The 56,427-nt window shown below is 71.8% G+C and carries 54 protein-coding genes (2 of these 54 only partly in view); 30 read left to right on the top strand and 24 right to left on the bottom strand.

Going from position 1 to position 56,427, the window contains the following annotated elements; genetic code table 11:
• From FDM97_RS26205 to FDM97_RS26170, 8 genes are all read left to right on the top strand, one after another.
• A protein-coding gene (locus FDM97_RS26205) for a DNA translocase FtsK (RefSeq protein ID WP_137992938.1) crosses the window boundary here: on the top strand, window positions 1-1,212 show its end. Its footprint begins 1,608 nt before the window's first position; the window shows 1,212 of its 2,820 coding nt (coding positions 1,609-2,820); the start codon falls outside the window, past its left edge; the stop codon is at window positions 1,210-1,212.
• Window positions 1,213-1,477: 265 nt separating this feature from the next.
• Window positions 1,478-2,314 carry a helix-turn-helix domain-containing protein gene (locus FDM97_RS26200; RefSeq protein ID WP_137992937.1) on the top strand — a complete coding sequence of 279 codons (837 nt, stop codon included), beginning with the start codon at window positions 1,478-1,480 and terminating at the stop codon, window positions 2,312-2,314.
• Window positions 2,315-2,398: 84 nt separating this feature from the next.
• Entirely contained in the window at window positions 2,399-3,889 is a 1,491-nt protein-coding gene (rimO, locus tag FDM97_RS26195; RefSeq protein WP_137992936.1) for a 30S ribosomal protein S12 methylthiotransferase RimO, read from the top strand.
• Window positions 3,886-4,737 carry a CDP-diacylglycerol--glycerol-3-phosphate 3-phosphatidyltransferase gene (gene pgsA / locus FDM97_RS26190; RefSeq protein WP_254705765.1) on the top strand — a complete coding sequence of 284 codons (852 nt, stop codon included), beginning with the start codon at window positions 3,886-3,888 and terminating at the stop codon, window positions 4,735-4,737. Before rimO ends, pgsA begins: the two co-directional genes overlap by 4 nt.
• Window positions 4,734-5,243 (top strand): CinA family protein, encoded by a 510-nt coding sequence (locus FDM97_RS26185; protein WP_137992935.1) that lies wholly within the window; start codon window positions 4,734-4,736, stop codon window positions 5,241-5,243. Before pgsA ends, FDM97_RS26185 begins: the two co-directional genes overlap by 4 nt.
• 109 nt (window positions 5,244-5,352) lie before the next feature.
• A complete protein-coding gene (locus FDM97_RS26180; RefSeq protein ID WP_137992934.1) occupies window positions 5,353-5,727 on the top strand; it encodes a helix-turn-helix domain-containing protein in 375 nt (124 codons plus the stop codon).
• 158 nt (window positions 5,728-5,885) lie between these two features.
• Complete coding sequence (locus tag FDM97_RS26175; protein ID WP_137992933.1) at window positions 5,886-6,362, top strand: Dps family protein; 477 nt, start codon at window positions 5,886-5,888, stop codon at window positions 6,360-6,362.
• A gap of 110 nt (window positions 6,363-6,472) precedes the next feature.
• On the top strand, window positions 6,473-6,757 hold the full coding sequence (locus FDM97_RS26170; protein WP_137992932.1) for a hypothetical protein: 285 nt from the start codon (window positions 6,473-6,475) through the stop codon (window positions 6,755-6,757).
• Here FDM97_RS26170 and FDM97_RS26165 read toward each other — a convergent pair.
• The 3 genes from FDM97_RS26165 to FDM97_RS26155 are packed head-to-tail and all read right to left on the bottom strand — an operon-like array spanning window position 6,705 to window position 12,979.
• Window positions 6,705-7,469, bottom strand: coding sequence for an SDR family NAD(P)-dependent oxidoreductase (locus tag FDM97_RS26165; protein WP_137992931.1), 765 nt, complete (start codon window positions 7,467-7,469; stop codon window positions 6,705-6,707). The two genes, FDM97_RS26170 and FDM97_RS26165, sit on opposite strands and share 53 nt — an antisense overlap.
• A 32-nt stretch (window positions 7,470-7,501) precedes the next feature.
• Window positions 7,502-8,299, bottom strand: coding sequence for an Fpg/Nei family DNA glycosylase (locus FDM97_RS26160; protein WP_137992930.1), 798 nt, complete (start codon window positions 8,297-8,299; stop codon window positions 7,502-7,504).
• Window positions 8,300-8,329: 30 nt separating this feature from the next.
• Window positions 8,330-12,979 carry an ATP-dependent helicase gene (locus tag FDM97_RS26155; RefSeq protein WP_137992929.1) on the bottom strand — a complete coding sequence of 1,550 codons (4,650 nt, stop codon included), beginning with the start codon at window positions 12,977-12,979 and terminating at the stop codon, window positions 8,330-8,332.
• 92 nt (window positions 12,980-13,071) lie between these two features.
• Between FDM97_RS26155 and FDM97_RS26150 the strand changes: the two genes are divergently transcribed.
• Genes FDM97_RS26150 through FDM97_RS26140 form a run of 3 tightly spaced genes read left to right on the top strand, consistent with a single transcriptional unit; the run spans window position 13,072 to window position 15,054 of the window.
• Window positions 13,072-13,941 (top strand): AraC family transcriptional regulator, encoded by an 870-nt coding sequence (locus FDM97_RS26150; RefSeq protein ID WP_175439236.1) that lies wholly within the window; start codon window positions 13,072-13,074, stop codon window positions 13,939-13,941.
• 10 nt (window positions 13,942-13,951) lie between these two features.
• On the top strand, window positions 13,952-14,749 hold the full coding sequence (locus tag FDM97_RS26145) for an AzlC family ABC transporter permease (RefSeq protein WP_137992927.1): 798 nt from the start codon (window positions 13,952-13,954) through the stop codon (window positions 14,747-14,749).
• Entirely contained in the window at window positions 14,746-15,054 is a 309-nt protein-coding gene (locus FDM97_RS26140; protein ID WP_137992926.1) for an AzlD domain-containing protein, read from the top strand. The genes FDM97_RS26145 and FDM97_RS26140 overlap by 4 nt, the downstream gene beginning before the upstream one ends.
• 83 nt (window positions 15,055-15,137) lie before the next feature.
• Here FDM97_RS26140 and FDM97_RS26135 read toward each other — a convergent pair whose 3' ends face one another.
• Window positions 15,138-16,067, bottom strand: coding sequence for a hypothetical protein (locus FDM97_RS26135; protein ID WP_137992925.1), 930 nt, complete (start codon window positions 16,065-16,067; stop codon window positions 15,138-15,140).
• Between the two features lie 79 nt (window positions 16,068-16,146).
• On the opposite strand from FDM97_RS26135, the gene FDM97_RS26130 reads away from it, so the two are divergent.
• Together FDM97_RS26130 and FDM97_RS26125 are read left to right on the top strand one after the other, a co-directional pair.
• Entirely contained in the window at window positions 16,147-16,341 is a 195-nt protein-coding gene (locus FDM97_RS26130) for a DUF3046 domain-containing protein (protein ID WP_137992924.1), read from the top strand.
• Between the two features lie 375 nt (window positions 16,342-16,716).
• Window positions 16,717-17,865, top strand: coding sequence for an AI-2E family transporter (locus tag FDM97_RS26125; RefSeq protein WP_137992923.1), 1,149 nt, complete (start codon window positions 16,717-16,719; stop codon window positions 17,863-17,865).
• 12 nt (window positions 17,866-17,877) lie between these two features.
• Here the strand turns inward: FDM97_RS26125 and FDM97_RS26120 are convergent, their stop codons facing one another.
• From FDM97_RS26120 to FDM97_RS26095, 6 genes are all read right to left on the bottom strand, one after another.
• Window positions 17,878-20,064, bottom strand: a complete 2,187-nt coding sequence (locus tag FDM97_RS26120) for an MMPL family transporter (RefSeq protein ID WP_137992922.1) — start codon at window positions 20,062-20,064, stop codon at window positions 17,878-17,880.
• Window positions 20,065-20,114: 50 nt separating this feature from the next.
• On the bottom strand, window positions 20,115-20,900 hold the full coding sequence (locus FDM97_RS26115; RefSeq protein WP_254705764.1) for a cytochrome d ubiquinol oxidase subunit II: 786 nt from the start codon (window positions 20,898-20,900) through the stop codon (window positions 20,115-20,117).
• Window positions 20,901-20,910: 10 nt separating this feature from the next.
• Window positions 20,911-22,197 carry a cytochrome ubiquinol oxidase subunit I gene (locus tag FDM97_RS26110; RefSeq protein ID WP_137992920.1) on the bottom strand — a complete coding sequence of 429 codons (1,287 nt, stop codon included), beginning with the start codon at window positions 22,195-22,197 and terminating at the stop codon, window positions 20,911-20,913.
• A 135-nt stretch (window positions 22,198-22,332) separates the two neighbouring features.
• Window positions 22,333-22,998 carry a response regulator gene (locus FDM97_RS26105; protein ID WP_137992919.1) on the bottom strand — a complete coding sequence of 222 codons (666 nt, stop codon included), beginning with the start codon at window positions 22,996-22,998 and terminating at the stop codon, window positions 22,333-22,335.
• Window positions 22,995-24,215 (bottom strand): sensor histidine kinase, encoded by a 1,221-nt coding sequence (locus tag FDM97_RS26100; RefSeq protein WP_137992918.1) that lies wholly within the window; start codon window positions 24,213-24,215, stop codon window positions 22,995-22,997. Before FDM97_RS26100 ends, FDM97_RS26105 begins: the two co-directional genes overlap by 4 nt.
• A gap of 99 nt (window positions 24,216-24,314) precedes the next feature.
• Window positions 24,315-25,058: a nucleotidyltransferase domain-containing protein gene (locus tag FDM97_RS26095; RefSeq protein ID WP_137992917.1), complete on the bottom strand. Its 744-nt coding sequence runs from the start codon at window positions 25,056-25,058 to the stop codon at window positions 24,315-24,317.
• 121 nt (window positions 25,059-25,179) lie between these two features.
• Between FDM97_RS26095 and FDM97_RS26090 the strand changes: the two genes are divergently transcribed.
• The 3 genes from FDM97_RS26090 to recX all read left to right on the top strand — a co-directional run bounded on the left by FDM97_RS26090 (window position 25,180) and on the right by recX (window position 27,718).
• Window positions 25,180-25,557, top strand: coding sequence for a DUF6191 domain-containing protein (locus tag FDM97_RS26090; RefSeq protein WP_137992916.1), 378 nt, complete (start codon window positions 25,180-25,182; stop codon window positions 25,555-25,557).
• A 450-nt stretch (window positions 25,558-26,007) separates the two neighbouring features.
• Window positions 26,008-27,147 carry a recombinase RecA gene (gene recA / locus FDM97_RS26085; RefSeq protein WP_137995035.1) on the top strand — a complete coding sequence of 380 codons (1,140 nt, stop codon included), beginning with the start codon at window positions 26,008-26,010 and terminating at the stop codon, window positions 27,145-27,147.
• Window positions 27,148-27,151: 4 nt separating this feature from the next.
• Window positions 27,152-27,718, top strand: a complete 567-nt coding sequence (gene recX / locus FDM97_RS26080) for a recombination regulator RecX (RefSeq protein ID WP_137992915.1) — start codon at window positions 27,152-27,154, stop codon at window positions 27,716-27,718.
• Between the two features lie 149 nt (window positions 27,719-27,867).
• On the opposite strand, the gene FDM97_RS26075 is transcribed toward recX, so the two are convergent.
• From FDM97_RS26075 to FDM97_RS26045, 8 genes are all read right to left on the bottom strand, one after another.
• On the bottom strand, window positions 27,868-28,326 hold the full coding sequence (locus FDM97_RS26075) for a rhodanese-like domain-containing protein (protein WP_137992914.1): 459 nt from the start codon (window positions 28,324-28,326) through the stop codon (window positions 27,868-27,870).
• Window positions 28,317-28,838 (bottom strand): cupin domain-containing protein, encoded by a 522-nt coding sequence (locus tag FDM97_RS26070; RefSeq protein ID WP_254705963.1) that lies wholly within the window; start codon window positions 28,836-28,838, stop codon window positions 28,317-28,319. Before FDM97_RS26070 ends, FDM97_RS26075 begins: the two co-directional genes overlap by 10 nt.
• 141 nt (window positions 28,839-28,979) lie before the next feature.
• Window positions 28,980-29,051, bottom strand: coding sequence for a putative leader peptide (locus FDM97_RS37025; RefSeq protein ID WP_316247164.1), 72 nt, complete (start codon window positions 29,049-29,051; stop codon window positions 28,980-28,982).
• Window positions 29,052-29,098: 47 nt separating this feature from the next.
• The gene (locus tag FDM97_RS26065; protein WP_137992912.1) at window positions 29,099-30,799 is read right to left on the bottom strand and encodes an FAD-dependent monooxygenase; all 1,701 of its coding nucleotides are present in this window, start codon (window positions 30,797-30,799) and stop codon (window positions 29,099-29,101) included.
• A 163-nt stretch (window positions 30,800-30,962) separates the two neighbouring features.
• Entirely contained in the window at window positions 30,963-31,889 is a 927-nt protein-coding gene (locus FDM97_RS26060) for an amino acid ABC transporter permease (protein ID WP_137992911.1), read from the bottom strand.
• Window positions 31,886-32,533, bottom strand: a complete 648-nt coding sequence (locus tag FDM97_RS26055) for an amino acid ABC transporter permease (protein ID WP_137992910.1) — start codon at window positions 32,531-32,533, stop codon at window positions 31,886-31,888. Before FDM97_RS26055 ends, FDM97_RS26060 begins: the two co-directional genes overlap by 4 nt.
• A gap of 123 nt (window positions 32,534-32,656) precedes the next feature.
• Window positions 32,657-33,574 carry a glutamate ABC transporter substrate-binding protein gene (locus FDM97_RS26050; RefSeq protein ID WP_137992909.1) on the bottom strand — a complete coding sequence of 306 codons (918 nt, stop codon included), beginning with the start codon at window positions 33,572-33,574 and terminating at the stop codon, window positions 32,657-32,659.
• A gap of 62 nt (window positions 33,575-33,636) precedes the next feature.
• Window positions 33,637-34,422: an amino acid ABC transporter ATP-binding protein gene (locus tag FDM97_RS26045; RefSeq protein ID WP_137992908.1), complete on the bottom strand. Its 786-nt coding sequence runs from the start codon at window positions 34,420-34,422 to the stop codon at window positions 33,637-33,639.
• A gap of 419 nt (window positions 34,423-34,841) precedes the next feature.
• Between FDM97_RS26045 and FDM97_RS26040 the strand changes: the two genes are divergently transcribed.
• Both FDM97_RS26040 and FDM97_RS26035 read left to right on the top strand, forming a co-directional pair.
• A complete protein-coding gene (locus FDM97_RS26040; RefSeq protein ID WP_137992907.1) occupies window positions 34,842-35,546 on the top strand; it encodes a response regulator transcription factor in 705 nt (234 codons plus the stop codon).
• A 17-nt stretch (window positions 35,547-35,563) separates the two neighbouring features.
• Window positions 35,564-36,961 (top strand): sensor histidine kinase, encoded by a 1,398-nt coding sequence (locus tag FDM97_RS26035; protein ID WP_137992906.1) that lies wholly within the window; start codon window positions 35,564-35,566, stop codon window positions 36,959-36,961.
• Window positions 36,962-37,100: 139 nt separating this feature from the next.
• On the opposite strand, the gene FDM97_RS26030 is transcribed toward FDM97_RS26035, so the two are convergent.
• Window positions 37,101-38,099 carry a TAXI family TRAP transporter solute-binding subunit gene (locus FDM97_RS26030; protein ID WP_137995034.1) on the bottom strand — a complete coding sequence of 333 codons (999 nt, stop codon included), beginning with the start codon at window positions 38,097-38,099 and terminating at the stop codon, window positions 37,101-37,103.
• Window positions 38,100-38,183: 84 nt separating this feature from the next.
• On the bottom strand, window positions 38,184-39,065 hold the full coding sequence (locus tag FDM97_RS26025; RefSeq protein WP_217510268.1) for a LysR substrate-binding domain-containing protein: 882 nt from the start codon (window positions 39,063-39,065) through the stop codon (window positions 38,184-38,186).
• Window positions 39,066-39,172: 107 nt separating this feature from the next.
• Between FDM97_RS26025 and FDM97_RS26020 the strand changes: the two genes are divergently transcribed.
• From FDM97_RS26020 to FDM97_RS25995, 6 genes are read left to right on the top strand one after another with little or no spacing between them, the layout of a single operon-like run.
• Window positions 39,173-40,420, top strand: coding sequence for a four-carbon acid sugar kinase family protein (locus tag FDM97_RS26020; RefSeq protein WP_137992905.1), 1,248 nt, complete (start codon window positions 39,173-39,175; stop codon window positions 40,418-40,420).
• On the top strand, window positions 40,417-41,517 hold the full coding sequence (gene pdxA, locus FDM97_RS26015; RefSeq protein ID WP_254705761.1) for a 4-hydroxythreonine-4-phosphate dehydrogenase PdxA: 1,101 nt from the start codon (window positions 40,417-40,419) through the stop codon (window positions 41,515-41,517). The genes FDM97_RS26020 and pdxA overlap by 4 nt, the downstream gene beginning before the upstream one ends.
• On the top strand, window positions 41,489-42,166 hold the full coding sequence (locus tag FDM97_RS26010) for a HisA/HisF-related TIM barrel protein (RefSeq protein ID WP_137992904.1): 678 nt from the start codon (window positions 41,489-41,491) through the stop codon (window positions 42,164-42,166). Before pdxA ends, FDM97_RS26010 begins: the two co-directional genes overlap by 29 nt.
• A gap of 44 nt (window positions 42,167-42,210) precedes the next feature.
• Window positions 42,211-43,731 (top strand): tRNA (N6-isopentenyl adenosine(37)-C2)-methylthiotransferase MiaB, encoded by a 1,521-nt coding sequence (gene miaB / locus FDM97_RS26005; protein ID WP_137992903.1) that lies wholly within the window; start codon window positions 42,211-42,213, stop codon window positions 43,729-43,731.
• Window positions 43,732-43,757: 26 nt separating this feature from the next.
• Window positions 43,758-44,243, top strand: coding sequence for a hypothetical protein (locus FDM97_RS26000; protein ID WP_137992902.1), 486 nt, complete (start codon window positions 43,758-43,760; stop codon window positions 44,241-44,243).
• 33 nt (window positions 44,244-44,276) lie between these two features.
• Complete coding sequence (locus FDM97_RS25995; RefSeq protein ID WP_137992901.1) at window positions 44,277-44,984, top strand: class III extradiol dioxygenase subunit B-like domain-containing protein; 708 nt, start codon at window positions 44,277-44,279, stop codon at window positions 44,982-44,984.
• A 113-nt stretch (window positions 44,985-45,097) separates the two neighbouring features.
• On the opposite strand, the gene FDM97_RS25990 is transcribed toward FDM97_RS25995, so the two are convergent.
• Window positions 45,098-45,352 (bottom strand): antitoxin, encoded by a 255-nt coding sequence (locus FDM97_RS25990; RefSeq protein WP_137992900.1) that lies wholly within the window; start codon window positions 45,350-45,352, stop codon window positions 45,098-45,100.
• 63 nt (window positions 45,353-45,415) lie between these two features.
• Complete coding sequence (locus FDM97_RS25985) at window positions 45,416-45,694, bottom strand: hypothetical protein (protein WP_137992899.1); 279 nt, start codon at window positions 45,692-45,694, stop codon at window positions 45,416-45,418.
• A 182-nt stretch (window positions 45,695-45,876) separates the two neighbouring features.
• Between FDM97_RS25985 and miaA the strand changes: the two genes are divergently transcribed.
• The 6 genes from miaA (at window position 45,877) to hflX (ending at window position 53,898) form a co-directional block, all read left to right on the top strand.
• Window positions 45,877-46,815, top strand: a complete 939-nt coding sequence (gene miaA, locus FDM97_RS25980) for a tRNA (adenosine(37)-N6)-dimethylallyltransferase MiaA (RefSeq protein WP_137992898.1) — start codon at window positions 45,877-45,879, stop codon at window positions 46,813-46,815.
• A 180-nt stretch (window positions 46,816-46,995) separates the two neighbouring features.
• A complete protein-coding gene (locus tag FDM97_RS25975; RefSeq protein ID WP_432816249.1) occupies window positions 46,996-47,388 on the top strand; it encodes a hypothetical protein in 393 nt (130 codons plus the stop codon).
• A gap of 146 nt (window positions 47,389-47,534) precedes the next feature.
• A complete protein-coding gene (gene dapF / locus FDM97_RS25970; protein ID WP_137992897.1) occupies window positions 47,535-48,431 on the top strand; it encodes a diaminopimelate epimerase in 897 nt (298 codons plus the stop codon).
• A gap of 140 nt (window positions 48,432-48,571) precedes the next feature.
• Entirely contained in the window at window positions 48,572-50,710 is a 2,139-nt protein-coding gene (locus FDM97_RS25965; protein WP_137992896.1) for a RelA/SpoT family protein, read from the top strand.
• An 82-nt stretch (window positions 50,711-50,792) separates the two neighbouring features.
• On the top strand, window positions 50,793-52,286 hold the full coding sequence (locus FDM97_RS25960; RefSeq protein WP_137992895.1) for a M1 family metallopeptidase: 1,494 nt from the start codon (window positions 50,793-50,795) through the stop codon (window positions 52,284-52,286).
• A 118-nt stretch (window positions 52,287-52,404) separates the two neighbouring features.
• Complete coding sequence (gene hflX / locus FDM97_RS25955; protein WP_137992894.1) at window positions 52,405-53,898, top strand: GTPase HflX; 1,494 nt, start codon at window positions 52,405-52,407, stop codon at window positions 53,896-53,898.
• Between the two features lie 101 nt (window positions 53,899-53,999).
• Here hflX and FDM97_RS25950 read toward each other — a convergent pair whose 3' ends face one another.
• Both FDM97_RS25950 and FDM97_RS25945 read right to left on the bottom strand, forming a co-directional pair.
• Window positions 54,000-55,169 carry a trypsin-like serine peptidase gene (locus FDM97_RS25950; RefSeq protein ID WP_137992893.1) on the bottom strand — a complete coding sequence of 390 codons (1,170 nt, stop codon included), beginning with the start codon at window positions 55,167-55,169 and terminating at the stop codon, window positions 54,000-54,002.
• A 144-nt stretch (window positions 55,170-55,313) separates the two neighbouring features.
• Window positions 55,314-56,427, bottom strand: partial view of a trypsin-like serine peptidase gene (locus FDM97_RS25945; protein WP_137992892.1) — the 3' portion only. It continues 62 nt past the right edge of the window; only the last 1,114 of its 1,176 coding nucleotides appear in the window; the start codon falls outside the window, past its right edge; its stop codon occupies window positions 55,314-55,316.

The raw sequence follows: 56,427 nt of genomic DNA, 5'->3' as shown, positions 1-56,427 counted from the left end.
ATCTCGCCGATCCCGGGGAAGTCCGCGGTCGGCATCGAGATCCCCAACAGCGACCGCGAGATGGTCAACCTCGGCGACGTCCTGCGACTCGCGGACGCGGCGGGCGACGACCATCCGATGCTGGTGGCGCTCGGCAAGGACGTCGAGGGCGGCTATGTGATGGCCAACCTGGCGAAGATGCCGCACATCCTGGTCGCCGGTGCCACCGGCTCGGGCAAGTCCTCGTGCATCAACTGCCTGATCACCTCGGTGATGATAAGAGCGACCCCCGAGGACGTCCGGATGGTGCTGGTCGACCCCAAGCGGGTCGAGCTCACCGCGTACGAGGGCATCCCGCACCTGATCACGCCGATCATCACCAACCCGAAGCGGGCCGCCGAGGCCCTGCAGTGGGTGGTGCGCGAGATGGACCTGCGCTACGACGACCTGGCCGCCTTCGGCTTCCGGCACATCGACGACTTCAACGAGGCCATCCGCAACGGCAAGGTCAAGCTGCCCGAGGGCAGCGAGCGCGAGCTGCAGCCCTATCCGTACCTGCTGGTGATCGTGGACGAGCTCGCCGACCTGATGATGGTCGCGCCGCGGGACGTCGAGGACGCGATCGTGCGCATCACCCAGCTGGCCCGTGCGGCGGGCATCCATCTCGTGCTCGCCACCCAGCGCCCGTCGGTGGACGTCGTCACCGGTCTGATCAAGGCGAACGTGCCGTCGAGGCTCGCGTTCGCGACCTCCTCGCTCGCCGACAGCCGGGTCATCCTCGACCAGCCCGGCGCCGAGAAGCTCATCGGAAAGGGTGACGGCCTGTTCCTGCCGATGGGCGCCAACAAGCCCGTCCGCATGCAGGGCGCCTTCGTGACCGAGCAGGAGGTCGCGACCGTCGTCCAGCACTGCAAGGACCAGATGGCGCCGGTCTTCCGGGACGACGTCACCGTCGGCACCAAGCAGAAGAAGGAGATCGACGAGGACATCGGCGACGACCTCGACCTGCTGTGCCAGGCCGCCGAGCTGGTCGTCTCGACCCAGTTCGGCTCCACCTCGATGCTCCAGCGCAAGCTGCGCGTCGGCTTCGCGAAGGCCGGCCGGCTGATGGACCTGATGGAGTCGCGGAACATCGTCGGGCCCAGCGAGGGCTCCAAGGCACGGGACGTCCTCGTCAAGCCGGATGACCTGGACGGGGTGCTCGCCGTCATCCGCGGGGAGTCGGGGGCGTGAGCCGCCGGGAGCCGGCGGAGTGAGCCGCGGGGAGTCGGCGGAGTGAGCCGCGGGGCGGCTGTGCCGGAACGAGACCGGGCCGAGACTCACTCGTAAGGGAACGTGGGCAACCGTTTCCCTTGGCCGTACGTCAAGTTGGAGGGAGGGACAGAATGATGTCCCAGCCTCATGGCGTACAAACTGCGTCCGCCCGGTTGCCCCACCCTTTCGTACCACCCATAGACTGAACGTCCAGCAGGTGGTTACACGCTCGAAAGGCGCTCTCGTGTCCATCGGCAACTCCCCCGAATCCCCCGAAGACGACCGGAACTTCCCGGCAGACGACCGGGATTCGATCGGTCGTGCCCTTCAGCAGGCCCGGATCGCCGCCGGTCTCACCGTCGACGAGGTCAGCGCGTCCACCCGGGTCCGTATCCCGATCGTGCACGCGATCGAGGAGGACGACTTCTCGCGCTGCGGCGGCGACGTCTACGCCCGCGGGCACATCCGCACGCTCGCGCGCGCCGTCGGCATCGATCCCGCGCCGCTGGTCGAGCAGTACGACGCCGGGCACGGCGGCCGTCCCGCGCCGACGCCCGCCGCGCCGCTCTTCGAGGCGGAACGCATCCGCCCCGAGCCCCGCCGCCCCAACTGGACCGCCGCCATGGTCGCCGCGATCGTCGCCGTGGTCGGCTTCGTCGGCTTCACGATGTTCAGCGGGAACGACGGGCAGGGCAGGTCCGGCGCGGTGGCGGAGGGCCCGGCCCCCGAGAAGAAGACCACGGCCCCCACCACGAAGCCGACCAAGACGGCGAACCCCACGCCCGTGCCCTCCGAGAGCGCCATCGCGGCGGTCCCGAAGGACAAGGTCACGGTCAAGCTGACCGCCATCGACGACAAGAGCTGGATCTCGGCCAAGGCGAGCGACGGCAAGCTGCTCTTCGACGGGCTCCTCCTCAAGGGCGAGTCCAAGACCTTCCAGGACGACGAGCGCGTGGACCTGATCCTCGGCAACGCCGGCCCCATCGAGCTCTACGTCAATGGCAAGAAGGTCGAAGAGAAGTTCGAGTCGGGTGCCGTCGAGCGGCTCTCGTACACCAAGGGCGACCCCGAGGCCGGATGACCTGCCCGGCGGATCACCGCCGGCCGTCGCGCAGGTGAACCCTGCGCGGCGGGGGCACGGCCAGGACGAAGTAGTCTTGAGCCCATGCCCGAACGCCGTACCGTCGCCCTTGTCACTCTTGGCTGCGCCCGTAACGAGGTGGACTCGGAGGAGCTCGCAGGCCGCTTGGCAGCGGACGGCTGGGAGCTCGTCGAGAACGCCGAGGACGCCGATGTCGCCGTCGTCAATACCTGTGGATTCGTCGAAGCCGCGAAGAAGGACTCCGTCGACGCCCTCCTCGAAGCCAATGATCTGAAGGATCACGGCAAGACCCAGGCCGTCGTCGCGGTCGGCTGCATGGCCGAGCGGTACGGCAAGGAGCTCGCCGAGGCCCTCCCCGAAGCCGACGGCGTGCTCGGCTTCGACGACTACTCCGACATCTCCAACCGGCTGCAGACCATCCTCAGCGGTGGCAGCGTCGAGGCCCACACCCCGCGTGACCGGCGCAAGCTGCTGCCGCTGTCCCCGGTGGAGCGGCAGAAGGCCGCGGCCGAGGTGGCGCTGCCCGGGCACGGCACCGTGGACGCCCCGGAGAACGTGCCCGCCGACCTTCCCGACGGCCTGGCCCCGGCCTCCGGGCCGCGCGCCCCGCTGCGCCGCCGGCTGGACACCAGCCCCGTCGCCTCCGTGAAGCTCGCCTCCGGCTGCGACCGCCGCTGCTCCTTCTGCGCCATCCCGTCCTTCCGCGGCTCCTTCGTCTCGCGGCGTCCCTCGGACGTCCTGAACGAGACGCGCTGGCTCGCCGAGCAGGGCGTGAAGGAGGTCATGCTGGTCTCCGAGAACAACACCTCGTACGGCAAGGACCTCGGCGACATCCGCCTTCTGGAGACCCTGCTGCCCGACCTCGCGGCGGTCGACGGCATCGAGCGCGTCCGGGTCAGCTACCTCCAGCCCGCCGAGATGCGGCCCGGCCTGATCGACGTCCTGACCTCGACCGAGAAGGTCGTCCCGTACTTCGACCTCTCCTTCCAGCACAGCGCCCCGGACGTGCTGCGGGCCATGCGCCGCTTCGGCGACACCGACCGTTTCCTGGAGCTTCTGGAGACGATTCGGGGGAAGGCCCCGCTGGCCGGTGCCCGGTCCAACTTCATCGTCGGCTTCCCCGGCGAGACCGAGGCGGACTTCGCCGAGCTGGAACGCTTCGTCACGCACGCGCGGCTCGACGCCATCGGCGTCTTCGGCTACTCCGACGAGGACGGCACGGAAGCCGCCACGTACGAGCACAAGCTCGACCAGGAGGTCGTCGACGAGCGGCTCGCCCACCTCTCGCGGCTCGCCGAGGAGCTCACCGCCCAGCGTGCGGAGGAGCGGATCGGAGAGACCCTGGAAGTACTCGTCGAATCGATCGACGAGGAGGACGGCGTGATCGGCCGTGCGGCCCACCAGGCGCCCGAGACGGACGGCCAGGTCGTCCTCACCGCGGACTCCGCCGCGAGCCGGGATCTCGCTCCCGGCCGTATGGTCATGGCGAAGGTCGTGGGAACGGAAGGCGTCGACCTGGTGGCCGAGTGTCTTTTTGAGGAGGCGGGCAGATGACCGGAGTCCCGGCATCCGCTACGGGCGGGACCGGTAGGCCTGCGCCCGGCGCCAAGCTGGGCACTGCGGCCGTCAACCAGGCCAGCCTCTGGAACATCGCGAACATCCTCACCATGATCCGGCTCGTGCTCGTGCCCGGCTTCGTGGTGCTGCTGCTCCAGGACGGCGGGCACGACCCGGTCTGGCGCGCGTGGGCGTGGGCCGCCTTCGCCGTCGCCATGATCACGGACGTGTTCGACGGCCATCTGGCGCGGACGTACAACCTGGTCACCGACTTCGGGAAGATCGCCGACCCGATCGCGGACAAGGCGATCATGGCCGCCGGGCTGATCTGTCTGTCGGCGCTCGGGGATCTGCCCTGGTGGGTGACGGTCGTGATTCTCGCGCGAGAGCTCGGGATCACGGTGATGCGGTTCTGGGTGATCCGGCACGGGGTGATCCCGGCCAGCCGCGGCGGCAAGATGAAGACGCTGGCGCAGGGCACGGCCGTCGGCATGTACGTGCTCGTGCTCACCGGTCCACTCGCCACGTTGCGCTTCTGGGTGATGGTGGTGGCCGTCGTGCTGACGGTCGTCACCGGTCTGGACTATGTGCGACAGGCGATCGTCCTGCGGCGCAGGGGGCTGGCGGAGGAGCGGGCCGCGGCGGAGGCGTCAGTGGCCTCTGGGGCGTCTGCGGCGTCGGCGGAATCGGCGGTGTCGGAGGCGTCTGCGGTGTCGGCGGCGGGTGGCGAGTCCGTGCCGGCGCCGGCGAGCGAGTCGCCGGGGCCGACGGCTGAGGTGCCGGGGGCGCCTGGGGCGTCCACGACGGGGCCGAAGGCGGGCCCGGCAGCGGGGTCGGCGCGATGAACGGGGCCGCCCGGGTGCTGGAGCTGCTTGCGGAGCGTGGTCAGACCCTGGCCGCCGCGGAGTCCCTCACGGGCGGCCTGGTGGCCGGGGAGCTCACCTCGGTGCCCGGAGCATCGAAGACCTTCCTCGGGTCCGTCACGGCGTACGCCACGGCCGTCAAAGAGGAACTTCTGGGGGTCGACGAGACCCTTCTGGCGGAGCGTGGCGCGGTGGACCCCGAGGTCGCGCTGCAGATGGCGGTGGGTGTGCGCTACCGGCTCGGCGCCGACTGGGGCATCGCGACGACGGGCGTCGCCGGCCCCGAACCGCAGGACGGACAGCCCGTCGGAACGGTGTACGTTGCCGTCGCAGGGCCCGTGGGGGCTGGGAAAGTGGCCGCATTGCGGTTGAACGGCGGCCGTGCGGAAATCCGTAGAGAGAGTGTACGGAGCGTGCTGGAACTGCTCGGCGACGAACTCTCGGGAAATGCGCGGGCACAGGATACGGAACAGAACGGGGGGAATTGATGTTTGCAGCCCTGAGTGAACACGACATCGCTCCCCGCACGGCCGCAGCGCGAGGCGGTACGGTGGGGCGTGAAGGATGCGGCTACGCGGTCCGAGGAGGGAGCCACCGATGATTCTGCTCCGTCGCCTGTTGGGTGACGTGCTGCGTCGGCAGCGCCAGCGCCAGGGCCGTACTCTGCGCGAAGTCTCCTCGTCCGCCCGAGTTTCGCTCGGCTATCTCTCCGAGGTGGAGCGGGGGCAGAAGGAGGCTTCCTCCGAGCTGCTCTCCGCGATCTGCGACGCGCTGGACGTACGGATGTCCGAGCTCATGCGTGAAGTGAGCGACGAGCTGTCACTGGCCGAACTGGCCGCGTCGGCAGCGGCGAGCGAACCGGTGCCCGCACCGGTACGCCCGATGCTCAATTCGGTGTCGGTGACGGGTGTAGCCACCGAGCGGGTGACCATCAAGGCGCCCGCGGAAGCGGTGGACGTCGTCGCTGCCTGAGACGAAGTGGGCGAGAGCCCCGGGTGGTGCCCTGTACGGGCGCCGGCCGGGGCTTTCGTCGTCTTCGGCTGGGCACAGGTTTCCTTTTCGTACGAGATGCCCTGGTTTATGACTTCGTGCCATGGTGGGGAGAACGTACGACTGGTTGGAGACCCCGTATGTCTGTCGTGAAGAGCTCCCTGTCCGACGCCGACCTCAGGACGGTCGGCGGCGCCCTGCAGGGCGCGCTGGTGGACCTGGTCGATCTCGCCCTGGTGGCCAAGCAGGTGCACTGGAACGTGGTGGGACCCCGGTTCCGCTCCGTCCATCTGCAGCTCGACGAGGTCGTGGTCACCGCGCGTCAGCACTCCGACATCGTGGCCGAGCGCGCCTCGGCGCTCGGAGTCACGCCTGACGGGCGATCGGCGACGGTGGCGTCGACGAGCGCGATCGGGGCCGTTCCGGTGCCGGACGGCTGGATCAAGGACAAGGACGCGGTGGAGATCCTGGTCCAGGCGCTCGGCACGGTCGTCACACGGATGCGGGAGCGCGTCCTGGCGACCGCCGAACCCGACCCGGTCAGCCAGGACGTACTCATCGGCCTCACCGCCGACCTCGAGAAGCATGCGTGGATGTTCCAGGCGGAGAGCGCCTAGGCGTGGCGGCCGCGTTGCGCGTGCCGTGCGCCGGGTGCGCTGGGTCTGCCTCCCGTGCGCCCTCCCGCCGGGTGATACGGCCGGTCTAGCGTCGACCGGAGGAGGCGGCCATGGTACGGCGACGGGTTCCGCTGGTGACGCTCGTGTGGATCGCGGGCGGGCTGGTGGCCGGCGGGCTGTGGTGGTGGGCGGTGCTGCGACTGGCGCTGGTCCCGGAGCAGTCGGGGCTGGTGGAGGGGGCGGTCGCGGCCGGTGGCTGGGGGCTGAGTCTGCTGCCGGTGCACGTGACGGCGTCCGCAGGCGCGGGCGGTCGGGCGGTCAGGGGTGCCACGGGCGCGCGCGTCACCACGGCATCGCGACCCCGCCGTTGGGGCGGAGGATCTGACCCGTCGTGAACGACGCTGCGTCGGAGGCGAGGTGGAGGACCGCGTGCGCGATGTCCTCCGGCTCACCCACCCGGCCCAGGGGGGAGCGGCGGGCCATGGCCGCCTCCGCCTGCTGCTGAGCGGCGGGCTCGTGACGGTCGGTCATGGGGGTGCGGATCCAGCCGGGGGCGATCGCGTTGACCCGGATGCCGTACGGGCCGACCTCGGTGGCCAGGGTCTTGGTCAGCTGGACGACGGCGGCCTTGGTGACGCTGTAGCAGAGCAGGCCCGCGCTCGCGGTGTCCATCGCGCCTGAGGCCATCGTGACGATGGAGCCGCGCGTGCCCGTCGCGATCATCGAACGGGCCGCCTCCTGGCAGGCGTGGAGCACGCCCTTGAAGTTCACCGCGAGAACGCGGTCGAGGTCCTCGTCGCGGGTCTCCAGGACCGTGCTCGTGTGCATGATCCCGGCGACGGCCGCCATCGTGTGCAGCGGGCCCGCGCTCGCGACGGCCGCGGCGAGGGCGGCGCGGTCGGTGACGTCGAGGGTGTGGGTGTGTGCGGTGCCGCCCTGTGCGGTGACGAGATCCGCGGTCGTGCGGAGGCCGAGCTCGTCGCGGTCCGCGCAGTGGACGGTGGCGCCCGCCTGCGCGAGGAGCGTGGCGGTGGCACGGCCGATGCCGCTCGCCGCGCCGGTGACGAAGGCGGTGCGGCCGGTGAAGTCGTACGCCGTGAGGGCCATGACCGGACCGTACGACCAGATCTGACGCTCCGTCAATTAGTTGGGGCGGAGGGACCCTTCTGACATCCGGGGCACCAGTACGTGACGCGGTCGCCGAGCTCCGCCCGGCGGACGGCGGCGCCGCAGCGGGGGCAGCGGCGACCCTCGCGTCCGTACACATGCAGCGGCTGCCCCGGCCTCCGGGTCGTGGTGGTCCGGCGGTCGGGGCGGTCCTTGTTCGCGTCCAGGAGGCGGTGGGCGGTGGCGACCAGGCGTTCGGGGACACCGGGCGGGAGCTCGCCGACGGGGAGCCACGGTGTGACGGCGGCGAGGAACGCCAGCTCGGACTTGTAGACATTGCCGATGCCCGCGAGATTCCGCTGGTCGAGGAGGGCCTCGCCGAGGGGGCGGGCGGGGTCGGAGGTCAGCCTGCGGACGGCCTCCCCGGGGTCCCAGTCCGGGCCGAGGAGATCCGGGCCGAGATGGCCCACGACCTCGGGCTCGTCCGCGGTACGGATCAGTTCGAGGACAGGGAGGCGGTAGCCGACGGCGGTCCGCTCGGCGTTGCCGAGGATCGCCCGGATCTGGTGGGCCGGGCCGCCGCGCCAGCGCTCGCCCGTGGCGTACACCTGCCACGACCCGTCCATGCGCAGATGGGAGTGGAGGGTCAGCCCGTCCTCGATCCGGGTCAGCAGGTGCTTGCCGCGCGGCGTCACGTCCAGGACCGTACGGCCGGTGAGGTCGGCGGTCGCGAACCGGGGAACGCGCAGGTCGGAACGGGTCAGGACGCGCCCGGCGAGGGCTTCGCGCAGTCGGCGGGCGGTCTGCCAGACGGTGTCTCCTTCGGGCATGACTCCATGATGCGGGACCGTGCCGCCCCTCTACGGCCGCAGGCGCAGCCCTCTCGGGGTGGCGTGGAAGCCCGCCGCCTCCAGGGCCCGGGCGAGCGGCGAGGTGAGGGCCGTCGCTCCGTTGACCCGCTCCACCGTGATCGTGCCCAGGGAACCCGCGAGGGCGGACGCGGCCAGGGACTCGGACGCGGCTCTCAGCGCCGGATCGTCCGGGTCGGTGGGCCAGGACAGCAGGGTCTTGCCGCCCCGTTCCATGTAGAGCGTGAGCTCCCCGTCGACCAGGACGACCATGGAGCCGGCCTTCCGGCCGGGCTTGTGCCCCGCACCCGTCGGCGGCTCCGGCCACGGCAGCGCCGCCCCGTACGCGTTGGCCGGGTCGGCCGCGGCCAGGACCACCGCGCGCGGGCCGGCGCCCGCCTCCGCGCCACGGTCCCGGGCCGTCGCCGCCGCGCGCAGCCGGTCGACGGCGCCGTCCATGGCGAACTGGGCCGCGCCGAGCCCCTCCACCACATAGCCACGGCGGGCCTGCCCGCTGTCCTCGAAGGCGGACAGGATGCGGTACGTGGCCGAGAAACCGCCCTCGACCCCTTCGGCGGCCACGGCGCCCCGGGTGACCACGCCGTGGCGGTCCAGGAGGGTGCGGGCCAGCGCGTGGGCGCGGTGGGTCGGCTCCGGCTCGAGCGGCGGAAGCAGCGACCAGCGGCCGCTGACGGTCGGCGGGCCCGTCCGGGAGACGGGCCGGGCCGCCGCGCCGAGCGTGCCGTAACGGCCGCGCGGGACCGTGCGCTTGGCGCGGTGGGCCGTGGACCCCGCCGTACGGCCGGAGCCGAGCAGGGAGCGCAACGGGGCGAGGGTGTCGTTGGTGAGCCGTCCCGACCAGGCCAGGTCCCAGACGGCGTCGGCGAGTTGGGGGTCGGTGGCGTCCGGGTGGGTGGTGGCCCGCACCTGGTCGGCGATCTGACGGAAGAACAGGCCGTAGCCGCCGGAGAGGGTGGTGAGCACCGACTCGTGCAGCGCGGTGAGTTCGAGCGGGTGCGGCGGCGGGAGCAGCAGGGGCGCCGCATCGGCCAGATAGACGGAGACCCAGCCGTCCTTGCCGGGCAGGGCGCCGGCGCCCGCCCAGACGACCTCGCCGGTCGTGGTCAGCTCGTCGAGCAGCGCGGGGGAGTAGTCCCTGACCCGGGACGGCAGGATCAGCTTCTCCAGGGCCGAGGCCGGCACGGGCGCGCCCTGCAGCTGCTCGATGGCGCGGGCCAGTCCGTCGATCCCGCGCAGGCTGCTGCTTCCCAGGTGCTGCCACTGCGGCAGGAAGGTGGCGAGCGCGGCCGGGGGCACGGGCTCCAGTTCGTGGCGCAGGGCCGCCAGCGAGCGACGGCGCAGCCGGCGCAGCACGGCGGCGTCGCACCACTCCTGGCCGATCCCGGAGGGATGGAACTCGCCCTGCACGACCCGTCCGGCGGCGGCCAGGCGCTGAAGGGCGCCGTCGGTGACGGCCGCGCCGAGGCCGAAGCGGGCGGCGGCCGCGGACGAGGTGAACGGCCCGTGCGTGCGCGCGTGCCGGGCCAGGAGATCGCCCAGCGGGTCCTTGACCGGCTCCGTGAACGCCTCGGGCACCCCCACCGGCAGGGCGGTGCCGAGCGCGTCCCGCAGCCGTCCGGCGTCCTCGATCGCCGCCCAGTGGTCCGCCCCGGCGATCCGGACCCGGATGGCCCGGCGGGCGGCTCCCAGCTCCCCCGCCCAGGCCGGATCGGCCCCGCGCTCGGTCAGCTCGGCCTCGGTGAGGGGACCGAGGACCCGCAGCACGTCGGCGACACCCTCAGCGTCCTTGATCCGGCGGTCCTCGGTGAGCCACTGGAGCTCCCGCTCCAGCTCGGTCAGTACCTCCGCGTCGAGCAGCTCGCGCAGCTCCGCCTGGCCGAGCAGCTCGGCGAGCAGGCGCGAGTCCAGGGAGAGAGCCGCGGCCCGGCGCTCGGCGAGCGGGGAGTCGCCCTCGTACAGGAACTGGGCGACGTAGCCGAAGAGCAGGGAGCGGGCGAACGGCGACGGCTCGGGAGTGGTCACTTCGACCAGGCGGACCCGGCGGGACTCGATGTCGCCCATCAGCTCGGTGAGCCCGGGCACGTCGAAGACGTCCTGGAGGCATTCGCGGACGGCTTCCAGGACGATCGGGAAGGAGCCGAACTCGCTCGCGACCTGAAGCAGCTGGGCGGCACGCTGGCGCTGCTGCCAGAGCGGGGTGCGCTTGCCCGGATTGCGCTTGGGCAGCAGCAGCGCCCGCGCGGCGCACTCGCGGAACCGGGAGGCGAAGAGGGCCGAGCCGCCGACCTGGTCGGTGACGATCTGGCCGATCTCGCCCTTGTCGAAGAGCGCGTCCGCCGCGCCGATCGGGGCCTGGTCGGAGTCGTACGTCGTGTCCACGTGCGCCGGGTCCTGGTCCAGGAGGTCCAGGCCCATCAGATCGGCGTCCGGCAGCCGCAGCACGATCCCGTCGTCGGCGTGCATCACCTGGGCGTCCATGCCGTACCGCTCCGCGAGCCGGGCGCCGAGGGCCAGCGCCCACGGGGCGTGGACCTGGGCCCCGAAGGGGGAGTGGATGACGACCCGCCAGTCGCCGAGCTCGTCCCGGAACCGCTCGACCAGGATCGTGCGGTCGTCCGGAACATGGCCGCAGGCCTGGCGCTGCTCGTCCAGATACGCCAGAACGTTGTCCGCGGCCCAGGCGTCCAGGCCCGCGGCGACCAGCCGCAGCCGGGCGTCCTCGGCGTTCAGCGACCCGACCTCGCGCAGGAACGCGCCCACCGCGCGGCCCAGTTCCAGGGGGCGGCCCAGCTGGTCGCCCTTCCAGAACGGCAGCCGGCCCGGCACACCGGGGGCCGGGGAGACCAGGACCCGGTCCCGGGTGATGTCCTCGATCCGCCAGGAGGTCGTGCCGAGCGTGAAGACATCGCCCACCCGGGACTCGTAGACCATCTCCTCGTCGAGCTCGCCGACCCGGCCGCCGCCCTTCTTGGGGTCGGCCCCCGCCAGGAAGACGCCGAACAGACCCCGGTCGGGGATCGTGCCTCCCGAGGTGACGGCGAGCCGCTGCGCGCCCGGGCGGCCGGTGACCGTGCCCGCGACCCGGTCCCAGACCACGCGCGGGCGCAGCTCGGCGAACGCGTCCGAGGGGTAGCGGCCGGCCAGCATGTCCAGGACGGCCGTGAAGGCGGACTCGGGCAGCGAGGCGAACGGCGCGGCCCGCCGGACCGTGGCCAGCAGGTCGTCCACCTGCCAGGAGTCCAGGGAGACCATCGCGACCAGCTGCTGCGCGAGAACGTCCAGCGGGTTCGCCGGGATGCGCATCGACTCGATCGAGCCGCTGCGCATCCGCTCGGTGACCACGGCCGCCTGGACGAGGTCGCCCCGGTACTTGGGGAACACCACGCCCGTGGAGACGGCCCCGACCTGGTGCCCCGCGCGGCCCACGCGCTGGAGACCGGAGGCGACCGACGGCGGCGACTCGACCTGGACGACCAGGTCCACCGCGCCCATGTCGATCCCCAGCTCCAGGCTGGAGGTGGCCACCACGGCGGGCAGTCGGCCCGCCTTCAGGTCCTCCTCGACCTGGGCGCGCTGCTCCTTGGAGACCGAGCCGTGGTGGGCGCGGGCCAGCAGCGCGGGCGCGCCCTGGGCGGCGCCGGACTGGGCCATGATCTCGGCCGGCGGGGGGCCGTCCGGGAGGGGCTCGCCCATGGCGCGTTCGTACGCGATCTCGTTGAGCCGGTTGCACAGCCGCTCGGCGAGGCGACGCGAGTTGGCGAACACGATGGTGGAGCGGTGGGCCTGGACGAGGTCGGCGATGCGCTCCTCGACATGCGGCCAGATCGAGGGCTTGTCGCCGCCATCCGTGCCCTCGGAGGCCGGGGAGCCTCCCCCTGTCTTCGCCGGGGGGACCCCCAGCTCTCCCATGTCCTCGACCGGGACGACCACCGAGAGGTCGAACTCCTTGCCGGAGGGCGGCTGGACGATCTCCACCTTGCGCTGCGGGGAGAGATAGCGGGCCACCTCGTCCACCGGACGGACCGTCGCCGACAGACCGATCCGGCGGGCCGGGCGGGGCAGCAGCTCGTCGAGCCGCTCCAGGGACACCGCGAGATGCGCGCCGCGCTTGGTCCCGGCGACCGCGTGGACCTCGTCCAGGATCACCGTCTCGATCCCGGCGAGCGCGTCGCGCGTGGCGGAGGTCAGCATCAGGAACAGCGACTCGGGGGTGGTGATCAGGATGTCCGGCGGCTTCGTGGCCAGCGCGCGGCGCTCGGCGGGCGGGGTGTCGCCTGAGCGGATCCCGACCCGCACGTCCGGCTCGGGCAGCCCGAGCCGGACCGACTCCTGGCGGATGCCGGTCAGCGGGGAGCGCAGATTGCGCTCGACGTCGACGGCGAGCGCCTTCAGCGGGGAGACGTACAGCACCCGGCACCGCTTCTTGGGGTCCGCGGGCGGCGGGGTGGAGGCCAGCGCGTCCAGGGAGGCGAGGAAGGCGGCCAGGGTCTTGCCGGAGCCGGTCGGGGCGACCACGAGCACGTCCGAACCGGCGCCGATGGCCCGCCAGGCACCCTCCTGCGCCGCGGTGGGCGCGCGGAAGGCCCCGGTGAACCAGCCACGGGTCGCGGGGGAGAACGAGTCGAGTGCAGACCTGACCATGCCACCCATCGTGCACCCCGCCACTGACAACCGCCCGGACCTGGGGAAACTCCCTTCGTGGCCGGAGCGGCCCGTGACGCAGAATGGGGGGCATGGCGACTGGGGAGCGGGCACGGTACTGGCAGTACCCCGAGCTGCCCGGCGTCGACCTGCTGCACGCCCACTACGTGCGCAAGGCCTTCGCCCGGCACACCCACGAGTCCTTCGTCTTCGCCGCGATCACGGACGGCGTGGAGGCCTTCCACTACCGTGACGATCTCGTGCACGCCGGCCCCGGACAGATCGCCCTGGTCAATCCCGACACCCCGCACACCGGGCACGCGGGTGTCCCCGAGGGCTGGACCTACCGCACGATCTACCCCGACGCGGAGCTGATCCGGTCCATCGCCGCCGACACCATCGCGCTGCGGGGCGACGTCGGGTTCACCGAACCCGTCGTGGACGATCCGTACGCCGCGCAGCTCGTGATCGGGGTCCACCGGGCCGCGGAGGAGGGCAACGCGCTGGCCGCCGACAGTCTGCTGCGACTGGTCACGGCGAGGATGCTGCGCAGCCACGGGGGCCGCATCGCCCTGCTCGCCCCCCGCTCGGCCGGCGCGCGCAACGCGGCACGCGCGCGTGCCGTGCTCGAGGAGCGGATGGTGGATCCGCCGACCCTGGAGCGCCTGGCCGCCGACCTCGGCACCAGTCCCTTCGCGCTGCTGCGGGCCTTCCGGGAGGCGTACGGGATGCCCCCGCACACCTGGCTGACCGACGCGCGCGTGCGGCGGGCGCGGCGGCTGCTCGACGCGGGGACGGCCCCGGCGGAGGCGGCCGTGGCCGTCGGCTTCACCGACCAGCCGCACCTGAACCGGCACTTCGCGCGGAGCGTGGGCGTGCCGCCGGGGGCGTACCAGCGCGCGCGGGGCGCCAGGACACGGGGTGCAAGAACGTACAAGACCGCCGGCGGCCGGGACTCGTAACGTCCCTCGCGTGGCAGAACAGACAGCACCTCCAGTCATACGGGAGAGCACGAAGGCGGACTCGGCGGTCGTACGCGACGCGCTCGGGGTCGGTATCGCCGTCGGTCTCTCCGGCTTCGCCTTCGGCGTGACCTCCGCGGGATCCGGACTCAGCCTGCTCCAGACCTGCGCGCTCAGCCTGCTCGTCTTCACCGGCGCCTCGCAGTTCGCGCTGGTGGGGGCGCTCGCGGCGGGTGGGAACCCGTTCACGGCCGCGGCGGGCGCGTTCTTCCTGGGCACCCGTAACGCCTTCTACGGGCTGCGGCTGTCCCAGCTCCTCGCCCTGCCGCGCGCGGTCAGGCCGTTCGCCGCCCAGTGGGTGATCGACGAGACGACGGCGGTGGCGCTCGCGCAGCCGACGCGACGGGCCGCACGGATCGGGTTCAGCGTCACCGGCCTCACGCTCTACGTGCTGTGGAACCTGACGACCCTGCTGGGCGCCCTCGGGGCGGAGGCCATCGGCGACACCGACGCCTGGGGTCTGGACGCGGCCGGCCCCGCCGTCTTCCTCGCGCTGCTCGCGCCCATGCTGAAGACGGCGACGGAGCGGTACACCGCGGGGATCGCCGTCGTGCTAGGCCTCGGGTTGCTGCCGGTGCTGCCGGCCGGTGTCCCGGTCCTGGTGGCGGCGCTCGCCGCGCCCGCCGTGCTGTGGGCGCGGGGCCGCCACATGGCCGGGGGCAACGTCGGCACCGGTGGCGCCGGTGGCAGTGGTGGCAGTGGTGGCACCGATGGCACCGATGGCAGCGGCAAGGGGGATGTCCGATGAGTGTCTGGATCGCGATCGGCCTCACGGTCGTCGGCTGCTACGTCGTCAAGCTGGTCGGGCTCCTCGTGCCCGAGGGCGCCCTGGAACGGCCCCTCGTCCGACGGCTGGCGGCCCTGCTGCCGGTCGCTCTGCTCGCGGCGCTCACCGCCCAGCAGACCTTCAGCGCGGCCGGCGCGCTCGTCCTGGACGCCCGCGCCCTGGGCGTCGCCGCGGCCGCCGTCGCCCTCGCCCTTCGGGCGCCCTTCCTGGTGGTCGTCGGCGCGGCCGTGGTGGTCACGGCGGGAGTGAGGGCGCTGGGCGGGTGACGCCCTCATGCATCGACCCCGCCGTGCCCGTGGTGCGCGCCGCGTGTGCCGTTTGCGCCTCGCACCGCCCGGCGCGTGGGGCGTCAGGTGATCGGACGGCCGTGGGCGCGCAGGGTCCGCAGCGCCTCGATCGTCACCATCGGGCGCGCCTCCAGCGCCGTGCCCGGGGCCCACTGCCGCCAGGTGACCGGCCAGCCGCCGTCCTCCTGCTGGCGGGCGGCGAGGTGGTCGAGGGAGCGCCCCATCTCCTCGTCCGTGAACCAGCGGCGGGCCAGCGAGTCCGGCACGCGCGCGTAGTCGTACGGGAAATGGTGCTCGCCCGGCGCGTACCCCGGTGCCACCGGGAACTCGTCGAGGCGCTCGGGGTCCAGGACCGCCAGCCGCTGCTCCCGCACCAGGCGCCCGAGCCGGTCGGCCACCGCCTGGGCCCGCGACCGGTCGGGGACCCCGTCGAGGAAGGCGACGGCGGCCTCGATCTCGTACGGGTGCGAGGTCTCCAGCGACTCGACCGCCGACCAGCAGAACTCGGTGGCGCGGAAGAGCCAGGCGTGCCACACCTGGTTGCGGTGGAGCAGTCCGACCACGGGGCCGGTGGACAGCAGCGCGCTGGGCGGGTCGTCGACGATCGGTACGAAGGGCGCGGCGGGATAGCCGCGCAGCGACGGGTGGACCGCGGGCAGCGCGCCGTCCACCGTGGACACCTCGGTGAGATAACGGCAGATCCGCTCGACCCGCAGCCCGCCGCAGCGGCCGATGGAGTCGAGGACCCGCAGCGCGTGCCCGGTGTGCAGCGGCTGGCTGACCGGGCCGCGCAGGTCGGGTTCGAGCGCGTGGCCGTAACCGCCGTCCTCGTTGAGGTAGGCCGTGAGGGCGACCTCGACGGGTTCCGCGCCACCGCGCAGGAAGTGATAGGCGAACCGCCGCTGTTCGAGCACGCGGGCCGTCAGCCAGATGAAGTGCTCGGCGCGGGCGAGGGGGGTCGCGTGCGGAGTCGCGACAGGAGTTCCAGCCATGGTCCGACCGTAGGCCGCCGACAGCACGTGACAAGGCCTAAGCAGCGGGCTGCACTCTTGGGGGCGGGATACTGGGGGCATGCGGTTGACGATTTTCTGGGAGCGGATGGCGGACCACTTCGGTGGGGCCTACGCCGAGTCCTTCGCGCGGGACCATGTGATGTCCGAACTGGGCGGCCGTACGGTGCGTGAGGCACTGGACGCCGGCTGGGAGGCGAAGGACGTGTGGCGGGCGGTCTGCGCGGCCGTCGACGTACCGGCCGACAAACGCTGACGCGGAGGGCCGGGACGGATTGTCCGCGCGGTGCGCGAGACTGGCGGGGTGGCTCCGACTGACGAAACCGACGAGACCGACAAGACGACCGCCCGTGGGTCCGCCCACGGGCACGCCGACAGGGCCTCCGACCAGGCCGTGACCGGGAGAGCCCCGGAGGCGGGGACCGGCGGGCCGACGGCCGTGCGCACCGCCCCTGTCCTCACCGACGTGCCAGTGCCCGGCGGCGAGCCGGCCGTCCCTGGTCCGTCCGGAACCGGTACGTCCGCGTCCGGTGCACGTGGAGTACCCGCAGCACCTGAAGCAACCGAAGCACCTGCCCCCGAAGCCCCCGAAGGCCCCGAAGCCACCGGTGCAGCGCGGCCCGCCGCCCGGATGCCCCGCTGGCTGCCGCGCGCCCTGGTGCTCGCCCTCGCGCTCTACGCCTGCTTCCAGCTGGGCAGCTGGGCCTTCCATCAGCTCATCGGGCTCCTTGTCAACATCCTGCTCGCGTTCTTCCTGGCCCTCGCCATAGAGCCGGCCGTCGGGCGCATGGCCGCCCGGGGCATGCGGCGGGGACTCGCCACGTTCCTCGTCTTCCTCACCGTGATGGTCGTCAGTGTCGGCTTCGTGGTGCTGCTCGGCTCGATGCTGGCGGGCCAGATCGTCGACATGGTCGAGAACTTCCCCAAGTACCTCGACTCGTTGATCAACTGGATCAACCAGACCTTCCACACCGAGCTGTCCCGGGTCGAGGTCCAGGACAGCGTGCTCCGCTCCGACTGGCTGCGGAAGTACGTGCAGAACAGCGCGACCGGCGTCCTCGACGTCTCCGCCACGGTCCTCGGCGGCCTCTTCAAGCTGCTGACGATCTTCCTGTTCTCGTTCTACTTCGCCGCCGACGGTCCCCGGCTGCGCCGCGCCCTGTGCTCCGTACTGCCCCCGGCCCGCCAGACCGAGGTGCTGCGGGCCTGGGAGATCGCCGTCGACAAGACCGGCGGCTACCTCTACTCCCGCGGCCTGATGGCGCTGATCTCCGGCGTCGCGCACTTCATCCTGCTGGAGTTCCTGGGCGTTCCGTACGCGCCCGCGCTCGCGGTCTGGGTCGGCCTGGTCTCGCAGTTCATCCCGACCATCGGCACGTATCTGGCGGGCGCGCTGCCCATGCTGATCGCGTTCACCGAGAACCCCTGGTACGCGCTGTGGGTGCTGGTCTTCGTCGTGGTCTACCAGCAGTTCGAGAACTACATCCTCCAGCCGAAACTGACGTCCAAGACCGTGGACATCCATCCGGCGGTGGCCTTCGGCTCGGTGATCGCCGGTACGGCGCTGCTCGGCGCGGTCGGCGCGCTGATCGCCATCCCGGCGGTCGCCACCCTCCAGGGGTTCCTCGGCGCCTATGTGAAGCGGTACGACGTGACCGACGACCCGCGCGTCCACGGCCACCGCCGCTACGGGGAGGCTGTCGTCGCCCGGCTGCAGAAGGCGCTGCAGCACAAGAAGGAGCAGGGCGAGCAGGCGCCGCCGCCGGAGGGCGGCGCCTGACCGCCTTCCCGGTCAGTGGTGTTCCAGCCGTACCTCCGGCAGGATCCGCCGCAACGGCGCGGGGAGCCACCACGCGCGCCGGCCGAGCAGCTGCATCACCGCCGGCACGATCAGACAGCGGATGACGACCGCGTCCAGCAGGATCGCCACGGCGAGGCCGAGGCCGAACTGCTGCAGCATCCGGTCGGGGCTGAGGACGAAGGCCGCGAACACCACGATCATGATCGCGGCGGCGGCGGTGATGACCTTTCCGGTCGCCGCCAGGCCCTCCCGTACAGCGCCCTGCGGGTCCTTGGTGCGCTCCCACTCCTCGTGGATCCGGGAGAGCAGGAAGACCTCGTAGTCCATCGAGAGCCCGAAGACGATCGCGAAGATCATGACGGGGATGAACGCCTCGATCGGTCCGGGCTGCACCCCGAACCAGCCGTGCTGGAAGACCAGCGTGATCACGCCGAGCGCCGCTCCGATGCTGACCAGGTTGAGCACCGCCGCCTTCACCGGGATGAGCACGGACCGGAAGACGAGGAGCAGTAGGAGGGCGGAGAGGCCGACGACGATCGCGACGAACAGTGGCATCCGGTCGGAGACGGTGGACGCGAAGTCCTCGGTGGCCGCCGTCGGTCCGCCGACGAGCAGATCGGCGCCGGTCGTCCGTTCCAGCGGCGGCAGGACGTCCGACCGCAGACGGTCGACGAGCTCCGAGGTCGCCTCGGCCTGAGGAGCCGAATCGGGGAAGGCGATGACGGTGGAGACGGCGGCGTCCTTCGTCGGGATCGGCGCGGTCGCCGCCGCGATGCCGTCCGTGTTCTCCAGGACCCGGCGCAGCTCGTTCCCGGCCCGCTCGCCGCCCTCGCCCCTCTCGCCGCCGCCCGCGCTGCTGTCCACGACCACGATCAGCGGTCCGTTGAACCCGGGACCGAAGCCTTCGGCCAGCAGGTCGTACGCCTGCCTGCTGGACTTCGCCGGGGCGTCGTTGCCGGCGTCGGCGAAGCCGAGCCGCAGGTCGAGCGCGGGCGCGGCGAGCGCGCCGAGCGCCGCCACGGAGACCAGGAGCGCGGCCCACGGCCGCTTCTGCACCGCCGTCGCCCAGCTGCGCCACCGGGCGCCCTCGACCCGCCCGCGGCTCTCGGCCTTCGCGGCCCGCCCGGCGACCTGCCGCTGGATCCGGCGGCCGAAGATCCCGAGCAGCGCCGGGAGCAGGGTGAGGGAGGCGGCCATGGTGACCAGGACGGTCAGGGCGACGGCGAGGGCCACGCCCTGGAGCGAGCCGAGTCCGAGCGCGACCAGCCCCATCAGCGCGATGATCACCGTGCAGCCCGCGAAGAAGACGGTGCGTCCCGCCGCGTCGAGGGAGGTCCGGGTTGCCTGTTCGGGCTCGGCGCCCTGCAGCAGCTCACCGCGGTAGCGGGAGAAGATCAGCAGCGCGTAGTCGATGCCGACGCCGAGACCGACCAGCATCATGACCGGCGGAGTGAAGTCCGCGACGTCCGCGAGATGCGAGGCCAGCGCGATCAGCCCGATCGAGCTGCCGACCGCGAAGACCGCGGTGACCACGGGCAGGCTCGCGGCGACCAGGGAACCGAACAGGAAGACCAGGATGACCAGGGCGCCCAGCATCCCCGCGCCCTCGGCCGCGCCGCCTCCGCCCTCCTCGGCGCCGCGTGCCGCGTCACCGCCGACGGCGGCGGTCAGCCCGTCGCCCTGGGCCGCGCGCACGGTCTCGATGATCTTCAGGACCTCGGTGCGGTCCGTGTTCGCCGCCTCGCCGTCGAGGGTGACGGTGGCGTAGCCGACGGTTCCGTCCGCGGAGACGGCGGCCCCGTCCTCGTACGGACCGCGGACGTCCGTCACGCCGGGGAGCCCCTCGACCCTGTCGAGCAGCCCCTCCACGCGCGCGTGGACCGTCTTCTCGCGGACGCCCTTCTCGTCCTTCACGACGATCTGCAGGGTCGCGTCCGTGGCCTGGGCGGAGCCGTGGCTCTCCAGGACGGTCCGCGCCGCCTGCGAATCGGTACCGGGCAGCGAGAAGTCGTTGTGGTACGCGCTGCCGACGGCCGTCGACGCGCCGGTCGCGGCGGCCACCACCACGATCCAGAGCAGCACGGCGGACCAGCGGTGGCGGTACGAGAAAGTGGCCAGGCGCTCGAAGACGCTGCCCCGCCGAGTCGTCGGGGGAGCGCTCTCCCGCGTGACGGTCATGGTCTTTTCTCCTTCTGGGAGTGACGTCCTCTGGGAGTGACGTCGTGGAGTCACAGGTACGAGGGACGGGTCACCCGGTGCCGGAACGTGCGCCAGGTCCACACCTGGGCGGCGACGAGCAGCGGGGTGAGGACGAGCAGCGCGGGGACGAGCAGGGCGAGCGTGGCGCCGTCCGCGGCGTGCTCGGTCAGCGGGAGCGTGCTTCCGGCGAGCGCGGGGAGTGCGCCGAGCAGGACGGCGGTCAGGGCGAAGGACTGCCAGGAACCGGTCCGCCCCACCAGCAGCCGGGCGCGTTCGTACGGCAGGCCGGTCAGCCGGAGCGTGGCGAAACCGAGCCCGTGCGCGGCGAACAGCGCGGCCACGGCGAGGGCGGTGAGGATCGCGGTGGGGCCGGTGGCGGCCTCGTACGGCGTACCGGTCAGCAGCCCGGCCAGCAGCCATCCCCAGGCCGGCGCGACCGTCCAACTGCCGCACACCACCGCCCCGTCGCACAGTGCGCGCCAGCGCGGCCCCGGCCCCCGGCCGCGCGACCACAGTCCGATGTCACGGACGATCCAGCCCGTGAGCAGCGGCACGAGCACCGCGAACTGGCCGGACAGCAGCTCCCCTTCGAGGTCGGGGAAGCAGCCGACGAGTACGCCCGCGGTGGCGATCAGCCACACCTCGTTGCCCAGGAAGAAGGGGGCGAAGGAGGTGATGACCAGGCGGCGTTCGTGGTCGGTGCGACCGAGGTAGGGGGTGAGCATCCCGGTCCCGATGTCCGCGCCGGCGAGTACGAAGTAGCCGGTGGCGAAGAAGGCGAGCAGGGCGATGGCGAGGATGTCGAGGCTGGTCACGGTCCGCTCCTCAGTAGCTGGTGGCGGGCAGGGAGTCGGCGGGGTTCTCGTCCGCCGCCCGGTCGTCGTGGCCGAGACCGGAGTCGGCGGCCGGGCCCCGGCGGGCGTACCGGGCCAGCAGCCAGGCATTGAGGACGACGAGCAGCGCGTAGAGGGTGGTGAAGACGATCAGCGAGGCGCGCATCGCGCCGGGGGAGAGGCCGGAGACGGCGTCCTCGGTCTTCAGCAGCCCGTACACGACCCAGGGCTGGCGGCCCGCCTCGCGGAAGACCCAGCCGCTGATCATCGCGAGGTAGGGCAGCGGCACGGCGGCCATCAGTGCCAGATGCCACAGCCGGAAGCGGAAGACGACCTTCTTGAAACAGGCCAGGATCACGCCGGCGAAGGTGAAGTACATCATCAGGGCGAAGCAGATGAGCATGACGAGACCGCCGCCCCGGGTCCACGCCTCGGAGGGGACGTACTCGCCGGGACCGAAGCGGGCGACCATGTCCGCCTGGAGCTGGGCGATTTCGGCAGTCTTCTGGCTGAACACGGCCGATTTCATGGGCTGGAGGGTGCGCAGCGCGGCGAACTGGATGTCGCCGAAGACGGCGGTGACCATCAGCGCGGGGAAGGCCAGGAACACGCCGATCCGCAGGCTCTTGCCGAAGAACTCCCACTCGGGCGAGCGCCGGAACAGGTGGTACGCGCTGACCCCGGCGACGAAGAAACCGGCCGTCAGCAGCGCCCCGGCCAGGATGTGCCCGAACGCCTGCAGGGCAGAGGGGTTCGTCAGCACGGCGACCGGGTCGTCCAGGACCAGCTTCCCGCCCTCCGTCCGGTGTCCCACCGGGTGGTTGAGGAAGCCGTTGGAGACCAGGATCCAGTACGCGGACAGATACGCGGTCAGCGTGACGACCCAGATCATCGCCAGATGGACCCAGCGATTGAACCGGTGCCAGCCGAAGATCCACAGGCCCAGGAACGTCGACTCGACGAAGAACGCGACGATCGTCTCGACCGCGAGCGAGGCGCCGAAGACATTGCCCGCGTAGTGGGTGAGACCGCTCCAGCTCATCCCGAACTGGAACTCCATCACGATGCCGGTGACGATCCCGACCGCGTAATTGATCACGTACAGCTGGCCCCAGAACCGCACCATGCGCGCGTGCAGCGGCTTCCGTCCGATCGTCGCCACGGTCTGGATCACGGCGACGACGGTCGCGAGCCCCAGCGTGAGGGCGACGAAGAGGAAGTGGCCGCCCGCCGTGAGGGCGAACTGCAGCCGGGCGAGATCGAGGACGTCTGGATTCACGCTGCCAGCGTCGGCGTACGGCTACGGGCGCGGCGTCGCCCGGCGGTGGTCAGTGGGCGTACCCCCACGGTTGCGTCGCCCCACGCGCGCGTACCCCAGGAGTTGCGCCCACGCGCGCGTGTCCCCTAGGGGGAGCTACGTCAGCCAGCCGGGCGTGATCATCCCCGACTCGTACGCCAGGATCACCAGCTGCGCCCGGTCGCGGACGTCGAGCTTGGTCATGATCCGGCTGACATGGGTCTTGGCGGTCGCCGGGGAGAGGACGAGACGCCGGGCGATCTCGTCGTTGGAGAGCCCCGCCCCCACCAGGCCCATGACCTCGCGCTCCCGCTCGGTCAGGGCGTTCAGGCGCGGGCTCGGGTCCGGCTGCCTGGAGCGGCCCGCGAACTCCGCGATCAGCCGGCGGGTGACCGCCGGGGCGATCAGCGCGTCGCCTCGCGCCACCACCCGTACCCCGTGCAGCAGCTCCATCGGCTCGGTGTCCTTGACAAGGAAGCCGCTCGCCCCGGCGCGCAGCGCCCCGTACACGTAGTCGTCGACGTCGAAGGTCGTCAGGATGACCACCCGGACCCCTTCGAGCCGGGGGTCGGCGGTGATCCGGCGGGTGGCCTCCAGACCGTCGAGGCCCGGCATCCGGATGTCCATCAGGACCACGTCCGGGCGCAGTTCACGGGCGAGCGCGATCGCCTGCTCGCCGTCCGCGGCCTCCCCGACCACCTCGATGTCGTCCTCGTCGGCCAGGATCGAGCGGAACCCGGCCCGGACCAGTGTCTGGTCGTCGGCGAGTACGACGCGGATCATCGAAGGTCCCCCTTAGAGATGGCGGAAGGCGGTGTTCCGAGCGGCAGCCGGGCGTCGACCCGGAAACCCTCGGCGGTGCTGCGCGCGGTCAGTTCGCCGCCGAACGCCCGGGCGCGCTCGGCCATGCCGCGGATGCCGCTGCCCTGCGGCCGCTCCTCCGGAGCTCCCTCGCCGTCGTCCTCGATCCGCAGGCGCAGTTCGTCCGTACGCCAGTCGAGCGCGACCGTCGCGGTACGGGCCCCGGAATGCCGGGTCACATTGGTCAGCGACTCCTGCACGATCCGGTACGCGGCGAGATCGACCGGCGGCGCCAGCGGTACGGGCGTACCGCTCAGCTCCGTACGGACGTCGAGACCCGTGCTCCTGGCCCGCTCCACCAGCTCTCCGAGCAGGGCGAGACCCGAGGTCGGCGAGGTCGGCGCGGACTCGTCGGCCTGACGCAGCACCCCGAGCGTCGCGCGCAGCTCGCGCAGCGCGTCCTTGCTGGTGGCCTTCACCGCCTCCAGCGCCTCCTCGGCGGCGGCCAGTGCGACGCCGGGCTCCGGCTTCTTGCCCAGCCGGTGCAGTACGGCACCGGACTGGACGTTGATCAGCGAGATGCTGTGACCGAGCACGTCGTGCAGCTCGCGGGCGATCCGCAGCCGCTCCTCGGTGGCGCTCTGCCGCGCCCGCGCCTCCTGCTCCCGCTCGGCGGCGAGCGCCCGCTGCTCCACCTCGTGCAGATAGGCGAGCCGGGTGCGCTGGGCGCGGCCCACGGCGACCAGGCTGATCAGCCAGCCGGACAGCATCGCCAGCGAGGTGTCGTCGATCTGCCGGCGCCCCGGCTCCTGCCGGATCTCGCCGAGCCCGACGGCGAGCAGCGTGATGGCGGCGAGCGCGACGGCGGCGGCGAACCGGCCCTCCGCGGCCGTGGTGTAGAGCGCGAGCGCGAAGGCGATCATCAGCGGCCCGTCCTGCATGGACACCGGGTAGTAGACCGCGCAAGCGAGCAGCGTGACGACCGCGACCGTGACCGGCACCCGGCGGCGGAAGTACAGCGCACCGCACCCGATCGCGATGAGCGCCCAGCCGACGACCGTACGGGCGACGGGCTCGCTCGCGTACCGCGCGGACACCAGCGTCCAGACGACCACGACGAGCGTGACGACCAGCGCCACGGTGGCGTCGGCGGCCCGTGGGGACACGCGGCGGCCACGGACGCGGAAGGGGAGGGCCATGCCAGGAAGGATAGGCGCGGGCACGCCGGCCCGGCTGCGTCCTGTCGCCGCCCGGCGCTGACCGGCGCTGACCGGCGCTGACCGGGCGCCGGCACCCGGTCAGCGCCGGGCGGCGGCGACCGAATCGATGGCGCCGTTCCAGGTCCTGCGGTACCCCTCGCGCAGCGGCCCGCCGGCGAGGTCGAGGATCTCCGACGTCGCGTCGAGCAGGGCGGTGGGGTCGCCCGACTCGCACAGGCGCAGGTGTCCTTCGAGAAGGGCGGCACCGCGTTCGGGGTCCGCCTCCATGAGGCGCCGGGGCAGCCACTTCCCGCCGCCGATCCAGGCGCGGTGGTGGTCGCAGAGCAGATCAGCCGCGGTGCCGAGGACGAACCCGGCGACCGCCAGGGCCTCGATGCGGTCGGCCGCGTCGACGAGATCGTCCAGCGCGTCCGTCAGCCCGTACCTCCTGGTCTCGACGGTCGCCGGATCCAGCGCCGGCGGGCCTGTGCGGAGCCCCTCCTCGGCGAGCGAACGGGCCCGCCCGGCCGCGCCGTTCGAGTCGAGTAGGACGAGTCCGGTGGCGTACATGCTCTGCAGGACCCCGCGGCGCGCGGCGGCATCCGTGGCGAAGAGCTCCACGAGACCGGCCCAGGTGTGAACGAACAGCTCCACGACCCGCCCCTCGAACCGGATCGTCTCCCGACAGCTCTCGCCGCCGTCCTCGATGAGCACGGCGATGTCCAGGTCGCTTCCCGCCGTATCCCGCCCCGTGGCCGTCGACCCGGCGAGGACGACGGCGAGCGCCTCGGGGAAACGGTCACGGACGAGACGTCGGGCCTGGTCGACGGGGTTCTGATTCATGCGGGCCAGGATGGCAGGGATCATGATCGTTCGACGACTGGTTTGGGCCTCGTGGAGCCGGGCGCGGGCCTATGCCCGGCAATCCCTCCTTCGATCGCCGCCCGCCCCGGATACTGAGGCCATGGAGTTCGCCGTCTTCGTGACCTTGCCCGGACTGGTCATCCTGCTGACCGTCGTCGCCTTCGCGGATCAGCTGCTTCTCCGTGCCGGGCGAGCCGGAGCGCTGCCGTGGCGCAACAGCGCCCGGCAGGGCCAGATCTCGGCGACCCGCTTCGAGCAGCTCCACGCGAACTTCTCGCCGGGGAAGCAGAACGAACTCAAGGAACGGCAGTCGGCGCTGCTGATGCGCGACGACGAGGAGGACGGAGCGCCGCCGAACCGGACGACGGTGGACCTGGACGGCGGCGTCGCGGTCGTCCGCATGCCGCCGTCGGGAGCGCACCCGGCTCGGAGCACGCCACCCGTCTCGTCGTGGAACACGTCCGGCCAGGAGCGGTAGGCCGGCCGGGGCCAGGGACTGACGACGTTGACGCAGCGCCGGGAGGCGAAGGTGGCCGAGCTGGTGGTCCTAGGAGATCCTTAGGCAGTTTGCCCGGCTCCCGGCTGCGGCCAGCGACGCCGAGACGAGCCGCACTGCGGTCGGAAGCGGGCCCGACCACCGATCGGCCGCCCAGGCGAGGTATGCAACGCGCGTCCCGGTCCTTGCCCGAACCCGATCGGCCAAGTGCGGCGCTCAGTGGCCAACCGGAACGCTCAGTCACAGGACCGCACCCGGATCCGGGCGTGGTGCGCTTGACATCAAAATCGAACATCCATTCTTATGGGATTCCGGCCCCTGGAATCGCGGGGTTATGGGCGAGTTATCCACAGGTCGGAGGGACGCCGGGGCCCATTGTCAGTGGCAGGGGTTAGCGTCTTTCACATGAAGCGATCGACTCAAGCAAACCGGGTGGAACCCATGGCAGGTACCGACCGCGAGAAGGCACTCGATGCCGCCCTCGCGCAGATTGAACGGCAATTCGGCAAGGGTGCCGTGATGCGCATGGGCGACCGCACCCAGGAGCCGATCGAGGTGATCTCCACCGGCTCGACCGCCCTCGACATCGCCCTCGGTGTCGGCGGACTGCCCCGCGGCCGTGTCGTGGAGATCTACGGACCGGAGTCCTCCGGTAAGACGACCCTGACCCTGCACGCCGTCGCCAACGCCCAGAAGGCCGGCGGCCAGGTCGCGTTCGTGGACGCCGAGCACGCCCTCGACCCCGAGTACGCGAAGAAGCTCGGGGTCGACATCGACAACCTCATCCTGTCCCAGCCGGACAACGGTGAGCAGGCCCTCGAGATCGTCGACATGCTGGTCCGCTCCGGCGCCCTCGACCTGATCGTCATCGACTCCGTCGCCGCGCTCGTCCCGCGTGCGGAGATCGAGGGTGAGATGGGTGACTCGCACGTGGGTCTCCAGGCCCGTCTGATGAGCCAGGCCCTCCGGAAGATCACCAGCGCGCTCAACCAGTCCAAGACCACCGCGATCTTCATCAACCAGCTCCGCGAGAAGATCGGCGTGATGTTCGGCTCGCCCGAGACCACGACCGGTGGCCGCGCCCTGAAGTTCTACGCGTCGGTGCGTCTCGACATCCGCCGCATCGAGACCCTCAAGGACGGCACGGACGCGGTCGGTAACCGCACCCGCGTCAAGGTCGTCAAGAACAAGGTCGCGCCGCCCTTCAAGCAGGCCGAGTTCGACATCCTCTACGGCCAGGGCATCAGCCGAGAGGGCGGCCTGATCGACATGGGCGTGGAGCACGGCTTCGTGCGCAAGGCCGGCGCCTGGTACACGTACGAGGGCGACCAGCTCGGCCAGGGCAAGGAGAACGCCCGCAACTTCCTGAAGGACAACCCCGACCTCGCCGACGAGATCGAGAAGAAGATCAAGGAGAAGCTGGGCGTCGGCGTCCGTCCGGGCGCCGCGCCGGCCGAGGCGGGTGCGGACGCCGCGGGTGGCACGGAGGCCGCGGCCACGGACGAGGCGGCGAAGACCGCCCCGGCGGCCAAGGCCACCAAGGCGACCAAGGCCCCGGCAGCCAAGAGCTGACCCGGTGACCGGTCGCACCGAATGGCCGGGCGACAGCCCCGACTCGTCGAGGGCCGAGAAGGAGCTGTCGCCCCAGGATCCGGCTGAGCGGGCGCGGGCGATCTGCCTGCGCCTGCTCACCGGGACCCCCCGTACGCGCAAGCAGCTCGCCGACGCCCTGCGCAAGCGTGAGATCCCCGACGAGGTCGCCGAGGAGGTCCTCTCCCGCTTCGAGGACGTCGGGCTGATCGACGACGCCGCCTTCGCGGACGCGTGGGTCGAGTCCCGGCACCACGGGCGCGGGCTGGCCCGCCGGGCGCTCGCCCGCGAGCTGCGCACCAAGGGCGTCGACCCCTCGCTGATCCAGGACGCGGTGGGGCAACTGGACTCCGAGCAGGAGGAGATCACCGCGCGCGAGCTCGTCGACCGCAAGCTCCGCGCCACCCGCGGGCTCGACCGGGACCGCCGGCTCCGCAGGCTCGCGGGGATGCTCGCCCGCAAGGGATACCCGGAGGGCATGGCCCTGCGGGTCGTCAGACAGGCCCTGGAGGAAGAGGGCGAGGACACGGAGGGGCTGGAAGAGCCCTTCTAGACGGGACGGGGAGCAGGAGGGCGGAAGGCGGAGAGCAGCGGTCCGCCCGGACCCTCGGACCGAAGGGGCCGGAGGTCCGCCGGCGACCCGTCAGGCCTGCACGGCTCGCCCCGGCCCGTCCCGGCCCGCTCCGTACGCGACTTCAGGTCTCAGCGGCCGGGAGCCTGCCACGGCCGTACCGGCTGACCGCTCGCCCCGGACAGCAGCACCGGAAGGCCCGCCCCCTTCCACGCCTGGAAGCCGCCGATCACATCGGTCGCCCGGTGCAGCCCCAGCTGCCGCAGCGAGGCGGCCGCCAGCGAGGACGCGTAGCCCTCGTTGCAGAGCACCACCACCCGCAGGTCGTGACTGTTCGCCTCCGGCGCGCGATGGCTGCCCAGCGGATCGAGCCGCCACTCCAGCTCGTTGCGCTCCACGACCAGCGCGCCGGGGATCAGCCCGTCCCGGCCGCGCAGCGCCGCGTACCGGATGTCGACCAGGAGCGCGTCACCCGCCTCGTACGCCTCGTAGGCCGCGCGCGCATCGATACGGTCCAGGCCGGACCTGACCCGCTCCAGCAGCGTGTCGATCCCCACGGGCTCGGTTGCGCCGCGCTCGCTCACTGCCAGTCCTCCGGACGCTCGACCTGCTCAAGACGGAGCACCGCGCCCGACCGGCTGAAGCGCCGGATCAGGGGGAGCGGCGGGTAGTACGCGTGGACCGACACGGCGTGCGCGTCACGGGACTCGTTGAGCACCTCGTGCACATGGTGCCGCCCGAACGCACGGCCCTTGCCCGCCGGCAAGGTCCGCTCCCGGTCGACCCCGTCGGCCAGTTCCAGGGTCTTCCAGCCGCCCGAAGGCAGTCGCACCGCCAGGGAGTTCTCCTTCAGGGCGCCGCGTGCGGTGGCGAACGCGCCGCGCGACTCGGCGTGGTCGTGCCAGCCGGTGCCGGTGCCGGGCGGCCAGCCGATGAGCCAGGCCTCGCTGCCGCCGGGCCCGTCGAGCCGTACCCAGGTACGGCCCTCGGGATCGAGCGGCAGCGAGTCGACCAGGTCGGTGTCCGCCGCGGTGCGGCGGACGAAGTCCAGAAGGTCCGCTTCGGTCGGGGCGACGGGGGCGATGGGGGCGAGAGGAACGATGGGGGCGGGGGAGCCGGAGGAGACCGCGGAGGGCGCTGAGACGTGCTGGGTCACGGGAGACCGTCCTGAGGGTTCGCGGGGAGAAGCGCGCGAGAGTACGCCGACGTCAGCGGCGAGGGGCGCGCGAGGGGAGGGGCGAATTCAGCAGGACGGGCGACACACGCAGCCCGCGTAGCGGACGAGGTCCATATGGACCCTCCGCCACAGGCACACATCGGTGTCGGTCACGCTCCGGAGTACACCATGTACGCCTGTGAGGGTCAATTGATGTCCGCGGTGCGGTTCTTCTCGGCAGCCGCCTCGGCGGCCGTCGAACCACCCCGGGTCGCGTCCGCCGCCGCGTACAGCTCCTCCGGCCGGACTCCGGGGAACGACGCGACCAGATGCCCGTCCGGCCGTACCAGCAGGACCGTGTGGGCCGCGGCGCCCGGGTACGCCTCGGTCACCAGCAGCTCCGCCTTCACGGGCAGGGCCCGCACCGCCTCCACGAGCCGGGGCATCACGCCGGCGCTCATCCAGTGCCGCCGGTCCCACACACCCGTCCCGGGCGCGACCAGGACCACCAGGAGCCGCCCCTGACCGAGCCGGTCCCGCAGCCGTACGGTCGTGCCGTCGGGGGCGGTGACGGGGACGTCCTCGACCGGCGCGCCGGCGCCCGTGCCGACCGGCGTCCGGGACGCACCGGCGTCCTGGGGCGCGAGGGGGGAGTGCGGGTACGCGGGGGGCGCGCCCAGCGGGCCGCGCCCCAGGTGACCATCCGTCAGCAGGGAGTCGTGACCGCGTGAGCCACCCGCGAGATACGTCCGCAGCCCCCCGCCGCCGCGCAGCACGGGCAGCGACTGGTCGGCGGCCCGCAACCGGGAGGCCACGGCCGCCCGCCGCTCGCTCTGGTAGCTGTCGAGCAGCGTGTCCGAGGCCCCGTGGTGCCAGGCGTACGCGAGCTTCCAGGCCAGGTTGTCGGCGTCCCGCAGCCCCTCGTCGAGGCCCTGGGTGCCGACGGCGCCCAGCAGATGCGCGGCGTCGCCCGCGAGGAAGACCCGGTCCACGCGCCAGCGCCGGGCGAGCCGGTGGTGCAGCGTGTGGACGCCGGTGTCGATCAACTCGTACGGGGGTGTCTCGCCGCCGCACCAGCCCGCCAGGGTGTCGCGGATCCTGGTGACCAGCGCGTCGGGCGTGACGAGCTCCCCGCGCGGCGGCAGCAGCCAGTCGATCCGCCAGACCCCGTCGGGCAGCGGGCGGGCCGTGATCTCGTCGCCGCCGCCCCGCCACGGCGGCTGACGGTGCAACAGGGCCTCACCGGGCCAGGGGAGTTCGGTGCGCAGCGCGGCGACGGCGTGCCGCTCCACCGCCGTACGGCCGGGGAAGCGGATGGAGAGCAGCTTGCGGACCGTGGAGCGGGCGCCGTCGCAGCCGACCAGATGGCTGCCGCGCCACCAGGTCCCGCCGGAGCCGGAGCCGGAGCCGGAGCTGGGGCTGGGGCTGGGGCTGGGACTGAGGCCGGATCCGGGGCGTCGGGTGTGTGCGGTGACGCCGCTCGCGTCCTGCTCGATCGTGTCGAGACGGGCATCGGTGACGAGCTGGACGAGCTCCTGGCCGGCGATCGCGTCGCGCAGGCCGCGCGCGAGGGCGTGCTGCGGGATGTGCAGCGGAGCCACCAGGCCGCCCCCGCCGTCACTCTCCGTACCACCGAGGCCGAGATCAAGCTCGATGTGCCTCATCTGTTGCTTGCGTCGCAGTGAGCGCCAGCCGACCCAGCGGACCCCCTCGTCACGGAGGGTGGCGCAGCCGAGCCGTTCCATCATCGCGGCCATGTCGGCGCGCAGCACGACGGTCCGGGCGGGGCGCGGTTCCTCCTTGCCCGGGCCCTCGTCCAGGACGACGCTGGGTACGCCCTGCGAGGCCAGGGCAAGGGAGAGCGCGAGGCCCACGGGCCCCGCGCCGACGATGATCACCGGGTCCACGGCGCGGCTCCTGAAGGCCGTTCGGTCATGCGGGTAGCACAGCGAAGTGTGGCGCGAGCCCGGTGCGTGATCACAGAACGTATGCAACCCACTGCGGGTGCTTGCGTCAAGTGACGGGGGCAGCGGCGCGACCGCCACTGCCCCCGGATGATGTCACATACTGTCAGTTCTTCGTGATACCAGGCCCGTCGGCCACGTCGGGCCCGTCACCGGTACCCGTGGGCGCCGCGTCGTCCAGCACTCCGGGCGCCTCCGCCGGGTCGGCCGCCGCGTGGACCGCGATCCCGGTCTTCGCCCGCCGGCCCCGCTTCTCGATCCACGTCGCCAGCGCGGAGAGCGCCAGACACAGCGCGATGTAGATGGCGCCGAAGACCACGATCGTGGAGACGTACGGGTACTGGCCGTTGACCTGCGTGTTGGAGGCGATCAGCCGGGCCGAGTAGAGCAGTTCGGGGTAGAGGATGACGAAGCCGAGCGAGGTGTCCTTCAGGGTGACCACCAGCTGGCTGATGATCGTCGGCAGCATCGCCCGGACGGCCTGCGGCATCAGGACGTTCGTCATCACCTGGGTCTTGCTCATGCCCAGGGCGTACGCGGCCTCGCGCTGGCCCTTCGGCACCGAGTTCACGCCGGCGCGCAGGACCTCGGCCTGGACGCACCCGTTGTAGATCGACAGGCCGAGGGCGAGGGCCCACATCGAGTAGTCGACGAGGAAGCCGACCCACACGGCGTAGATCGTGATCAGCAGCGGGATGGAGCGGAAGACCTCGATGAAGCCGGTGGCCACCACGCGGACGGGCCGGTGGTCGGACAGCCGGGCGACAGCGAGCAGGACACCGAGAACGAGCGAACCGACGGCCGCGAGACCGAACGCCTTCAGGGTGGAGAGGAGAGCCTCGGCGATGTTCTGCCGGATGCCCGCGTAGTTGAAGATGTCCCACATCGCCGGGTCGAGATGACCCTTGTCCCCGAGCCGGAGGATGCTCACGGCGACGAGCGCGATGATGGCCACAGTGCCCAGAGCGGCGTAGATCCGGTTGCGGACGCGCGCCTTGGGGCCCGGGGTGTCGTAGAGAACGCTGGCACTCATCGGGCGACCTCCATGCGGCGCTCAAGGAGACGGAAGATCCCGCTGATGGTGAAGGTGACGACCAGGTACGCGGCGGCCACCCAGACAAAGATCGGGCCGATGGCGTAGCCCTGCTCGCTCATCAGTGTCTGCCAGCCGAAGAGTTCGGTGACGCTGAAGGCGCCGGCGATAGCCGAGTTCTTGGTGAGGGCGATGAAGATCGAGCTCAGCGGCGGCAGTACGGTCCGGGTGGCCTGCGGCAGCACGATCATCCGCAGCGTCTGAAAGAACGTCATTCCCAGTGAGCGGGCGGCCTCCGCCTGACCGAGCGGCACGGTGCTGATGCCGGAGCGGACGGCCTCACAGACGAATGCGGAGGTGTAGAAGCCCAGCGCGAGCGAGCCGAGCACGAAGGGGCTCATGCCCGGGAAGAAGATCTCCGGGACAACGAAGAACGAGACGAGGAAGAGCAGCGTCAGCGGGGTGTTGCGCAGCAGCGTGACCCAGGCTGTGCCGAAGAAGCGCAGCGGAGGGACGGGCGAGACCCGGAAGCCGGCGACGATGATGCCGAGGACCAGCGCGATGACCGAGCTGACGGCGGTGATCGACACGGTTCCTATGAAGCCGTCGCGGAACTCCGGGAAATGGTCGAGCAGTACGTTCATGAGGTCTCCGCGTCGGCGGTCAGCGGCCTACGGACAAGGCATACGGGCAAGGCAAGGGTGAGGCGCGCGCAGGGGAGCGGCGCCCCGTACTCCCGTACGGGGCGCTCGCGTTCAAGCGTGCTGTCAGTAGCGGTTGACGGCCGGCGGCGCAACGTACGCGGAGCCGGACAGACCCAGAGTCGCCTCGTAGATCTTCTTGTACGTGCCGTCCTGGATCTTCTTCTCAAGGATGTCGTTGACCTTGGCGCGCAGGACCTTGTCGTCCTTGTTCATGCCGACGCCGTAGGGCTCCTCGGTGAACGGCTTGCCGACCACCTTGAGCTTGCCGGCGTTGGCGGCGGCGTAGCCCTTGAGGATCGAGTCGTCCGTGGTGACGGCGTCGACCTGCTTGGTGAGCAGCTGCTGCACGCAGTCCGAGTACTTGGCGAGCTCGACGGTCTGGGCACCGTACTCGGGCTTCTTGATCTCCTGCAGCGGGGTGGAGCCCGTGATGGAGCAGACCTTCTTGCCCTTGAGGCTCTGCGGACCGGTGATCGCGGTCTCGTCCTTGCGGACCAGGAGGTCGGCGCCGGCCTTGTAGTAAGGACCCGCGAAGCCGACGAGCGCCTTGCGCTTGTCGTTGATCGTGTACGTACCGACGTAGTAGTCGATCTTGCCGAGCGAGATCGTCGACTCGCGGGCCTTGGAGTCGACGGTCATCCACTCGATCTTGTCCTCGGTGAAGCCGAGCTCCGCCGCGATCATCTTGGCGATCTCGATGTCGAAGCCGGACCGCTCCTTGGTGGCCTGGTCCTCGAAGCCGAGGTAGGGCTGGTCGGCCTTGGAGCCGATGATCAGCTTGCCGCGCTCCTTCGCCTTCTTGAAGGTCGGCGAGTCCAGGCTCACGTCGGTGGCGACGATGTACTTGGGAAGCTGCGGGGCGCTCGAGTCGCCGGGCTTCACGGCGGGCTTGTCGCCGGCCGAGCCCTCCTTGCCACCACAGGCGGTCGCGGTCAGCGCGAGCACGGCGACGGCCACGGCCGCGGTCTTGCGGAGCTTCATGTGAACATCCCTTGGTTCGTGGGTTGTTGATCTGCAGGGTGAAGCATGAGGGCTGACCGTCGTCAGTGGTGCAGGATTTTCGAAAGGAAGTCCTTGGCCCGGTCGCTTCGCGGGTTGCTGAAGAACTGGTCGGGCGTGGCCTCTTCGACGATCCTGCCGTCCGCCATGAACACCACGCGGTTGGCGGCGGAACGGGCGAAACCCATCTCATGGGTGACGACGACCATCGTCATCCCGTCACGCGCCAGTTGCTGCATGACCTCAAGAACCTCGTTGATCATCTCGGGGTCGAGGGCCGAGGTCGGCTCGTCGAACAGCATGACCTTCGGGTCCATCGCCAACGCACGGGCGATCGCGACGCGTTGCTGCTGTCCGCCGGAGAGCTGCGCGGGGTACTTGTCCGCCTGGGTACCGACACCCACCCGGTCGAGCAGCGCGCGGGCCTTGTTCTCTGCGGCCTTCTTGTCGGCCTTGCGGACCTTGACCTGTCCCAGCATCACGTTCTCGAGCACGGTCTTGTGCGCGAAGAGATTGAAGGACTGGAAGACCATGCCGACGTCGGCGCGCAGCCGGGCCAGCTCCTTGCCCTCCTGGGGCAGCGGCCGGTTGTCGATGGTGATGGTGCCGGAGTCGATCGTCTCCAGGCGGTTGATGGTGCGGCACAGCGTGGACTTGCCGGACCCGGAGGGTCCGATGACGACCACGACTTCGCCCCGGGCGATCGTCAGGTCGATGTCCTGGAGCACATGCAGCGCGCCGAAGTGCTTGTTCACGTTGGACAGCACGACCAGGTCGCCCGCCGCCGGTACGGCGTTTTCCGAGCCCTTGGTCACTGACACTCCGCTCATCGGCTTCTTGCTCCGTCCTCCTCGGTTGGGGAGGACACTAGGCACGTCGTGCGACGACCGTCATTACATCTGAGCGGAAATTGAGGATAACGATACGGCCGCAACCGGACACACTGCGTGAACGGGACGCCCGGTGGCGTACCGGGTCCATAACAGATACCCCGACGTAACTGGGGGACACTTGACTGTGACACCGACGATCGGCGTTCATGCCCTGGTACACAGATAGCCATCACGCGATCATCAGGCCGCGAAATCGCACAGCCGCACAACCGCGGGGCATGAAGCCGTACGGTACGAAGCCGCACGGCCACGAGCCGCGCAGCCACAAGCCACAAGCCACAAGCCACAAGCCACAAGCCACAAGCCACGAGCCACAAGCCACGAGCCACGAGACACGAAGCCACTGGAGGGGGGCCATGAGACTGCTGCTCGTCGAGGACGACGACCATGTCGCCGCGGCCCTGTCCGCCGTACTGGCGAAGCACGGGTTCTCGGTCACGCACGCCCGCAACGGCGAGGAGGCGCTGCAGGCGGTGCTGCCCGCCGCGCACGGGGAGCGCCCGTCGTACGGCGTGATCCTGCTCGACCTCGGGCTGCCCGACCAGGACGGGTACACGGTCTGCGGCCGGATCCGTAAGCTCACCACCACCCCCGTGATCATGGTGACCGCGCGCGCCGACGTCCGTTCGCGCATACACGGGCTCAATCTCGGGGCCGACGACTACGTCGTCAAGCCGTACGACACCGGAGAACTGCTCGCCCGGATCCACGCCGTCAGCCGGCGCTCGACCGGTGGCGACGAGTCCGGTGCGGCCGGCGACGACTCCGCGCTGCGGCTCGGCTCCGTCGTCATCGAGCTGCCCACCCGCCGGGTCAGCGTCGACGGCACCGCCGTGCAGCTCACGCGCAAGGAGTTCGACCTGCTCGCCCTGCTCGCCCAGCGGCCCGGTGTGGTCTTCCGGCGCGAGCAGATCATCAGCGAGGTCTGGCGCACCAGCTGGGAGGGGACCGGCCGCACACTCGAGGTGCACGTCGCCTCGCTGCGCGCCAAGCTCGCGATGCCCGCCCTGATCGAGACCGTGCGCGGCGTCGGCTACCGCCTGGTCGCCCCGGCCGCGTAGCCGCCCGGATCCCTCACGTGCGTACCCGTCTCCTCCCGCTCCTCATCGTCCTCATGGCCGGGGTCCTGCTCGCCCTCGGCTTCCCGCTCGCCGCCAGCCTCGCCGCCTCCGAACAGCAGCGCGTGGTCGTCGACCGGCTCGACGACGCGGCGCGGTTCGCCGCGCTCGCCCAGTTCGTCAACGAGACCGACCCCTGGCTCGACGAGCGCCGCATCACGCTCAACGGTGAACTCGCCAGCTACCACGACGTGTACGGCATCCGTACCGGCATCTTCTACCGCGACAACCGGGCCATGGCCGCCGCGCCCGAGGACTGGGTCGTCCCCTACGCGGGCGAGGGCCGGCGGGCCTTCAACGAGGCGCTGCTCGGCCGCCGCAGTCACGACCCGCCGCAGGTCTGGCCGTGGCAGCCGGACGCCCGCCTCACGATCGCCTCCCCGGTCGTACGGGACGGTGACGTCGTCGCCGTCGTGGTCACCGACTCGCCCACCGGGCAGCTGCGTTCCCGCATTCTGAGCGGCTGGCTGATCATCGCGGCCGGCGAGTTCGCGGCGATGCTGCTCGCCGTCGGCGCCGCCTTCCGGCTCACCGGCTGGGTGCTGCGCCCGGTCCGTGTGCTGGACGCCGTCACCCACGACATCGCCACCGGCCGGATGAAGTCCCGGGTCGCCGCGGCCGGCGGACCGCCCGAACTGCGCCGCCTGGCCCGTTCGTTCAACGAGATGGCCGACAACGTCGAGGACGTCCTGGAGCAGCAGCGCGCCTTCGTCGCCGACGCCTCCCACCAGCTGCGCAACCCGCTCTCCGCGCTCCTGCTCCGCATCGAGCTGCTCGCCCTCGAACTCCCCGAGGGCAACGAGGAGATCGCCTCCGTCCGTACGGAGGGCAAGCGGCTCGCGCGGGTTCTCGACGACCTGCTCGACCTCGCGCTCGCCGAGCACGCCGCCGCGGATCTGCGCCTCGCCGACATCGGCGCGATGGCGGCCGAGCGGATCGCGGCCTGGCGCCCGCTCGCCGAGGAGAAGGGCGTACGGCTGAGCGGCGAGCGACGGGCGGTGACGGCCTGGGCGGACCCGGTGGCGCTCTCCAGCGCGCTCGACGCGGTGATCGACAACGCGCTCAAGTTCACCCCGGAGGGGGAAGAGGTCACCGTCACCGTGACGGCCGGCGGAGACACCTGCACGATCGTGGTGGCGGACCACGGGCCGGGGCTGACGCCCGAGGAGCTCGACCGGGTCGGCGACCGCTTCTGGCGCAGCAACCGCCACCAGAACATCAACGGCTCGGGTCTGGGCCTGTCCATCTCCCGGGTGCTGCTGGCGGCGGGGGGCGGCTCGATCGCCTACGCGCCGAACGAGCCGCACGGGCTGCGGGTGACGGTCACGGTGCCGAGGACGGCTCCGCAGGGGCGGTGACGGCCGGAGTCCTCGTCCGGCTCGGTCCGGGCCACCGCCGGACGGCACGTGACCGGATACCCGGCCCCTGCCGGCGGACCCAGGACGAGGAGCCACCGCTCGGGGCGTGCGGCGGCCGGGCGCCGACCCGAGTGGGCCCCTACGGTTTCACGGAGCGGTAGTAGCGCCGCGCGCCCTCGTGCAGGCTCAGAGGTTCCGTGTAGATCGCGGTCCGCAGATCCACCAGCTGCGCCGGATGCACCTGGCCGCCGATCCGATCGCGGCTTCTGATCACGGTGCGCGTGAAACCCTCCACCAGGGACGAATCCGCCGCGTCCGTCGTCACCAGGAGGTTCGCCACCGCCAGCGTCTCCACCGGCTGCCCGTCCTGCGCCTGGGCGTAGGCGTCCGCGGGGATGACCGCGGAGCGGTAGTGGCGGGTCGACTCGCCGACGTCGTGGAGGTTGTCGACCAGGGCGGCGTCCAGCGGGACGAGCCGTACCGGAAAGCGCTGGGAGAGGGCCTGGACCGCCTGCGTGGGAAGGCCGCCGGACCAGAAGAACGCGTCCAGCTCACCGCGCTCCAGGAGACCCGGCATGGTGTCGATGCCGGCGGACACCGGTTCGATGTCGATGTCGGGGGTGAGGCCGCCCGCCGCGAGGACCCGGTCCGCGATGAGCCGGACCCCGGAGCCCTCCTGGCCGACACCGACGCGCAGCCCGCGCAGATCGGCCACCGACTTCGCGGCCGACCCCTTGCGGACCACGAGCTGTACGTAGTCGTCGTAGAGGCGCGCGCAGCCGCGCAGCCGGTCGAACCCCGGCTTCCGGTCCCGCTGGTACTGGGCGACGGCATCGGCAGCCGCGATGGTGAAGTCCGCCTCGCCGGAGGCCAGCCGGGCGAGGTTCTGCTGGGAGCCCTCGCTGTCCTTGAGCGTTATCGAGACGTCCGGCAGGTCGCGGGCGAGGGCCTGCTGCAGCAGTTCGCCGTACCGCTGGTAGACGCCGGTGGGAACGCCCGTACTGAACGTGACGCGGCCGCTCGGCGCGGGTGTACCGAACGGAACGAGCCACCACACCAGCAGCCCGCACACCACCAGAAGCGCCGCCGACGCCTGGAGGAGGCGACGGCGGGCGGCACGGGAGAGCGAGGCGAGCATGGCGCGATCCTGCCAGCTCACTCCCCACACTGGCCAGGCCGGTCGCCCCGCCGGGCCGCCGGTCCGCCCGCTGTGTGAACGTCCTCACAGCTCGGCCGCCTGGGTCCGCAGCCATCCGAGGAGGAGGGCGATCCGGCTGTCCTGCCCGGGTGTCTGCGGGCTGAGCAGCTGATAGCCCGTGCCATCCGCGACCAGGCCGAAAGGCGCGACCAGCTGCCCGCGCATCAGGTCGTCGTGGACGAGCGCGTACGGGCCGATGGCCACGCCCACGCCCGCGACGGCCGCCTGCAGCGCGAGATAGAAGTGCTCGAAGGTCTGCTCCGCGGCGGCCTCGACCCGGAAGCGGGTGAGGCGCCGCCAGTCGTCCCACGCCCCCGGCCGGGTGCTCGTGTGCAGGATCGGCACGCCGACGACACCGCCCTTGCCCTCGAACCGCTCCGCCAGATCCGGGCTGCAGACGGGGCCGATCCTTTCGGCGAAGAGCGGCGCGCGGTGCACGTCCCCCGGTACGGGAAAGTCGTCGCGGCGCAGAGCGACGTCGACGGGGTCCCGTTCGAAGGAGACGGGCCCGCCGCCCGCCGACAGGTGCACGGTGAGCTCGGGCACCTGGACGGCGAGATCCGGCAGGCGCGGGATGAGCCAGCGCATGAGCAGCGTGGGCTCGCAGGACAGCGCGAGCGGGCCGCCGCGCTCGCGCCGCGAGACCTCCCGGGCGGCCGTGTCGACCTGGTCGAGCGCGTCGCGGACGGCGGCCGCGAGCCGGCGGGCCTGCGCGGTGGGCCGGAGCGACCGGGTCCCACGCTCGAAGAGCGTGACGCCGAGGGATTTCTCCAGGTTCTGGATCTGGCGGCTGACCGCACCGTGGGTGACGTGGAGTTCCTGGGCGGCCCGGGTCATGCTCGCGTGCCGCACGGTCGCCTCGAAGGGGAGCAGCGCGTTCAGCGGGGGGAGGTCGGGCCAGCGCACGTGTGAAATCTACTCACAGATGGAGTGAGAAGGAATCGCTTGTCCAGGTGCTTTCCGGGCGCCAGTGTTGATGTCGTCACCGAACGGCGATTCGAGGAGGACGGCGTATGAGCGTGGGACCTGTGCGGGTGGGACCTCAGACCGATCCCGCGTCGACCATCGCGGTCCTCGCGGACGATCTCACCAGCGCCGGCGACGGCGCGGCTCCGTTCCGCAGAACCGGACACCGTGCGCAGGTCCTGCTCGCCGCCGAGCTCGCCGCCGACGGTTTCTCCGACTGGACGGCCGATGGGACAGCCGATGGGATCGCCTATGGGAACGTGGTCGCCGTCGACCTCGGCAGCCGCCTGCTCGACGAGCCGGCGGCCGCGATCCGGACCGAGCGGGCCGCCCGCAGGTTCGCCGGGGCCGACCTGCTCGTCAAGACCGTCGACTCCACCCTGCGGGGCCACCTGGCGGCCGAGATCCGCGCCGCTCACGCCGGATCGCGGCGACAGGCCGTCGTCGTCGCCCCCGCGTTTCCCGCCGAGGGCAGGACCACGATCCGGGGCGTCCAGTACGTCGAGGGCGTACCGGTCCACGAGACCGACTTCGCCCGCGACCCGGCCCACCCGGTCCGCTCCTCCGACCTCGCGCGGCTGCTGCCGGAGGCCGAGCTCCTCGAACCCGACGGGTTCGGGAAGCTGCCCGAACTGATCGACGGGGGCGGCGTGTTCGTCTGCTCGGCGGCCACGGACGCCGACCTCGACCTCCTGATCTCCTCGGTGCCGCGGGCGGGCGACGTGCTCTGGGTGGGCTCCCCGGGGCTCGCCGCGGCGCTGGCCCGGCACCACTCCCGTACCCCTGCGGCCGCGCCGCCCGAGCTGCCGGGCGCCCGCCGTCCGCTGGTGGTCGTCGGCAGCGCGCATCCGGCCACCCGCCGCCAGCTGGACCGGTTGCGGACGCGCGCCGACGTGGACGCCGCCGATGCCGCCGACGACCCGGCCGCGGCCGTCGACGCCCTGCGGCGATCCCCGGCCCTCACGCTCGCCGTCCACACCCCCGATGCCCGGCGCGCTTCCCCCGGCTCGCTCACGAGCGATCTGGCCGTGGCGGTACGGGAGTTGGCGGCGACCGGTGCGGTCGACGGACTCGTGCTGACCGGTGGAGAGACCGCCGTCGCGGTCCTCGAGGCCCTCGGGGCCACCGGCATCGACCTGTTCGACGAACCGGAACCGGGGGTCGCGCGCGGCGTGCTGCTCAGCCCGCCCCGGATCCCCGTACTGATCAAAGCGGGCGGATTCGGTGACGAGGGCGCACTCGACCGGCTCTGCCGGCTTCTCGTGCGCGGCGCCGGGACGGGGGCGGACTCGTGACGACCCCCATCGCCGTCACCATGGGCGACCCGAACGGCATCGGGCCCGAGATCACCGTCAAGGCGTACGCGGACCCGCGGCGTCGCTCCCCGTTCGTCGTCATCGGCGACCCGTACACGCTCGCCCGGGCCTGCCGCACCACGGGCACGGAGCTGACCGTGCGACCGATCGACTCCCTCGCGCAGGCGAGCCACAGTCCCGGAACCATCGATGTCCTGACCGAAGGCACACTCCCCGCCGACCTGCGGGTCGGCACGGTGGACGCCCGCGCCGGAGAGGCTTGCTTCCAGTACGTACGCCGTGGCGTCGAACTCGCACTCCGCGGCGAGGTCCGGGCCCTCACCACCGCACCGATCAACAAGGAGGCGCTGCGCCTGGCCGGGCTGCCCTACCCGGGGCACACGGAGATCCTCGCCGAGCTCTCGGGCACGAGCGACTACGCGATGATGATGGCCAACGACGAGCTGCGGATCGTCCTGGTCACCGTCCACCAGTCACTGCGCACGGCCCTCGACTCCCTCACGACAGCCCGTGAGTTGGAGATCATCAGGCTGACCGACCGTACGCTCCGCGCCGGCGGCGGGACCCGGCCGCGTATCGCCGTCGCCGCGCTCAACCCGCACGCGGGGGAGAACGGGCTCTTCGGACGCGAGGACCTCGACATCATCGGACCCGCCGTCCTGGCCGCCCGGCGGGAAGGCATCGACGCCAGCGGCCCGTGGCCCGCCGACACGGTCTTCATGCGCGCCCGCGCCGGTGAGTTCGACGCCGTCGTCGCCCAGTACCACGACCAGGGACTCATACCCGTCAAATACCTGGGCCTGGAGCACGGCGTGAACATCACCATCGGCCTGCCGTTCGTGCGGACCAGCGTCGACCACGGCACGGCCTTCGACCTCGCCGGACAGGGCACCGCCGACCACACCAGCCTGCTCACCGCCCTGCACCAGGCCGACGAGCTGGCCCCTGCCCTCGCCCCCGACCCGGAGCCCGCCCCCGACCCGGACCCCGACCCGGAGCCCGACCCCGCACCCGCACCCGCACCCGCACCCGACCCGGAGGATCCTCGTGGACTTCATCTTCATGCTCACCCGTGACGACAGGACGGTCACGGACTGCCTGGACGTCCTCGACACCGTCGGGGACCTCGGCATCGGCCACATCGGCTTCAAGGACATCGGCGCCGACCCGGGGACTCTCCACGTCCTCCACCGGCGCATCAAGGACATGGGCGCCACCAGCTACCTCGAGGTGGTCAGCATCACCCGCGAGCAGGCCCTCGACTCGGTGAGGGCGGCGATCGACCTCGGCGTCGACCGGCTCATGGGCGGCATCTGGGTCGACGAGACCCTGGCCCTCCTCGCCGGCACCGGCATCGACTACCTCCCCTTCGCGGGCGAACCGCTCGGCCACCCCACCACCCTCGCCGGAGACCCGGCCCGGATAGCCGACGACTGCCGCCGGGCCGAGACCGCGGGCTGCGCCGGCGTCGACCTCCTCGCCTACCGGGCCACCGACGCCGACCCGCTCGCCCTCGTCCACGCCGCCCGCGCCGCGACCACCGGCCGGCTGGTCGTGGCCGGCAGCATCACCACCCCCGCCCAGATACGGGGCCTGGCAGCCGCAGGCGCCGACGCCTTCACCATCGGCTCCGCGGCCTTCAACGGCGCGCTCCGGCCCGACGCGGGAACGCTCAGGTCCCAGCTCGCGGTGGCGGTCGATGCCGCTGCCGGAGCCATCGCCTAGGCCACCGGCGCGGGGCAATGCCCGGCACCGCATACCCTTGTTCCATGACCAGCAGCGACCGGAGCCAGGCAGTGGACGTCCAGCGAACCTACGAAGTGCGCACCTACGGGTGCCAGATGAACGTCCACGACTCCGAGCGGCTCTCCGGTCTGCTGGAGGACGCCGGCTACGTCCGCGCCCCCGAGGGCTCCGACGGCGACGCCGACGTCGTCGTCTTCAACACCTGCGCGGTCCGCGAGAACGCCGACAACAAGCTGTACGGCAACCTCGGCCGGCTCGCCCCCATGAAGACCACGCGCCCGGGCATGCAGATCGCCGTCGGCGGCTGTCTCGCCCAGAAGGACCGCGACACGATCGTCAAGAAGGCCCCCTGGGTCGACGTCGTCTTCGGTACGCACAACATCGGCAAGCTGCCCGTCCTCCTGGAGCGCGCCCGCATCCAGGAAGAGGCCCAGATCGAGATCGCCGAGTCGCTGGAGGCCTTCCCCTCCACGCTCCCGACCCGGCGCGAGTCCGCGTACGCCGCCTGGGTGTCGATCTCCGTCGGCTGCAACAACACCTGCACCTTCTGCATCGTCCCGGCGCTGCGCGGCAAGGAGAAGGACCGCCGGCCCGGCGACATCCTCGCCGAGATCGAGGCCCTGGTCGCCGAGGGCGTCTCCGAGATCACCCTGCTCGGCCAGAACGTCAACGCGTACGGCTCCGACATCGGCGACCGCGAGGCGTTCTCCAAGCTGCTGCGCGCCTGCGGCACGATCGAGGGCCTGGAGCGGGTCCGCTTCACCTCGCCGCACCCGCGCGACTTCACGGACGACGTGATCGCCGCCATGGCGGAGACCCCGAACGTCATGCCGCAGCTCCACATGCCGCTGCAGTCCGGCTCGGACACCATCCTCAAGGCGATGCGCCGCTCCTACCGGCAGGAGCGTTTCCTCGGCATCATCGAGAAGGTGCGCGCCGCCATCCCGCACGCCGCCATCTCCACCGACATCATCGTGGGCTTCCCCGGCGAGACCGAGGAGGACTTCGAGGAGACCATGCACACCGTGCGCGAGGCGCGTTTCGCCAACGCGTTCACCTTCCAGTACTCCAAGCGGCCCGGGACCCCCGCGGCCGAGATGGACGGGCAGATCCCCAAGGAGGTCGTGCAGGCGCGCTACGAGCGTCTCGTCGCGCTCCAGGAGGAGATCTCCTGGGAGGAGAACAAGAAGCAGGTCGGCCGGACGCTGGAGGTCATGGTCGCCGAGGGCGAGGGTCGCAAGGACGGCAGCACCCACCGTCTCTCCGGCCGCGCCCCCGACAACCGGCTCGTCCACTTCACCAAGCCCGAGGCGGAGGTCCGCCCGGGTGACGTGGTGACCGTCGAGATCACCTACGCCGCCCCGCACCACCTGCTCGCCGAGGGCCCGACGACGTCGGTACGCCGTACCCGCGCCGGCGACGCCTGGGAGAAGCGCACCACCGCGGCCGCCGCGAAGCCCGCGGGCGTGCTGCTGGGCCTGCCGAAGATCGGCGCCCCGGAGCCGCTCCCTCCGGCCGTCGAGGGCTGCTCGGCCGCCCACTGAACGCGGGGCGGATCGGGGGGATCACGTTGACGAGGTGGGGGCTGATCGTCGAGCAGACGGTCGGATTCGGCAACGAGCGCCGGATGTGGGCTCCGGCGGTCATCGCCCATGTCACAGGCACCCGTGAAGAGGCGATGGAGGTGCTGCGCGAACGCGCGCGGTACTTCCAGCCCATGCATCCCGCCAAGGACAGGCGGCGCGTGCTGTACCAGGACGGGGACGGCTTTCTGCTGATCCTGGACGGGGTCTGGCAGACCTTCCACTGCCGGTTCACCGTCGCGGAGCTGCTGTACGACAGCAACGCCCCCGAGCCCGAGCCCGAGCCCGAGCGCGAGCGCGAGGCCCGGCCCGAGCCTGAGGAGGCGCAGGAACCGGAGCCCGAGACGGTGTCGGAGAACACGCCCGAGCCGGTGCGGGAACCCGAGCCGCCCGCGCCCCCGCCCGCCTGGGACGCCGGTGTGCCGGCCCGGCCGTCCTGGCTGGGCCGCACGGACCTCCCGGGCAGCCGCTGACCTCGTTGCCGTTGCCCCGCTAGGCTGCGGATCATGCTTGTCGCCGCAGCCGTCTGCCCCTGCCCTCCGTTGCTCGTGCCCGACGTCGCGGCCGGGGCCGCACGCGAGCTCGCCGCCGCCAGGACGGCCTGTTCCGACGCCCTCGCGCTGCTCGCCGCCTCCCGGCCCGACCGCTTGTACGTCGTCGGACCGGCCGCCGAGGGCGCGCGCGGACCGTTCCCCGCCGGTTCGGCGGGAAGCTTCGCCGGCTTCGGTGTCGATCTCTCCGTACGGCTCGGCGACGGGCCTGCCGGAGAACGGCCGCTGCCCGCCTCGCTCGCCGTCGCCGCCTGGCTCCTGGAGCACACCGACTGGGCCGACGCTCCGGTCGAGGCGCTCGGGGTAGGCGAGTCGCTGGAGCCCGCCGGCTGTGTCGCCACCGGTCGTGGGCTGGCCGCGGCGGCCGAACGGGTGGCGCTCCTGGTGATGGGGGACGGCAGCGCCTGCCGGACACTCAAGGCCCCCGGCTATCTGGACGAACGCGCCGCCGCCTTCGACGCGGAGGCCGCCCGCGCGCTGGGCACGGCGGACCTGGACGGCCTTCTCGCGCTGGACGAGAAGCTGGCGTACGAGCTGAAGGCGGCCGGCCGGGCCCCCTGGCAGGTCCTCGCGGGCGCCGCCCAGGGCGCGGACCTCGAAGGCCGGTTGCTGTACGAGGACGCCCCCTATGGCGTCGGCTACTTCGTGGCCGCCTGGGCGTAACGGTCGTCACGGGCCCCGACGACGAAACGCGGACGACGAACGGCGGACGGCCGCGGAGCGTTCTGCTTCGCGGCCGTCCGCCGTGCGGAGGGATTGTCAGGTGACGCCTGGTGTCAGGCGGCCGGCGGCGGCGTCGGGCCTTCGCCCTTCGGGCCGCCGTCCTTGTGGGCGATCCGGTCCAAGGCGTGCTTGGCCTTGCCGGTGCCCGATTCGATCTTGGCGCTGTACTTGCCCTTGGTCTTCTCGTCGACCAGCTTCGCGGCCTTGTCCAAGCCGTGGTCGATCTTCTCCTCGTGCTGCTGCGCGAGGCCGGAGACCTTGTCCTTGGCCGGAGCGAGCTTGGCCTTCAGTGAATCCAGGAGACCCATGGGTCACCTTCCCTCCGGTGAGTCCGTAGGCCGTGCCCCGTCTCCAGGAACTACGTCCAGGAACTACTTCCGGGCGCCTTCGCCGGCCTCGTTGTCCGCGGCCTCCTCGGCCGACTGCTGCTTGGGGATCTCCACCGCCTCGACGACCTCGACCACCTCGGCCGTCTCCGCGGTCCCGTCGACCTCGGTACGTTCCGCCGTGTCGGGCTCGGACGCGTCCCCGGCCTGCGAGACAGCCTCCGTCTCCTCCGGCGCGTCCGTCAGGGCGACGGCCTGGGCCTCCTCCGTTGACGCCTCGGCGGCTTCCTTGCCCTTCCGGCGAAACATTGCAAAAACGCCCATTTCCACTCCATAGCGTACTCGTGTGGGAAAAGCCCCGCGGCGCCCGGGGCGCCCTGTTGCGCCACCCGGCGCAGCCGGTACGGAAACCGGCGGTCGGAACCTCGCAACTGGCAACGAACCCGGTTGCGGGCCGTCACGTCGCTCATTCGGGGACCCGTCGTGAGGTTTGCGAGACTGGGGCGGTGAGAAGTGCAGCTCCCGCCCCGCGGGTCATCGCCGTCGTCGGTCCTACAGCGGCCGGAAAGTCCGATCTGGGTGTATTTCTGGCCCAGCAGCTCGGCGGCGAGGTCGTCAACGCCGACTCGATGCAGCTCTACCGAGGGATGGATATCGGTACCGCCAAGCTGACGCTCGAGGAGCGTGGTGGCGTCCCCCACCATCTCCTCGACATCTGGGACGTGACGGAGGCCGCCAGCGTCGCCGAGTACCAGCGCCTCGCGCGCGCCGAGATCGACCGGCTGCTCGCCGCCGGCCGTACCCCCGTCCTGGTCGGCGGCTCAGGTCTGTACGTACGGGGCGCGATCGACGCCCTCGAGTTCCCGGGCACCGACCCGGCCGTACGGGCCCGCCTGGAGGCCGAGCTGGAGGAGCGGGGCTCCGGCGCCCTGCACACCCGCCTCGCCGCCGCCGACCCCGAGGCCGCGCGCGCGATCCTGCCCAGCAACGGCCGTCGCATCGTCCGGGCCCTGGAGGTCATCGAGATCACCGGCAAGCCCTTCACCGCCAACCTGCCCGGACCGGACTCGGTCTACGACACCGTGCAGATCGGCGTGGACGTGGAACGCCCCGAGCTCGACGAGCGGATCACCCTGCGCGTGGACCGGATGTGGGAGGCCGGACTCGTGGAGGAGGTGCGCACCCTGGAGGCGCAGGGGCTGCGGGAGGGGCGCACGGCCGCCCGCGCGCTCGGCTACCAGCAGGTGCTCGCGGCGCTCGCGGGGGAGTGCACCGAAGACGAGGCGCGCGCTGAGACCGTACGCGCCACCAAACGCTTCGCGCGCCGTCAGGACTCGTGGTTCCGGCGCGACCCGCGGGTCCACTGGCTGAGTGGTGCCGTGGAACACCGCGGGGAACTCCCGCGAGAGGCGCTGGCGTTGGTCGAACGAGCGGTTACAGCCTGATCACGTGATGGCATCGGGACGCCCTGCCCGTCATTCCGGCGGTCCTCGACGTGCCATCATCGAGCATCGATCGACCAAGTGGAGTCCGAGTTGGGAGGGCGCGTGGCGATGGAGGCCGGCCCTCGCGACACAGAACAGAACGACGCCGTCCGGGGCGAAGCCCCTGGTGGCGCGCCCGGTTTGAGCCCGGACGGTCCGGACGACGCCGAAGGCACGTCCGTCGAGGTCGACGCCGACGAGGTCGAGGTCGAACTGCGGCCCCAGCGCCGACTGCGGATCTGGCAGCTCGCGCCCATCGTGGGCCTCGCCGCCGTCGGCTCGCTGATGTTCGCCTTCCCCCTCGCCTTCGGTTCCGGCGAGGGCGGGGCCGTCGTCGCCATGCTGGGGCTGCTGATCAGCTCCTGCGCGGCCGGCTGGGGCATGATGGCGGCCCGCAGGGTCGGCACCACCTGGCCGGGCCTCCCGGCCCGGGGCTCCGGTGAGCGGCCGAACTGGCGCGTGATCGCCCTCTACGTCGTCCTGAGCGCGGCCCTGGTGGCCCTCGCGGTCTGGCGCGTGGCCCGCCTCCGCTGACACCGAGGTCCCGGTCCGCCGCCAGTGACGCCCGGCCCCCCGGGCCCCGTCCAGCCCGCCCGGCCCCCGCCCGCCCCGGCCCGGCGCGCCGTCCGGCCCGTGGCCCGTCGAGGCCGCTGTCGGACCCGCCCCGTACAGTTGATCCCGTGACCAGCACGCAGACCTCGCCGCTCGCATTCCTCAAGGGCCACGGGACCGAGAACGACTTCGTGATCGTCCCCGACGCCGACAACACCGTCGACCTTCCCGCTGCGGTCGTCGCGCGCCTGTGCGACCGGCGGGCCGGCGTCGGCGGCGACGGACTGCTGCACGTGGTCCGCAGCGCCGCCCACCCCGAGGCCCGCGGCATGGCCGGCGAGGCCGAGTGGTTCATGGACTACCGCAACGCGGACGGCTCGGTCGCCGAGATGTGCGGCAACGGCGTCCGCGTCTTCGCCCGCTACCTGGAGCACGCGGGCCACGTCACCGCCGGCGAGGTCGCCATCGCCACCCGCTCCGGCGTCAAGCGCGTCCACCTCGACAAGGACGGCTCCGTCACCGTCTCCATGGGCCGCGCCGTGCTCCCCGAGGACAGCGTCACCGTCACCGTCGACGGCCGCAGCTGGCCCGCCCGCAACGTGAACATGGGCAACCCGCACGCCGTCGCCTTCGTCGAGAGCCTCGACCACGCCGGAGACCTGTACACCGAGCCGCCGTACGCCCCCGCGGAGGTCTACCCGACGGGCGTGAACATCGAGTTCGTCGTCGACCGCGGCCCCCGCCACGTCGCCATGCGCGTCCACGAGCGCGGCGCCGCGGAGACCCGCTCCTGCGGTACGGGCGCGTGCGCCGTCGCCGTGGCCACCGCCCGCCGGGACGGCGCCGACCCCGCCGTGAGCGGAACCCCCGTCACGTACACCGTGGACGTCCTCGGCGGGACGCTCACCATCACCGAGCACCCCGACGGAGAGGTCGAGATGACCGGCCCCGCCGTCATCGTCGCCGAGGGAACGATCGAGCCGTCCTGGCTCGCCGCCGCCGAATTCGAAACAGTCAACGACTGATTCGTCGCTCGAATGGGTGATCCGTTTCACGCTGGGCGAGAGCGGGACTGCGCCACGTGGTGGGGTCGGTAGCATCAAGCACCGGCCCGGCGGGCACGCCTTGCCCGCTCACCGCCGGTCGACGCCGCCGGAGGTGCCCCATGAGTGCAGAGGCCACCAATCCCGTGAGCGCAGCGGAGGCCACCGGCCCCGACGCTCCCAGCCGCAGGCGCGCCCGTCCGAGGATCGACCTCCGTCGGCTGGGCCGCGCCGCTCTGCTCGGTCCCGCCACCAGACACCGGCTGCCCGACGCCATCGGCCATGTCGCGGAGGCCCACCGGGCCCACCACCCCGACGCCGACCTGGCCGTGCTGCGCCGCGCGTACGTCCTGGCCGAGTTCTCGCACCGAGGGCAGTTCCGCAAGAGCGGTGAGCCGTACATCACCCATCCGCTCGCCGTCACCCTGATCCTCGCCGAACTCGGCGCGGAGACCACGACGTTGACCGCCGCCCTCCTCCACGACACCGTGGAGGACACGGAGGTGACGCTCGATCAGGTCAGGGAGCAGTTCGGCGACGAGGTCGCCTATCTCGTCGACGGCGTGACCAAGCTGGAGAAGGTCGACTACGGGGCCGCCGCCGAGCCCGAGACCTTCCGCAAGATGCTCGTCGCCACCGGCAACGACGTCCGCGTCATGTCGATCAAACTCGCCGACCGGCTCCACAACATGCGCACCCTCGGGGTGATGCGCCCCGAGAAGCAGGTCCGGATCGCCAAGGTCACCCGCGACGTCCTCATCCCGCTCGCCGAACGGCTCGGCGTCCAGGCGCTCAAGACCGAGCTGGAGGACCTCGTCTTCGCGATCCTCCACCCCGAGGAGTACGAGAACACCCGCGCCCTCATCGCCGGCAACACGGGCGCGGGCGACGCGCTCGCCGCCATCGCCGACAGCGTCTCCGCCGTCCTGCGCGAGGCGGACATCGCCGCCGAAGTCCTCGTCCGGCCACGGCACTTCGTCTCCGTCCACCGCGTCCGCCTCAAGCGCGGCGACCTGCGGGGCAGCGACTTCGGACGGCTCCTCGTCCTTGTGGCCGAGGACGCCGACTGTTACGCGGTCCTCGGCGAACTCCACACCTGCTTCACCCCGGTGATCTCCGAGTTCAAGGACTTCATCGCGGCACCCAAGTTCAACCTGTACCAATCGCTGCACACCGCCGTCGCCGCCCCCGACGGGGCCGTCGCCGAAGTCCTCATCCGTACGTACCAGATGCACAAGGTCGCCGAGGCCGGCGTCGTGGCCCTCGGCAACCCGTACACGCCCCCGACGAGCGCCGACGGCGCCGAGCCGGCCGAGGACGGCGAGCGCGCCGACCCCACCCGCCCCGGCTGGCTCTCCCGGCTCCTCGACTGGCAGCAGGCCACCCCCGACCCCGACACCTTCTGGACCTCGCTGCGCGCCGACCTCGCCGAGGACCAGGAGATCACCGTCTTCCGCGCCGACGGCAGCGCCCCCGGCACGATCAGCCTCCCGGCCGGGGCGACCTGCGTCGACGCCGCGTACGCGCAGTACGGCGAAGCCGCCCACGCCTGCCTCGGCGCGCGCGTCAACGGGCGCCTGGCGACGCTCAGTACGGTCCTGAGCGACGGCGACACCGTCCAGCCGCTGCTCGCCCAGGACACCGCCTCGGGGCCCTCCCCCGAGTGGCTGGAGCACGCCCGTACACCCGCCGCCCGCATCGCGATCACCGCGTGGCTCCAGGCGCACCCCGAGGCCGCCGACGCACCGGAGGCCGACCCCCGGCCGCCCGTCTCCTTCACCGCCGACCGGCGGTCGGGCGCCAAGCTCCACGCCGATCTGCCCGGCGCCACGGCCGCCGCCGTACGCCCGGCCGGCTGCTGCACCCCCGTACCCCCCGACGAGATCACCGGCTTCCGGGTGCGCGGCGGATCCGTCACCGTCCACCGCACCGGCTGCGCGGCCGTCGACACCATGAAACGGCTCGGGCGCGAACCCGTCACCGTCCACTGGGGCGACACCGCCGAATGCCGCGTCACGCTCGTCGCCGAGGCCTTCGGCCGGCCCCGGCTCCTCGCCGACCTCACCGAGGCCATCGCCGCCGCGGGCGTCGCCGTCGTCTCGGCGACCGTCGAGCCGCCCAGCGAACAGCGGGTCCGGCACACGTACACGCTGCAACTCCCGGACGCGGCCGGGCTGCCCGCGCTGATGCGGGCGATGCGGGACGTGGCCGGGGTGTACGACGTCAGCCGCGCCCGGCACCCCGCGTCACAGACGGGCTGACGTCAGCCCGGAGGTGCCTCCTTCGAGTGGCGGGCGAGCGCGCCGCCGGAGGGAGCGGCGAAGGCACTGGTAGCCGTAGCTCATGCCGCTCACACCCCGTAACCCCTCCCCACGCGCGCGGTGGCTTCGCTCCGCCGTGCTGGTCGCCGCATCGGCCGGACTCGTCGCCGCCGCTCTCCCCGCGCCGACACCGCTCGGCATCGGGGACCCGCTCTTCCCCCACCTCGGCAACCCCGGCTACGACGTCCTCTCGTACGACATCGACCTCACCTACCAGGGTGAGAACACCGAGCCGCTCGCGGCGGTGACCCGTATCGAGGCGCTCGCGACCGCCGACCTGGAGCGGATCAACCTCGACTTCACGCACGGCAAGGTCACCTCCGTCACCGTCGGTGGCGAGCCCGCCACGTTCGAGACCAGCGGCGAGGACCTGGTGATCACCCCCGTCCGGGCGGTGGAGGACGGCGAGGCGCTGAACATCGCGGTCACGCACACCAGCGACCCCCGTGGCGCGGCCGACTCCGGCGGCTGGGTCCGCACCGGCGACGGTCTCGCCATGGCCAACCAGGCCGACGCCGCCCACCGCGTCTTCCCGTCCAACGACCACCCCGCCGACAAGGCCCACTTCACCTTCCGGATCACGGCCCCCAGCGCCCTGACGGCCGTCGCCAACGGCCTGCCGACGGGCCGCACCGAGAACGGCGCCACCACCACCTGGACCTACCGCACCTCCCACCCCATGGCCACCGAGCTGGCCCAGGTCTCCATCGGCCGCACCACCGTCGTCCACCGGACCGGACCGCACGGTCTTCCCGTACGGGACGTCGTGCGCACCGCCGACAAGGACCTCATGGAGCCCTGGCTGAAGCGCACCCCCGGCCATCTGGAGTGGATGGAGCGCCAGGTCGGCCCCTACCCCTTCGAGACGTACGGCGTGCTCGTCGCCGACGCCGAGACCGGATTCGAGCTGGAGACCCAGACCCTCTCTCTCTTCGAGAGAAGACTGTTCACCGAGACCGGATTCCCCGAGTGGTACGTCGACTCGGTCATGGTCCATGAGCTCGCCCACCACTGGTTCGGCAACAGCGTCTCGCCCCGCACCTGGTCCGACCTGTGGCTCAACGAGGGGCACGCGAGCTGGTACGAGGCGCTGTACGCCGAGGAGACCGCCAAGCAGTCCCTGGAGCGGCGCATGAAGGCCGCGTACGGGGCCTCGGACGGCTGGCGCGCGGCGGGCGGGCCGCCCGCGGCCCCCAAGCCTCCCGCGCCCGGCCGCAAGATCAGCCTCTTCCGGCCCGTGGTGTACGACGGGAGCGCCCTGGTCCTCTACGCGCTGCGCCAGGAGATCGGCAAGGACGCCTTCCAGCGGCTGGAGCGCCGCTGGGTCAGCGAGCACAAGGACTCCACCGCCACCACCGCCGACTTCACGGCGCTCGCCTCCGAGGTCGCGGGGCGTGACCTGACCTCGTTCTTCGCCGGCTGGCTGCACGCGGAGAAGACCCCGCCGATGCCCGGCCACCCGGACTGGCGCTCCCTGCCGGCCGGCGAGGCCCGCAGCGCCGCGAAACCCGGATGACGGGCCTGGGCCGACCGTGTCACCATCGTCGGGTCGACGACGCGGCCGGCCCGGGAATCTTTGGGTGCCGTCACACGTTGTGATCGACGCAACGACTTTCCATCGACGTAAGGATCAAATGACCTCCTCTTCTTCCCCTTCCCAGGACGAGCAGAGCTTCGCCGAGACGAGCCGCACCGAGAGCCTTCGGGCCGATGCCCTGATGGAAGAGGACGTCGCCTGGAGCCACGAGATCGACGGAGAGCGGGACGGCGATCAGTTCGACCGCTCCGAGCGCGCGGCTCTGCGGCGCGTGGCGGGCCTCTCCACCGAGCTCGAGGACGTCACCGAGGTCGAGTACCGGCAGCTGCGCCTGGAGCGCGTCGTGCTGGTCGGCGTATGGACCTCGGGGACCGTCCAGGACGCGGAGAACTCCCTCGCGGAGCTCGCGGCCCTCGCCGAGACGGCGGGTGCGCTGGTGCTCGACGGCGTGATCCAGCGCCGTGACAAGCCGGACCCGGCCACCTTCATCGGCTCGGGCAAGGCGCGGGAGCTTCGGGACATCGTGCTCGAGACCGGCGCTGACACCGTCGTCTGCGACGGTGAGCTCAGCCCCGGCCAGCTGATCGCCCTCGAAGACGTCGTCAAGGTGAAGGTGGTCGACCGGACCGCCCTGATCCTCGACATCTTCGCCCAGCACGCCAAGTCCCGAGAGGGCAAGGCGCAGGTCGCGCTCGCGCAGATGCAGTACATGCTGCCGCGGCTGCGAGGCTGGGGTCAGTCGCTCTCCCGTCAGATGGGTGGCGGCGGCGGTGGCGGCATGGCCACCCGTGGTCCCGGTGAGACCAAGATCGAGACCGACCGGCGTCGGATCCGCGAGAAGATGGCGAAGATGCGCCGGGAGATCGCGGAGATGAAGACCGGCCGGGACATCAAGCGGCAGGAGCGGCGCCGCCACAAGGTTCCGTCGGTCGCCATCGCCGGTTACACCAACGCCGGCAAGTCCTCGCTGCTCAACCGGCTGACCGGTGCGGGTGTGCTGGTGGAGAACGCGCTGTTCGCCACCCTCGACCCGACCGTGCGCCGGGCCGAGACGCCCAGCGGCCGGGTGTACACCCTGGCCGACACCGTCGGCTTCGTCCGGCATCTGCCGCACCACCTGGTCGAGGCGTTCCGCTCCACCATGGAGGAGGTCGGAGGCTCCGACCTGATCCTGCATGTGGTGGACGGCTCGCACCCGGCCCCGGAGGAGCAGCTCGCCGCCGTGCGCGAGGTGTTCCGCGACGTCGGCGCGGTGAACGTGCCGGAGGTCGTCGTCGTCAACAAGGCGGACGCGGCCGACCCGCTCGTCCTGCAGCGGCTGATGCGGGCCGAGCGGCACGCGATCGCGGTCTCCGCCCGTACGGGCGAGGGCATCGAAGAGCTGCTCGCGCTCATCGACGCCGAACTGCCGCGGCCGCAGGTCGAGATCGAGGCACTCGTGCCGTACACCCAGGGCGGCCTGGTCTCCCGGGTGCACGCCGAGGGTGAGCTCCTCTCCGAGGAGCACACACCGGAGGGCACGCTGCTCAAGGCGCGGGTGCACGAGGAGCTGGCGGCGTTCCTGACGCCGTTCGTTCCGGCCGCGCACTGACGCCGACGTCCATCGCTTGACGCGGAAGGCCCCGCCCCCTCTCTGAGGGGGCGGGGCCTTCTGTCGCGGTCGTACGGGTCTTCAGCGAGCCCCGCGCCGGATCAGCGAGCGAACTTCTTGCTCACCATCTCGTGCGCGTCCTTCGCGCCCCTGCCAAGCAGCGGGCCGGCCAGCCAGCCGTTGCCGCCGGCCGGGCCGATCGACGTGTTCGACACCAGCGCGGTCTTCCCGTTCGGCAGCACACGGAACCAGCCACCACCGGAGGAGCCACCGGTCATCGTGCAGCCGATGCGGTACATGGTCGGCGTCGCGGGCGCCGTGACCATCCGGCCCGGGCGGTCGAGGCACTTGTGCATGATCAGGCCGTTGTACGGCGGAGCCGCCGGGTAGCCCCAGGCGCCCACCGTCCCGGCCTGCGCGGGCGTCGGCGCCGAGAAGTCGACCGGCAGCGCGGCGCCGACGGTCTCCTCCAGGGACTTCTTGCCCCGCTCCGGCTTCACGTGCAGCACGGCGTAGTCGTACGGCCAGGCGGCGTTCGAACCGCCCCGGTTGATCCACTCGCCCGAGGTGACGGCCCAGTCGGCCCAGTACTGGCCGTAGGGCGCGATCTCGTGCGGCTTGGCGTTGCGCAGCGCGGACGCCGACTTGCCGAGGTCGTTGTAGGCCGGGACGAAGGCGATGTTGCGGTACCAGCCGCCGCGCTGACCGGCGTGGACGCAGTGGCCCGCGGTCCACACCATGTTCGACTTACCGGGCCGCCGCGGGTCCTTCACGATCGTGCCGGAGCAGACCATGTGACCCTGGGGCGAGTCGAAGAAGATCTTGCCGACCGGAGCCGCGTTGCGGTGGTACGGAGTCTTCTCCCGCTGGGCCTGGACGGGGCGCGGCACGGGGTCGCTGCCCCCGGAGCCGGCCGTGGCGGCGATCGTCGGGTCCGGGCTCTTCGCCGACTGCATACGCTGCGAGTCCCAGAGCCCGTCGATCACCGGGTTGACGAAGTCCTCGGCCTCACGGAGCCAGTTCTCCTTGTCCCAGTTCTTCCACTCGCCGTCCTTCCACTTGTCCAGGTCGACGCCGTGCTTCTTCAGCTTGTCGGCGAGGTCCTGGGGGAGGGCGGCGGGGTCGTCCCCGCCGGTGGCGGATGCGGAGGCGCTCGCCCCCGCGGCCGGCTTGTCTGCCGCCGGTGTCTCGGTCGGGCCGCAGGCGGTGGCGGTCAGCGCGAGCGCCGAGACCAGGCCGACCACGGCCGGAACGAGTCGTATGGAACGCATGTGTCGAGATCCCCCTGATGATGGTTCCCGCGTCCGGGCGATGGGTGGAGTTGCCATGGACGCGTCATTTGCGGTGTCACAGTATGCCTGCGGAGCGGGAGGCGGGCCCCCGAGGGGTCCCGCCTCCCCGAACCACGGCGTGGACTAGCGGCCGGCGTACTTCTTGCTGACCGCGTCGTAGATGCCCTTGGCCTCGGCGCCCAGGCGCGGGCCGGCGAGCCAACCGGCCGTCACCGGGCCGATCGAGGTGTTGGACACCAGGGCCGGCTTGCCGTCCTGACCCGCGGCGACCCAGCCGCCGCCGGACGAACCGCCGGTCATGGTGCAGCCGATGCGGTACATCGTCGGCTGGTCCGCCTTCAGCGACAGACGGCCCGGCTTGTCCTGGCACTGGAACATCTTCTGGCCGTCGAACGGCGGACCCGCCGGGTAGCCGGTCGCCGTCATGTCCGCGATCTTCGACACCGCGGGAGCGTTGAACTCCACGGGCAGCGCCGAACCGACCGTCTCCTCCAGCGACTTGCCCGTGCTGCCCTTCTCCGGCGTCACATGGATCACCGCGAAGTCGTAGGGCGCGCCCTGACCGCCGGTCGCCGCACCCTGCGAGATCCACTGCTCGGACGTCTGCGCCCAGTCGCCCCACCACACGCCGTACGGAGCGACCTGCTCACGCGTGGCGTTCTCCAGCTGCGAGGTCGGCAGGGCGCGGTCGTTGTACGAGGGCACGAAGGCGATGTTGCGGTACCAGCCGCCCTTCTTGCCGGCGTGCACGCAGTGACCCGCCGTCCAGACCATGTTGGACTTGCCGGGGTGGGCCGGGTCCTTCACGACCGTGGCCGAGCAGACCATGGAACCCTCGGGGCCGTCGAAGAAGACCTTGCCCGCCTCGGGGGCGTTGGAGTGGTACGGCGCCGGAACGCCCTTCGCCCTGACCGGCTGGGGGGTCGGGTCGGTGACACCCTCGTCGCCCGAGATGTCCTCCTCCTCGACCGGCTTGTCGGGGCGCTGCGCGTCCCGCATGCGGTCCGGGTCCCAGAGGTCCTCGATGATCGGGTTGACGAAGTCCTTCGCCTCACGAAGCCACTTGTCGCGGTCCCAGTTCTTCCACTCGCCGTTTCTCCACTTGTCCAGGTCGATCCCGTGCTCCTTGAGCCGGTCCTTGAGATCGTCCGGAATCGTGATCTTGTCGCCGGTGGTCGGAGTGGCGGGTGCGCTGGGCTTGTCCCCCGCGTTCTCCTCGGTCGGGCCGCAGGCCGTC

Origin of the sequence: Streptomyces vilmorinianum (assembly GCF_005517195.1) — a bacterium.
Classification (GTDB): Bacteria; Actinomycetota; Actinomycetes; order Streptomycetales; family Streptomycetaceae; genus Streptomyces; species Streptomyces vilmorinianum.
Note: the sequence above shows the minus strand (reverse complement) of the source record. Positions and strands in the feature narration are given on the sequence as shown.

Excerpts from the sequence above, each read along its gene's own strand:
- FDM97_RS26095 (WP_137992917.1), bottom strand. The coding sequence starts at position 25,058 with ATGAATCAGAACCCCGTCGACCAGGCCCGACGTCTCGTCCGTGACCGT.
- FDM97_RS26125 (WP_137992923.1), top strand. The coding sequence starts at position 16,717 with ATGCCCCGCTGGCTGCCGCGCGCCCTGGTGCTCGCCCTCGCGCTCTAC.
- FDM97_RS26150 (WP_175439236.1), top strand. The coding sequence starts at position 13,072 with ATGGCGACTGGGGAGCGGGCACGGTACTGGCAGTACCCCGAGCTGCCC.
- FDM97_RS26155 (WP_137992929.1), bottom strand. The coding sequence starts at position 12,979 with ATGGTCAGGTCTGCACTCGACTCGTTCTCCCCCGCGACCCGTGGCTGG.
- FDM97_RS26100 (WP_137992918.1), bottom strand. The coding sequence starts at position 24,215 with ATGGCCCTCCCCTTCCGCGTCCGTGGCCGCCGCGTGTCCCCACGGGCC.
- FDM97_RS26030 (WP_137995034.1), bottom strand. The coding sequence starts at position 38,099 with ATGCTCGCCTCGCTCTCCCGTGCCGCCCGCCGTCGCCTCCTCCAGGCG.
- FDM97_RS26130 (WP_137992924.1), top strand. The coding sequence starts at position 16,147 with ATGCGGTTGACGATTTTCTGGGAGCGGATGGCGGACCACTTCGGTGGG.
- FDM97_RS26180 (WP_137992934.1), top strand. The coding sequence starts at position 5,353 with ATGATTCTGCTCCGTCGCCTGTTGGGTGACGTGCTGCGTCGGCAGCGC.
- FDM97_RS26050 (WP_137992909.1), bottom strand. The coding sequence starts at position 33,574 with ATGAAGCTCCGCAAGACCGCGGCCGTGGCCGTCGCCGTGCTCGCGCTG.
- FDM97_RS26040 (WP_137992907.1), top strand. The coding sequence starts at position 34,842 with ATGAGACTGCTGCTCGTCGAGGACGACGACCATGTCGCCGCGGCCCTG.
- FDM97_RS26140 (WP_137992926.1), top strand. The coding sequence starts at position 14,746 with ATGAGTGTCTGGATCGCGATCGGCCTCACGGTCGTCGGCTGCTACGTC.
- FDM97_RS25990 (WP_137992900.1), bottom strand. The coding sequence starts at position 45,352 with ATGGGTCTCCTGGATTCACTGAAGGCCAAGCTCGCTCCGGCCAAGGAC.
- FDM97_RS25960 (WP_137992895.1), top strand. The coding sequence starts at position 50,793 with ATGCCGCTCACACCCCGTAACCCCTCCCCACGCGCGCGGTGGCTTCGC.
- FDM97_RS26055 (WP_137992910.1), bottom strand. The coding sequence starts at position 32,533 with ATGAACGTACTGCTCGACCATTTCCCGGAGTTCCGCGACGGCTTCATA.
- FDM97_RS26105 (WP_137992919.1), bottom strand. The coding sequence starts at position 22,998 with ATGATCCGCGTCGTACTCGCCGACGACCAGACACTGGTCCGGGCCGGG.
- FDM97_RS26120 (WP_137992922.1), bottom strand. The coding sequence starts at position 20,064 with ATGACCGTCACGCGGGAGAGCGCTCCCCCGACGACTCGGCGGGGCAGC.
- miaB (WP_137992903.1), top strand. The coding sequence starts at position 42,211 with ATGACCAGCAGCGACCGGAGCCAGGCAGTGGACGTCCAGCGAACCTAC.
- FDM97_RS26060 (WP_137992911.1), bottom strand. The coding sequence starts at position 31,889 with ATGAGTGCCAGCGTTCTCTACGACACCCCGGGCCCCAAGGCGCGCGTC.
- FDM97_RS26090 (WP_137992916.1), top strand. The coding sequence starts at position 25,180 with ATGGAGTTCGCCGTCTTCGTGACCTTGCCCGGACTGGTCATCCTGCTG.
- FDM97_RS26160 (WP_137992930.1), bottom strand. The coding sequence starts at position 8,299 with ATGCCCGAAGGAGACACCGTCTGGCAGACCGCCCGCCGACTGCGCGAA.
- FDM97_RS26135 (WP_137992925.1), bottom strand. The coding sequence starts at position 16,067 with ATGGCTGGAACTCCTGTCGCGACTCCGCACGCGACCCCCCTCGCCCGC.
- FDM97_RS26165 (WP_137992931.1), bottom strand. The coding sequence starts at position 7,469 with ATGGCCCTCACGGCGTACGACTTCACCGGCCGCACCGCCTTCGTCACC.
- rimO (WP_137992936.1), top strand. The coding sequence starts at position 2,399 with ATGCCCGAACGCCGTACCGTCGCCCTTGTCACTCTTGGCTGCGCCCGT.
- FDM97_RS26170 (WP_137992932.1), top strand. The coding sequence starts at position 6,473 with ATGGTACGGCGACGGGTTCCGCTGGTGACGCTCGTGTGGATCGCGGGC.
- FDM97_RS26020 (WP_137992905.1), top strand. The coding sequence starts at position 39,173 with ATGAGCGTGGGACCTGTGCGGGTGGGACCTCAGACCGATCCCGCGTCG.
- FDM97_RS26045 (WP_137992908.1), bottom strand. The coding sequence starts at position 34,422 with ATGAGCGGAGTGTCAGTGACCAAGGGCTCGGAAAACGCCGTACCGGCG.
- FDM97_RS25995 (WP_137992901.1), top strand. The coding sequence starts at position 44,277 with ATGCTTGTCGCCGCAGCCGTCTGCCCCTGCCCTCCGTTGCTCGTGCCC.
- FDM97_RS25965 (WP_137992896.1), top strand. The coding sequence starts at position 48,572 with ATGAGTGCAGAGGCCACCAATCCCGTGAGCGCAGCGGAGGCCACCGGC.
- FDM97_RS26185 (WP_137992935.1), top strand. The coding sequence starts at position 4,734 with ATGAACGGGGCCGCCCGGGTGCTGGAGCTGCTTGCGGAGCGTGGTCAG.
- FDM97_RS26175 (WP_137992933.1), top strand. The coding sequence starts at position 5,886 with ATGTCTGTCGTGAAGAGCTCCCTGTCCGACGCCGACCTCAGGACGGTC.
- pgsA (WP_254705765.1), top strand. The coding sequence starts at position 3,886 with ATGACCGGAGTCCCGGCATCCGCTACGGGCGGGACCGGTAGGCCTGCG.
- FDM97_RS25950 (WP_137992893.1), bottom strand. The coding sequence starts at position 55,169 with ATGCGTTCCATACGACTCGTTCCGGCCGTGGTCGGCCTGGTCTCGGCG.
- hflX (WP_137992894.1), top strand. The coding sequence starts at position 52,405 with ATGACCTCCTCTTCTTCCCCTTCCCAGGACGAGCAGAGCTTCGCCGAG.
- FDM97_RS25985 (WP_137992899.1), bottom strand. The coding sequence starts at position 45,694 with ATGGGCGTTTTTGCAATGTTTCGCCGGAAGGGCAAGGAAGCCGCCGAG.